This is a genomic window from Streptacidiphilus sp. BW17 (genome assembly GCF_041262485.1).
Lineage (GTDB): Bacteria > Actinomycetota > Actinomycetes > Streptomycetales > Streptomycetaceae > Streptacidiphilus.
On sequence record NZ_JBGCCR010000009.1, the window covers coordinates 113164 to 169182 of the forward strand.

At 68.2% G+C, this 56019-nt stretch carries 56 protein-coding genes and 3 tRNA genes (2 of these 59 cut by a window edge); 10 read left to right on the forward strand and 49 right to left on the reverse strand.

What is annotated here, in order from left to right; all coding sequences use genetic code 11:
• The 18 genes from rplE to rfbB all read right to left on the reverse strand — a co-directional run.
• Nucleotides 1-548, reverse strand: the 5' portion of a protein-coding gene (gene rplE / locus ABH940_RS13855) for a 50S ribosomal protein L5 (protein ID WP_370068819.1). 22 nt of this gene lie to the left of the window's left edge; the window shows 548 of its 570 coding nt (coding positions 1-548); the start codon lies at nt 546-548; its stop codon lies off the left edge, out of view.
• Nucleotides 548-871, reverse strand: coding sequence for a 50S ribosomal protein L24 (gene rplX, locus ABH940_RS13860; RefSeq protein WP_370069014.1), 324 nt, complete (start codon nt 869-871; stop codon nt 548-550). Before rplX ends, rplE begins: the two co-directional genes overlap by 1 nt.
• Before the next feature lie 15 nt (nt 872-886).
• On the reverse strand, nt 887-1258 hold the full coding sequence (gene rplN / locus ABH940_RS13865) for a 50S ribosomal protein L14 (protein WP_042451761.1): 372 nt from the start codon (nt 1256-1258) through the stop codon (nt 887-889).
• A 118-nt stretch (nt 1259-1376) separates the two neighbouring features.
• Nucleotides 1377-1649 carry a 30S ribosomal protein S17 gene (gene rpsQ / locus ABH940_RS13870; protein WP_042367669.1) on the reverse strand — a complete coding sequence of 91 codons (273 nt, stop codon included), beginning with the start codon at nt 1647-1649 and terminating at the stop codon, nt 1377-1379.
• On the reverse strand, nt 1649-1873 hold the full coding sequence (rpmC, locus tag ABH940_RS13875) for a 50S ribosomal protein L29 (protein WP_196193610.1): 225 nt from the start codon (nt 1871-1873) through the stop codon (nt 1649-1651). The genes rpsQ and rpmC overlap by 1 nt, the downstream gene beginning before the upstream one ends.
• On the reverse strand, nt 1870-2289 hold the full coding sequence (gene rplP / locus ABH940_RS13880; RefSeq protein WP_196193111.1) for a 50S ribosomal protein L16: 420 nt from the start codon (nt 2287-2289) through the stop codon (nt 1870-1872). Before rplP ends, rpmC begins: the two co-directional genes overlap by 4 nt.
• Before the next feature lie 2 nt (nt 2290-2291).
• Nucleotides 2292-3116, reverse strand: coding sequence for a 30S ribosomal protein S3 (rpsC, locus tag ABH940_RS13885; protein WP_370068823.1), 825 nt, complete (start codon nt 3114-3116; stop codon nt 2292-2294).
• On the reverse strand, nt 3116-3463 hold the full coding sequence (gene rplV / locus ABH940_RS13890; protein ID WP_370068825.1) for a 50S ribosomal protein L22: 348 nt from the start codon (nt 3461-3463) through the stop codon (nt 3116-3118). Before rplV ends, rpsC begins: the two co-directional genes overlap by 1 nt.
• A 46-nt stretch (nt 3464-3509) precedes the next feature.
• The gene (gene rpsS, locus ABH940_RS13895; protein ID WP_030251592.1) at nt 3510-3791 is read right to left on the reverse strand and encodes a 30S ribosomal protein S19; all 282 of its coding nucleotides are present in this window, start codon (nt 3789-3791) and stop codon (nt 3510-3512) included.
• An 11-nt stretch (nt 3792-3802) separates the two neighbouring features.
• The gene (gene rplB / locus ABH940_RS13900) at nt 3803-4639 is read right to left on the reverse strand and encodes a 50S ribosomal protein L2 (protein ID WP_370068828.1); all 837 of its coding nucleotides are present in this window, start codon (nt 4637-4639) and stop codon (nt 3803-3805) included.
• A gap of 42 nt (nt 4640-4681) precedes the next feature.
• Complete coding sequence (gene rplW / locus ABH940_RS13905) at nt 4682-5002, reverse strand: 50S ribosomal protein L23 (RefSeq protein ID WP_196193115.1); 321 nt, start codon at nt 5000-5002, stop codon at nt 4682-4684.
• Nucleotides 5002-5679, reverse strand: a complete 678-nt coding sequence (gene rplD, locus ABH940_RS13910) for a 50S ribosomal protein L4 (RefSeq protein WP_370068830.1) — start codon at nt 5677-5679, stop codon at nt 5002-5004. Before rplD ends, rplW begins: the two co-directional genes overlap by 1 nt.
• Before the next feature lie 4 nt (nt 5680-5683).
• Entirely contained in the window at nt 5684-6328 is a 645-nt protein-coding gene (gene rplC / locus ABH940_RS13915; protein WP_370068832.1) for a 50S ribosomal protein L3, read from the reverse strand.
• A gap of 16 nt (nt 6329-6344) precedes the next feature.
• Complete coding sequence (rpsJ, locus tag ABH940_RS13920) at nt 6345-6653, reverse strand: 30S ribosomal protein S10 (RefSeq protein WP_020549238.1); 309 nt, start codon at nt 6651-6653, stop codon at nt 6345-6347.
• A gap of 439 nt (nt 6654-7092) precedes the next feature.
• Nucleotides 7093-7884, reverse strand: a complete 792-nt coding sequence (locus ABH940_RS13925; RefSeq protein WP_370068835.1) for a glycosyltransferase family 2 protein — start codon at nt 7882-7884, stop codon at nt 7093-7095.
• Nucleotides 7884-8282 carry a DUF2304 family protein gene (locus tag ABH940_RS13930; protein ID WP_196193118.1) on the reverse strand — a complete coding sequence of 133 codons (399 nt, stop codon included), beginning with the start codon at nt 8280-8282 and terminating at the stop codon, nt 7884-7886. Before ABH940_RS13930 ends, ABH940_RS13925 begins: the two co-directional genes overlap by 1 nt.
• 34 nt (nt 8283-8316) lie before the next feature.
• A complete protein-coding gene (locus ABH940_RS13935) occupies nt 8317-9657 on the reverse strand; it encodes a lipopolysaccharide biosynthesis protein (RefSeq protein ID WP_370068837.1) in 1341 nt (446 codons plus the stop codon).
• Nucleotides 9654-10640: a dTDP-glucose 4,6-dehydratase gene (rfbB, locus tag ABH940_RS13940; protein WP_370068839.1), complete on the reverse strand. Its 987-nt coding sequence runs from the start codon at nt 10638-10640 to the stop codon at nt 9654-9656. Before rfbB ends, ABH940_RS13935 begins: the two co-directional genes overlap by 4 nt.
• A gap of 133 nt (nt 10641-10773) precedes the next feature.
• Here rfbB and rfbA point away from each other — a divergent pair, with 133 nt between their 5' ends.
• Together rfbA and rfbC are read left to right on the forward strand one after the other, a co-directional pair.
• Nucleotides 10774-11649: a glucose-1-phosphate thymidylyltransferase RfbA gene (gene rfbA / locus ABH940_RS13945; RefSeq protein WP_370068841.1), complete on the forward strand. Its 876-nt coding sequence runs from the start codon at nt 10774-10776 to the stop codon at nt 11647-11649.
• Complete coding sequence (rfbC, locus tag ABH940_RS13950) at nt 11646-12245, forward strand: dTDP-4-dehydrorhamnose 3,5-epimerase (protein WP_370068843.1); 600 nt, start codon at nt 11646-11648, stop codon at nt 12243-12245. Before rfbA ends, rfbC begins: the two co-directional genes overlap by 4 nt.
• On the opposite strand, the gene ABH940_RS13955 is transcribed toward rfbC, so the two are convergent.
• The 3 genes from ABH940_RS13955 to ABH940_RS13965 form a co-directional block, all read right to left on the reverse strand.
• On the reverse strand, nt 12220-13551 hold the full coding sequence (locus ABH940_RS13955; RefSeq protein ID WP_370068845.1) for an acyltransferase family protein: 1332 nt from the start codon (nt 13549-13551) through the stop codon (nt 12220-12222). The genes rfbC and ABH940_RS13955 overlap by 26 nt on opposite strands.
• Complete coding sequence (locus ABH940_RS13960; RefSeq protein WP_370068847.1) at nt 13544-14488, reverse strand: NAD-dependent epimerase/dehydratase family protein; 945 nt, start codon at nt 14486-14488, stop codon at nt 13544-13546. Before ABH940_RS13960 ends, ABH940_RS13955 begins: the two co-directional genes overlap by 8 nt.
• Nucleotides 14489-14586: 98 nt before the next feature.
• A complete protein-coding gene (locus ABH940_RS13965; RefSeq protein ID WP_370068849.1) occupies nt 14587-15486 on the reverse strand; it encodes a glycosyltransferase family 2 protein in 900 nt (299 codons plus the stop codon).
• A 311-nt stretch (nt 15487-15797) separates the two neighbouring features.
• On the opposite strand from ABH940_RS13965, the gene ABH940_RS13970 reads away from it, so the two are divergent.
• Nucleotides 15798-17291, forward strand: coding sequence for a glycosyltransferase family 39 protein (locus ABH940_RS13970; RefSeq protein WP_370068851.1), 1494 nt, complete (start codon nt 15798-15800; stop codon nt 17289-17291).
• Nucleotides 17292-17451: 160 nt separating this feature from the next.
• Here the strand turns inward: ABH940_RS13970 and tuf are convergent, their stop codons facing one another.
• The 6 genes from tuf to ABH940_RS14000 form a co-directional block, all read right to left on the reverse strand.
• The gene (tuf, locus tag ABH940_RS13975) at nt 17452-18645 is read right to left on the reverse strand and encodes an elongation factor Tu (RefSeq protein WP_370068853.1); all 1194 of its coding nucleotides are present in this window, start codon (nt 18643-18645) and stop codon (nt 17452-17454) included.
• 162 nt (nt 18646-18807) lie between these two features.
• Nucleotides 18808-20913, reverse strand: a complete 2106-nt coding sequence (gene fusA / locus ABH940_RS13980) for an elongation factor G (protein ID WP_370068855.1) — start codon at nt 20911-20913, stop codon at nt 18808-18810.
• A 42-nt stretch (nt 20914-20955) separates the two neighbouring features.
• A complete protein-coding gene (rpsG, locus tag ABH940_RS13985) occupies nt 20956-21426 on the reverse strand; it encodes a 30S ribosomal protein S7 (protein ID WP_037605734.1) in 471 nt (156 codons plus the stop codon).
• Between the two features lie 2 nt (nt 21427-21428).
• Complete coding sequence (gene rpsL, locus ABH940_RS13990) at nt 21429-21800, reverse strand: 30S ribosomal protein S12 (protein ID WP_014144289.1); 372 nt, start codon at nt 21798-21800, stop codon at nt 21429-21431.
• 387 nt (nt 21801-22187) lie between these two features.
• Entirely contained in the window at nt 22188-22826 is a 639-nt protein-coding gene (locus tag ABH940_RS13995) for a DUF1707 and DUF4190 domain-containing protein (protein WP_370069017.1), read from the reverse strand.
• Nucleotides 22827-23007: 181 nt separating this feature from the next.
• A complete protein-coding gene (locus tag ABH940_RS14000) occupies nt 23008-24450 on the reverse strand; it encodes a DUF2637 domain-containing protein (RefSeq protein WP_370068858.1) in 1443 nt (480 codons plus the stop codon).
• 258 nt (nt 24451-24708) lie between these two features.
• On the opposite strand from ABH940_RS14000, the gene ABH940_RS14005 reads away from it, so the two are divergent.
• A complete protein-coding gene (locus ABH940_RS14005; RefSeq protein WP_370068860.1) occupies nt 24709-25953 on the forward strand; it encodes a DUF2786 domain-containing protein in 1245 nt (414 codons plus the stop codon).
• 91 nt (nt 25954-26044) lie between these two features.
• On the opposite strand, the gene ABH940_RS14010 is transcribed toward ABH940_RS14005, so the two are convergent.
• From ABH940_RS14010 to ABH940_RS14055, 10 genes are all read right to left on the reverse strand, one after another.
• On the reverse strand, nt 26045-29944 hold the full coding sequence (locus ABH940_RS14010; RefSeq protein ID WP_370068862.1) for a DNA-directed RNA polymerase subunit beta': 3900 nt from the start codon (nt 29942-29944) through the stop codon (nt 26045-26047).
• A gap of 126 nt (nt 29945-30070) precedes the next feature.
• On the reverse strand, nt 30071-33544 hold the full coding sequence (rpoB, locus tag ABH940_RS14015) for a DNA-directed RNA polymerase subunit beta (protein WP_370068864.1): 3474 nt from the start codon (nt 33542-33544) through the stop codon (nt 30071-30073).
• Nucleotides 33545-34266: 722 nt separating this feature from the next.
• Nucleotides 34267-34653, reverse strand: coding sequence for a 50S ribosomal protein L7/L12 (rplL, locus tag ABH940_RS14020; protein WP_370068866.1), 387 nt, complete (start codon nt 34651-34653; stop codon nt 34267-34269).
• An 80-nt stretch (nt 34654-34733) separates the two neighbouring features.
• On the reverse strand, nt 34734-35306 hold the full coding sequence (gene rplJ / locus ABH940_RS14025; RefSeq protein ID WP_196193133.1) for a 50S ribosomal protein L10: 573 nt from the start codon (nt 35304-35306) through the stop codon (nt 34734-34736).
• A gap of 352 nt (nt 35307-35658) precedes the next feature.
• Nucleotides 35659-36522 (reverse strand): hypothetical protein, encoded by an 864-nt coding sequence (locus ABH940_RS14030; RefSeq protein WP_370068868.1) that lies wholly within the window; start codon nt 36520-36522, stop codon nt 35659-35661.
• Between the two features lie 193 nt (nt 36523-36715).
• Entirely contained in the window at nt 36716-37438 is a 723-nt protein-coding gene (gene rplA, locus ABH940_RS14035; protein WP_370068870.1) for a 50S ribosomal protein L1, read from the reverse strand.
• Between the two features lie 90 nt (nt 37439-37528).
• Entirely contained in the window at nt 37529-37963 is a 435-nt protein-coding gene (gene rplK / locus ABH940_RS14040; protein ID WP_370068872.1) for a 50S ribosomal protein L11, read from the reverse strand.
• A gap of 221 nt (nt 37964-38184) precedes the next feature.
• Nucleotides 38185-39042, reverse strand: a complete 858-nt coding sequence (gene nusG / locus ABH940_RS14045) for a transcription termination/antitermination protein NusG (protein WP_370068874.1) — start codon at nt 39040-39042, stop codon at nt 38185-38187.
• Between the two features lie 191 nt (nt 39043-39233).
• Nucleotides 39234-39569 carry a preprotein translocase subunit SecE gene (secE, locus tag ABH940_RS14050; protein WP_370068876.1) on the reverse strand — a complete coding sequence of 112 codons (336 nt, stop codon included), beginning with the start codon at nt 39567-39569 and terminating at the stop codon, nt 39234-39236.
• 109 nt (nt 39570-39678) lie between these two features.
• A tRNA-Trp gene (locus ABH940_RS14055) sits at nt 39679-39751 on the reverse strand.
• A gap of 247 nt (nt 39752-39998) precedes the next feature.
• Here ABH940_RS14055 and ABH940_RS14060 point away from each other — a divergent pair.
• The 4 genes from ABH940_RS14060 (at nt 39999) to ABH940_RS14075 (ending at nt 44783) form a co-directional block, all read left to right on the forward strand.
• Nucleotides 39999-41237, forward strand: coding sequence for a pyridoxal phosphate-dependent aminotransferase (locus tag ABH940_RS14060; RefSeq protein ID WP_370068878.1), 1239 nt, complete (start codon nt 39999-40001; stop codon nt 41235-41237).
• Nucleotides 41238-41449: 212 nt separating this feature from the next.
• Nucleotides 41450-42514, forward strand: a complete 1065-nt coding sequence (locus ABH940_RS14065) for an adenosine deaminase (protein WP_370105367.1) — start codon at nt 41450-41452, stop codon at nt 42512-42514.
• Between the two features lie 104 nt (nt 42515-42618).
• Nucleotides 42619-43785 (forward strand): ABC transporter ATP-binding protein, encoded by a 1167-nt coding sequence (locus ABH940_RS14070; protein ID WP_370105368.1) that lies wholly within the window; start codon nt 42619-42621, stop codon nt 43783-43785.
• Nucleotides 43782-44783, forward strand: coding sequence for an ABC transporter permease (locus ABH940_RS14075; protein ID WP_370068885.1), 1002 nt, complete (start codon nt 43782-43784; stop codon nt 44781-44783). The genes ABH940_RS14070 and ABH940_RS14075 overlap by 4 nt, the downstream gene beginning before the upstream one ends.
• Nucleotides 44784-44804: 21 nt before the next feature.
• On the opposite strand, the gene ABH940_RS14080 is transcribed toward ABH940_RS14075, so the two are convergent.
• The 8 genes from ABH940_RS14080 to ABH940_RS14115 all read right to left on the reverse strand — a co-directional run bounded on the left by ABH940_RS14080 (nt 44805) and on the right by ABH940_RS14115 (nt 49751).
• Nucleotides 44805-45863, reverse strand: coding sequence for a UDP-N-acetylmuramate dehydrogenase (locus tag ABH940_RS14080; RefSeq protein ID WP_370068887.1), 1059 nt, complete (start codon nt 45861-45863; stop codon nt 44805-44807).
• Nucleotides 45864-45931: 68 nt separating this feature from the next.
• Nucleotides 45932-47434 carry a DHA2 family efflux MFS transporter permease subunit gene (locus ABH940_RS14085; RefSeq protein ID WP_370105369.1) on the reverse strand — a complete coding sequence of 501 codons (1503 nt, stop codon included), beginning with the start codon at nt 47432-47434 and terminating at the stop codon, nt 45932-45934.
• Nucleotides 47435-47513: 79 nt separating this feature from the next.
• Nucleotides 47514-48158 carry a TetR/AcrR family transcriptional regulator gene (locus ABH940_RS14090; protein ID WP_370105370.1) on the reverse strand — a complete coding sequence of 215 codons (645 nt, stop codon included), beginning with the start codon at nt 48156-48158 and terminating at the stop codon, nt 47514-47516.
• A gap of 70 nt (nt 48159-48228) precedes the next feature.
• Nucleotides 48229-48657 (reverse strand): MaoC family dehydratase, encoded by a 429-nt coding sequence (locus ABH940_RS14095; RefSeq protein ID WP_370068893.1) that lies wholly within the window; start codon nt 48655-48657, stop codon nt 48229-48231.
• 7 nt (nt 48658-48664) lie between these two features.
• Nucleotides 48665-49120 carry a MaoC family dehydratase N-terminal domain-containing protein gene (locus ABH940_RS14100; RefSeq protein WP_370068895.1) on the reverse strand — a complete coding sequence of 152 codons (456 nt, stop codon included), beginning with the start codon at nt 49118-49120 and terminating at the stop codon, nt 48665-48667.
• Nucleotides 49121-49309: 189 nt separating this feature from the next.
• On the reverse strand, nt 49310-49474 hold the full coding sequence (rpmG, locus tag ABH940_RS14105; protein ID WP_004571794.1) for a 50S ribosomal protein L33: 165 nt from the start codon (nt 49472-49474) through the stop codon (nt 49310-49312).
• Nucleotides 49475-49557: 83 nt separating this feature from the next.
• Nucleotides 49558-49633: transfer RNA gene (locus ABH940_RS14110), tRNA-Met, on the reverse strand.
• Between the two features lie 45 nt (nt 49634-49678).
• Nucleotides 49679-49751 (reverse strand) — tRNA-Thr (locus ABH940_RS14115).
• Between the two features lie 212 nt (nt 49752-49963).
• Here ABH940_RS14115 and ABH940_RS14120 point away from each other — a divergent pair.
• A complete protein-coding gene (locus tag ABH940_RS14120) occupies nt 49964-51250 on the forward strand; it encodes a hydrolase (RefSeq protein ID WP_370105371.1) in 1287 nt (428 codons plus the stop codon).
• A 118-nt stretch (nt 51251-51368) separates the two neighbouring features.
• Here ABH940_RS14120 and ABH940_RS14125 read toward each other — a convergent pair whose 3' ends face one another.
• Entirely contained in the window at nt 51369-51890 is a 522-nt protein-coding gene (locus tag ABH940_RS14125) for an N-acetyltransferase family protein (protein WP_370068899.1), read from the reverse strand.
• Nucleotides 51891-52067: 177 nt separating this feature from the next.
• Here ABH940_RS14125 and ABH940_RS14130 point away from each other — a divergent pair, with 177 nt between their 5' ends.
• Nucleotides 52068-52682, forward strand: coding sequence for a PadR family transcriptional regulator (locus ABH940_RS14130; protein WP_370068901.1), 615 nt, complete (start codon nt 52068-52070; stop codon nt 52680-52682).
• Nucleotides 52683-53008: 326 nt separating this feature from the next.
• Here the strand turns inward: ABH940_RS14130 and ABH940_RS14135 are convergent, their stop codons facing one another.
• The 3 genes from ABH940_RS14135 to ABH940_RS14145 all read right to left on the reverse strand — a co-directional run.
• Nucleotides 53009-54109, reverse strand: coding sequence for an MrcB family domain-containing protein (locus ABH940_RS14135; RefSeq protein ID WP_370105372.1), 1101 nt, complete (start codon nt 54107-54109; stop codon nt 53009-53011).
• A 680-nt stretch (nt 54110-54789) separates the two neighbouring features.
• Complete coding sequence (locus ABH940_RS14140) at nt 54790-55605, reverse strand: hypothetical protein (RefSeq protein WP_370105373.1); 816 nt, start codon at nt 55603-55605, stop codon at nt 54790-54792.
• Nucleotides 55606-55641: 36 nt separating this feature from the next.
• Nucleotides 55642-56019, reverse strand: the 3' end of a protein-coding gene (locus ABH940_RS14145; RefSeq protein WP_370105374.1) for a hypothetical protein. 528 nt of this gene lie beyond the right edge of the window; the window shows 378 of its 906 coding nt (coding positions 529-906); its start codon lies off the right edge, out of view — the gene reads right to left on this strand; it ends in the stop codon at nt 55642-55644.

Here is a 56019-nt window from a genome sequence, read left to right on the forward strand (position 1 = left end):
CCGAGAGCCCGCAGCAGCGCCCGGCCCTCGTCGTCGGTCTGGGCGGTGGTCACCACGGTGATGTCCATACCACGAGGGCGGTCGACCTTGTCCTGGTCGATCTCGTGGAACATGACCTGCTCGGTCAGACCGAAGGTGTAGTTGCCCTTGCCGTCGAACTGCTTCGGCGACAGACCGCGGAAGTCACGGATGCGCGGCAGCGCAAGCGAGATGAGGCGGTCCAGGAACTCCCACATGCGGTCACCGCGGAGGGTGACGTGGGCGCCGATCGGCTGACCCTCACGCAGCTTGAACTGCGCGATGCTCTTGCGAGCCTTGGTCACGGTCGGCTTCTGGCCGGTGATGGCGGTGAGGTCCTTGACCGCACCGTCGATCAGCTTCGAGTCGCGGGCGGCGTCGCCCACACCCATGTTGACCACGACCTTGACCAGGCCGGGGATCAGCATGACGTTGTCGTAGCTGAACTCTTCCTGCAGCTGACCCTTGATCTCGGAGCGGTAGCGCTCCTTGAGCCGGGGGCTGACCTTCTCAATCGAGGTGTCGGTCATCAGATGTCCTCACCGGTGCGCTTGGCAACGCGGATCTTGTTGCCCTGCTCGTCGAATCGGTACCCGACGCGGGTGACGACCTTCTTGCCGTCCTTCTCCACAACCAGCTGAACGTTGCTGACGTGGATCGGGGCCTCGACGGTCACGATGCCGCCGGCCTTCGAGCCGTTCGCGGTGGGCGTGGCCTTGGTGTGCTTCTTGACCCGGTTGACACCCTCGACCAGGACGCGGTTCTCCGTAGGGATGGCCTGAATGACCTTGCCCTGCTTGCCCTTGTCCTTGCCGGTGATGACCTGGACCAGGTCACCCTTCTTGATCTTCATGCTGTTAGCCATCGGTTACAGCACCTCCGGCGCCAGCGAGATGATCTTCATGAACTTCTTCTCGCGCAGCTCACGGCCCACCGGGCCGAAGATGCGGGTACCACGGGGGTCACCGTCGGTGTTCTTGAGGATGACGGCGGCGTTCTCGTCGAACCGGATGTAGGAACCGTCGGGACGACGGCGCTCCTTCACGGTCCGGACGATGACGGCCTTGACCACGTCACCCTTCTTCACATTGCCACCGGGGATCGCGTCCTTGACGGTCGCCACGATGACGTCGCCGATGCCCGCGTAGCGCCGGCCGGAGCCACCGAGAACGCGGATGCAAAGGATTTCCTTCGCGCCCGTGTTGTCGGCGACACGCAGTCGCGACTCCTGCTGGATCACGTCTTTCTCCTGATCGTCAACGATCGGGACCGGGTCCGCCGCTGCTCACCCGGGCACCCCTGACTCTCTTGCAAGAGCCGGGGTCCCGAGCACATACGACGGCACCCAATCGCGTTCGTTACTTGGCCTTCTCGAGGATCTCGACGACGCGCCAGCGCTTCGTCGCGGACAGCGGACGGGTCTCCATGAGGAGAACACGGTCGCCGACACCGCAAGCGTTGGCCTCGTCGTGCGCCTTCAGCTTGTTCGTACGGCGGATGACCTTGCCGTACAGCGCGTGCTTGACGCGGTCCTCGACGGCGACGACGACGGTCTTGTCCATCTTGTCGCTGACGACGAGACCCTCACGGGTCTTGCGGAAACCGCGCGTCTCGTTGGTGTTCTCAGTCATCAGGCGTCCTTCACCGTCTCGATGCCCAGCTCGCGCTCGCGCATCAGGGTGTAGATCCGCGCGATGTCCTTCTTGACGAGCTTGAGGCGCCCGTGGTTGTCGAGCTGCCCGGTCGCCGCCTGGAAGCGGAGGTTGAACAGCTCCTCCTTGCGCTCACGCAGCTGCGCAACGAGACCCTCGTTGTCCAGCTCGCGGAGCTCAGCAGCCTTCGTCGCGGCCATCAGCTCTCACCTGCCTCGCGCCGGACAATCCGGCACTTCATCGGGAGCTTGTGAGCAGCGCGGGTGAGCGCCTCACGAGCCACCTTCTCGTTCGGGTAGGACAGCTCGAACATGACCCGACCCGGGTGCACGTTCGCGATCCACCACTCCGGCGAACCCTTACCGGAACCCATGCGGGTCTCGGCGGGCTTCTTCGTCAGCGGGCGGTCGGGGTAGATGTTGATCCACACCTTGCCGCCACGCTTGATGTGACGGGTGATGGAGATACGAGCGGACTCGATCTGCCGGTTCGTCACGTACGCCGGGGTGACGGCCTGCAGGCCGTACTCGCCGAACGTCACCTCAGTGCCACCCTTGGCCATACCGCGGCGCTTGGGGTGGTGCTGCTTGCGGTGCTTGACCCTGCGAGGGATCAGCATGGTCAGGCCTCCGTAGTGGTCTCAGCCGCAGCCGGAGCCTCGGTCGCCGCGGGGGCGGCAGCCTCGGTGTTCTGCTGCGGACGGCGGCCGCGGCCACCGGCGGGACGGTCGCCACCACGACGCGGGCGCTCGCCCGGGCCACCCGCACGCGGCGGGCGGTTGCCGGCCTTGGCGGCAGCGTTCTCGGCACGGACCTCGGCGATGTTCTTGACGTCGCCCTTGTAGATCCAGACCTTGACGCCGATGCGACCGAAGGTGGTCTTGGCCTCGAAGAAGCCGTAGTCGACGTTGGCGCGCAGCGTGTGCAGGGGCACGCGGCCCTCGCGGTAGAACTCGCTGCGGGACATCTCAGCGCCGCCCAGACGGCCGGAGCACTGGATCTTGATGCCCTTGGCACCGGACTTCATCGTGCCCTGCATGCTCTTACGCATGGCGCGACGGAAGGAGACGCGGGAGGACAGCTGCTCAGCGACGCCCTGAGCCACGAGCTGGGCGTCCAGCTCGGGGTTCTTGACCTCGAGGATGTTCAGCTGGACCTGCTTGCCGGTCAGCTTCTCGAGGTCGCCGCGGATGCGGTCGGCCTCGGTGCCGCGGCGGCCGATGACGATGCCCGGGCGGGCGGTGTGGATGTCCACCCGCACGCGGTCACGGGTGCGCTCGATCTCAACCTTCGAGATACCGGCGCGCTCCATGCCGGACGTCATCATGCGACGGATCGCGACGTCTTCCTTGACGTAGTCCTTGTACAGCTTGTCGGCGTACCAGCGGGACTTGAAGTCCGTGGTGATGCCGAGGCGGAACCCGTGCGGGTTAACCTTCTGGCCCATTACCGGGTCCCTTCCTTCGACGCGACGACCACGGTGATGTGGCTCGTCCGCTTGCGGATCCGGTACGCGCGGCCCTGGGCCCGCGGACGGAAACGCTTCAGGGTCGGGCCCTCGTCGACGTAGGCCTCGGAGATGTAGAGGCTCTCGACGTCGTTGTGGTTGTAGTTGTGGTCCGCGTTCGCAATGGCGCTGTTGAGCACCTTGAGAACGGGCACAGACGCGGCCTGCGGAGCGAATCGCAGGACCGCCTGGGCCTCCGTGGCACTCATGCCACGGACAAGGTCCACCACGCGGCGGGCCTTCATGGGCGTTACGCGGATGTACCGCGCCGCTGCCCTGGCTTCCATGGTTGTCCCCTTGATGGTGTCTGTCATCGTGTCTTCGCTTCGCAGGTCAGCGTCGCTTGGACTTGCGGTCGTCCTTGACGTGACCCCTGAACGTGCGGGTCGGCGCGAACTCGCCGAGCTTGTGGCCGACCATCGACTCGGTGACGAACACCGGGATGTGCTTGCGGCCGTCGTGCACCGCGAGGGTGTGCCCGAGCATCGCCGGAACGATCATGGAGCGACGGGACCAGGTCTTGATGACGTTCTGGGTACCGGCTTCGTTCTGGACATCCACCTTCTTCATGAGGTGGTCGTCGACGAAGGGCCCCTTCTTGAGACTGCGCGGCATCGAGACTGCTCCTAGCGCTTCTTGTTCGTCTTGCGGCGGCGGACGATGTACTTGTTGGACGCCTTCTTCGGCGAACGAGTACGACCCTCCTTCTGACCCCACGGCGAAACCGGGTGGCGACCACCGGAGGTCTTACCCTCACCACCACCGTGCGGGTGGTCGATCGGGTTCATGGCGACACCACGCACGGTCGGGCGGACGCCCTTCCAGCGCATACGGCCGGCCTTGCCCCAGTTGATGTTCGACTGCTCGGCGTTGCCGACCTCGCCGACGGTCGCGCGGCAGCGCGCGTCCACGAGGCGGACCTCGCCGGACGGCATGCGCAGGTGGGCGTAGACGCCCTCCTTCGCCAGCAGCTGCACCGAGGAGCCCGCGGAACGGGCGATCTTCGCGCCGCCACCGGGACGCAGCTCGATGGCGTGGATGACCGTACCGACCGGGATGTTCCGGAGCGGGAGGTTGTTGCCCGGCTTGATGTCGGCGCTGGGGCCGTTCTCAACCCGGTCGCCCTGGCCGAGCTTGGCCGGAGCGATGATGTAGCGCTTCTCACCGTCTGCGTAGTGCAGCAGTGCGATGCGCGCGGTGCGGTTCGGGTCGTACTCGATGTGAGCGACCTTGGCCGGCACGCCGTCCTTGTCGTGACGACGGAAGTCGATGACACGGTACGCGCGCTTGTGGCCGCCACCCTGGTGGCGAACAGTCACACGACCGGTGTTGTTACGACCGCCCTTGCTGTGCAGCGGGCGGACCAGCGACTTCTCCGGCTCGGACCGCGTGATCTCGACAAAGTCGGCAACGCTGGAGCCGCGACGGCCCGGCGTTGTCGGCTTGTACTTGCGGATGCCCATGGCTTCTTCTGTCCTTAACCGTTACGGGATTCCCTCGCGCCGTCAGGCGGCGGGGGCGTTCCCGAAGATGTCGATGCGGTTGCCCTCTGCCAGCGTCACGATGGCGCGCTTGGTGTCCTTGCGCTTGCCGAAGCCGGTGCGGGAGCGCTTGCGCTTGCCCTGGCGGTTCAGCGTGTTGACGTTGGCGACCTTGACCGAGAAGACGGCCTCGACGGCCTGCTTGATCTGGGTCTTGTTGGCGTCCGGCGACACCACGAAGGTGTACTTGTTCTCGTCGAGGAGCGCGTAGCTCTTCTCCGAGATGACCGGCTTGATCAGGACGTCACGGGGGTCCGTGTACGTCTTGCTCGTGATCTCGCTCATCAGGCGGCGCTCCCATCGAGCTCGCCCTCAGCGGCGACAGCCTTGGCGGACGCGACCGGACCGGCCACAAAACGCTCGAAGGCAGCCTGAGTGAAGACCACGTCGTCGGAGACGAGCACGTCGTAGGTGTTCAGCTGACCGGCGTCCAGGATGTGGACGGTCGGCAGGTTGCGGGCGCTGAGCAGCGACAGCTCGTCGTCACGCTCGACGACCAGCAGCACGTTCTTGCGCTCGCTGATCTTGCCGAGCAGCGTGCGGGCAGCCTTGGTGGACGGCGCCTCGGTCGCGGCCACGCCGGTGACGACGTGGATGCGAGCGTTGCGGGCCCGGTCGGTGAGGGCGCCACGCAGAGCGGCGGCCTTCATCTTCTTGGGGGTCCGCTGCGAGTAGTCGCGCGGCTGGGGGCCGTGCACGACGCCACCGCCGGCGAACTGCGGCGCACGGGTCGAACCCTGACGGGCGCGGCCGGTGCCCTTCTGGCGGTACGGCTTCTTGCCGCCACCACGGACCTCGCCACGACGCTTGGTCTTGTGCGTGCCCTGACGAGCAGCGGCGAGCTGAGCCACGACGACCTGGTGCAGCAGCGGAACGCTGACCTTGGCGTCGAAGATCTCAGCCGGCAGCTCGACGGTGCCGACGGTCTCACCCGCGGGGGAGAGAACGTTGATGGTGCTCATTGCTTCAGGCCCCCTTTGCCGCGGTGCGGACCAGGATCAGGCCGCCGTTCGGACCGGGGACAGCGCCCTTGATGAGCAGCAGGCCCTTCTCCGCGTCAACGGCGTGGATGGTCAGGTTCTGCGTGGTGACACGCTCGTGGCCCATACGACCGGCCATGCGCATGCCCTTGAACACGCGACCCGGGGTGGCGCAGCCACCGATCGAGCCGGGCGAACGGTGCTTGCGCTGGACGCCGTGGCCCGCGCCGAGGCCACGGAAGTTGTGGCGCTTCATGACACCGGCGAAGCCCTTGCCCTTGCTGGTGCCGGTCACGTCGACCTTGACACCGGCCTCGAACACCTGAGCGGTGATCTCCTGGCCGAGGGTGTACTCCGAGGCGTCCGCGGTGCGGAGCTCGACCAGGTGGCGGCGCGGGGTCACGCCGGCCTTGGCGAAGTGACCCGCGAGGGGCTTGTTCACCTTGCGCGGGTCGATGTCGCCGAAACCGATCTGCACGGCGTCATAGCCGGTGCCGTCGGCGGTGTGAACCTGGGTAACGACGTTCGGGCCGGCCTTGACGACGGTCACCGGGACGATGCGGTTGTTCTCGTCCCAGACCTGCGTCATGCCGAGCTTCTCGCCCAGGATGCCCTTGATCTGCTTAGCCATCTTCAGCTCACGCCCCTCAGAGCTTGATCTCGATGTCGACACCGGCCGGCAGGTCGAGTCGCATCAGAGAGTCAACGGTCTTGGGCGTCGGGTCGAGGATGTCGATCAGGCGCTTGTGCGTGCGCATCTCGAAGTGCTCGCGCGAGTCCTTGTACTTGTGCGGCGAGCGGATGACGCAGTACACGTTCTTCTCAGTGGGCAGCGGCACCGGGCCCGCGACCTGCGCACCAGTACGCGTCACCGTCTCGACGATCTTCTTCGCCGAGGAGTCGATGACCTCGTGGTCGTAGGCCTTGAGCCGGATGCGGATCTTCTGTCCCGCCATGGCTGCTTCGTAGTCCTTCTGTCTCTGTCACCTCTGCGCCGAACGCCTCCGGGTGGAGTCATTCGGGGTGTTTCGCCGACCCACGCGGTCGGGCGTGTCGCACTTGCCTTCGCAATGAAGCCGGGGCGGAAACACCGGATCGGCACCTCTGTCCACGCTTCCCGAAAGATTCCCGTACTTTCGCGCCGCAGCTGCCGCGTCTCGTCCAGACGTGCTGGATCACAGACAAACGGGCATCACGGGCACGACGAGTACTGTGGGACTCGCTTTCGGTCCCCCCGATCCCGAAGGATCCGATGAGGGGGCGCGCGGCATCGGCGCTCAACCGAGCAACTCGGCTAGTGTGCCATACCGGACAAGGGGCACGCCAATCGAGGTCAACACGCACGTGGGGCCTCCCGGAGGAGGCCCCACGTGACGTTCGGTCAGTTCCCGCTGCTCACTCGGCGGTGGCGCTCGCCAGCCGGGCGGTCGGCTGCTCGTGGTCGGGAATCTTCGGCATCCGGCGGATCATGGCCAGCAGCAGCACGAAGCCGGCCCGGCCGAGGTAGATCGTCGCCTTTATGGGCGAGGCGCTCGGCGTGCCGGTGGTGCGCTCGCGCATGGCGACCGGGATCTGCCGCACGACGAAGCCGCAGCGGACCGCGCCGACCAGGGACTCGATCGTGTCGCCCAGGTACTCGACCGGGTACCAGTGGGCGAAGAGGGCGATCATGCTCCGGTTGCAGGCCTTGAAACCGGACGTGGTGTCGGTGAGCCGGGTGCGCGCGATCCGGGACAGCACCGTGGAGAGCAGCTTCATCGCCCAGGCACGCGGGCCGCGCACCGAGTAGGCGCCCTCTCCCGCGAAGCGGGCCCCGATGACCAGGTCCGCCGACTCCAGCGCCTGGACCAGGGCGGGGACGTAGCCGGGGTCGTGCTGGCCGTCCGAGTCGCACTGGATCGCGACGTCGTAGTCGTGCTCGTAGGCGTAGCGGTAGCCGAGGCGCATCGCGCCGCCGACACCCAGGTTGTACGGGAGCCGCGCCACGGCGGTGGCGCCGGAGGCCGCGGCCACGCGGGCCGTGGTGTCGGCGGAGCCGTCGTCCACCACCAGGGTGTCCACTCCGGGGAGCTTCTCCTGGATCTCCTTGAGTATGAAGGGCAGGCCCTCCGCCTCGTTCCAGGCCGGCAGGATCAGCAGGACCCGCTTGCCGTCCAGTGCTGCGGTGTCGATCACACTGTCGCCCATCAGGCCCGCACCTCCCGCGGCTGCCCCTGCTCCTGCCGGTCGCGGAGCTCGGCGAGCTCCGCGGCGTGCTGGTCCAGCTGCGTGCGGACCAGGGCGATGTCCTCCGAAAGAGTGCGCGTCTCCGCCTCGAGGCGGCTCGCCTCCCAGCTCAGGTGCAGGCAGACCAACAGCACCAGGAGGAAACCGCAGAAGAGCACCAGGCTGGCCCCGTTGGCCACACCGAGGCGGTGGGCGACGCCGTTCAGCAGCGAGGGGAAGAAGCCGATCGGCGTGACCACGATGCCGATCGTGATCCAGATCGCTGCGTACTTCTCCCGCAGCTGCTGGCGGCGCAGCAGCTCCAGGATGCACCCGATCACCAGCACGCTGCTGATCGAGGTGAGTACGGAGAGTTGCACGGCGGGGAGCCTTTCAGATGGGGCGTAGGGAATCCTAGCGAGTGGCGACGGGTTCCGCGTCACGGGCGTCGGCGGCCTCACGGCCACCGGACACGCGCGACAGCAGTACCAGAAGGACCCCCGCGGTGACCACCGAGCCGGTGAAGTACGCGAACTCCACCCGCGTCGAAGCACCCCCCGGTAGGAATGTCGCACCGACGAGCGCCACGGTTCCCACCACCCAACCGAGCAGCTGGAGCCGGTGCCGCCCGACGGCCATCAGTGCCTGTCCGAGCACCAGTGCCAACATGTAGGCCATGGTCCCGGCGGCGAACCAGAAGAAGTCCAGCATGTGCAGGACGTCGGGAGCGTTCAGGAAGGTGTGAATCAGCCAAGAACCGAGCAGAACCGACGGCAGACCGCCCAGCACGCCCAGCCCGGTGATCACGCCACAGGTCCGCAGCAGCATCTTCCGGAACCCGGCCCGGTCCCCCGACGTCGCCGCCGTGGACAGCCCGGTCATCAGCGTCGGCTGCAGCGAGCCGAAGACGAAGAGCGGAATCCGGCACAGCACACCCGCGCTGAGCACCGCGAAGGTCAGGTTGGCGTCGTTCTGCGCCAGCAGCGCCAGGGCCACCACCGGAGCGTTGACCACGACCTGCGCCAGGATCGAGGCGCCCATCATCGTGGTGAGGTTCTGCGACAGCTCCGGCCAGGGCATCTGCGGTCCCGGCAGCGAACCGCGCCGGGCGGGACGCAACGTCAACAGCATGGCCAGCAGCGGCGCGACCGCCATCACCAGGCCGTAGTAGATCGCCTCGTGCACGCCGGCCAGCACCAGCGCGAGGGCGATCACGATGCGCAGCCCGCCGTCGAGGGCCAGCGAGATCCCGTAGGAGTCGAAGAGGCCGAGCCCGGCCAGCACGCCGCGGGTCATGAAGACCAGGCCCATGCCGACCAGCGTCGCGGCGAACGCCCAGACCAGACCGGTGTCGCCGCCGAAGAACCGGTGCGCGACCGGCCCTGCGGTGGCCGCCAGGACCGCGCAGAGCAGCGCCAGCAGGCCGCCGGTGAACAGCGCCGCCCGACGGAACACCGGCCGCACGCCCTCGCCGCGGACCTGACGCGCGGCGACGACCCGGGTGAGCTCCTGCTCGACCGGGAAGAACAGCCCGAGGCTCAGCGTCATCGCCAGCGACCAGAGCTCCGAGACGGCCGCGCGCGGAACCGGGCCGAGCGCGTGGCCGTTGATGGCGATCTGCGCGTAGGAGGCCAGGCCGAGGATCAGCGTCCCGCCGATCACCAGGTGGGTGCCGGGCGGGATGACGCTGAGGATCCGGGCGAACGGGCCGCTCCGCGCGGCCGGGGCCGAGCTCGCGGCGGCGGCCTCGCTCACTGCTCCAGCGCTGCCTTCGCCTTGAGCGGCTCCCACCAGGCGCGGTTCTCGCGGTACCAGGCGATGGTGTCGGCCAGGCCCTGCTCGAAGCTCACCTGCGGGGTGTAGCCGAGCTCCTCGGAGATCTTGGTGATGTCCAGGGAGTAGCGCAGGTCGTGGCCCTTGCGGTCGGCGACGCGCTCGACCATGTCCCAACCGGCTCCGGCGGCCCCCAGCAGCAGGCCGGTCAGCTCCTTGTTGGTGATCTCGGTGCCGCCGCCGATGTTGTAGACCTCACCGGCACGGCCCTTGGCCAGCGCCAGGGCGATGCCGCGGCAGTGGTCCGAGACGTGCAGCCAGTCGCGGATGTTGCCGCCCGCGCCGTACAGCGGCACCTTCCTGCCGTCGATGAGGTTGGTGGTGAACAGCGGGATGACCTTCTCCGGGAACTGGTAGTGCCCGTAGTTGTTGGAGCAGCGGGTCACCACCACGTCCATGCCGTGGGTGCGATGGTAGGCCAGCGCAAGCAGGTCGGAGCCCGCCTTGGAGGCGGAGTACGGGGAGTTCGGCGCCAGCGGCCACTCCTCCGTCCAGGAGCCCTCGTCGATCGAGCCGTAGACCTCGTCGGTGGAGACGTGCAGGAAGCGGCCGACGCCGTGCTTGCGCGCGGCGTCCAGCAGCACCTGGGTGCCCAGCACATTGGTGGTCACGAACGGTCCCGCGCCCGCGATGGAGCGGTCGACGTGGGACTCGGCGGCGAAGTGCACCACGGCGTCGTGACCGGCCATGACCTGGTCGACGGCCTCGGCGTCGCAGATGTCGCCGCGGACGAAGCTGTAGTCCGCGTGGTCGGCCACCGGGTCCAGGTTCGCCAGGACGCCGGAGTAGGTGAGCTTGTCGAACACCGTGACCTGGGCGCCCTGCAGCGGACCGGGTGCCGAGAGGAGCTGGCGGACGAACTCGGAGCCGATGAACCCGGCACCGCCGGTGACAAGAATGCGCATAGTCCGGTCAGCATAGCCGGACCGCCTGAGCCCGAGGCCAGCTGCCGCCGAGCCTTCTCCCCTTCGTCACAGTCCGCGAACATCCGCAACCCGGCGGGAGGGCCCCTCCGGGAGGAGGCCATAGAGTGGCGGCATGCGCGGCATTCTTCTCGCCGGTGGAACGGGCTCCCGTCTCTGGCCTCTGACCAGGGCGGTCTCCAAGCAGCTGCTCCCCGTCTTCGACAAACCGATGATCTACTACCCGCTGTCCACGCTGATGATGGCAGGCATCTCCGAGGTGCTCGTCATCACCACCCCGGAGGACCAGGACCAGTTCAAGCGCCTGCTCGGCGACGGCTCCCAGTGGGGCATGCAGCTGAGCTACGTCGTCCAGGAACGCCCCGAGGGCATCGCCCAGGCGTTCGTGCTGGGCGCGGACTTCATCGGCGACGAGCCGGTGGCGCTGATCCTGGGCGACAACATCTTCCACGGCAGTGGCCTGGGCACCCGGCTGCGGGAGAACAAGGGCCTGGTCGGCGGCCGGGTCTTCGCCTACCCGGTGGCGGACCCGAGCGCACTCGGCGTGGTCGAGTTCGACAGCGAGGGCAAGGTCATCTCCATCGAGGAGAAGCCGGAGAAGCCCAAGTCCCGCTACGCGGTGCCGGGCCTCTACTTCTACGACTCCGAGGTCGTCGAGATCGCCCGGAACCTCAAGCCCAGCGCCCGCGGCGAGCTGGAGATCACCGCCGTCAACGACGCCTACCTGCGCCGTGACCGACTGACCGTCACCGTGCTGGACCGCGGTACCGCGTGGCTCGACACCGGCACCCACGACTCGATGGTCCAGGCCTCCGAGTACGTCCGGGTCATCGAGCAGCGGCAGGGCTTCAAGATCGGCTGCGTCGAGGAGATCGCCTGGCGCATGGGCTACATCGACGAGGCGCAGCTGCGCGCCCTCGCCGAGCCGCTGGTCAAGAGCGGCTACGGCACCTACCTGCTGAACCTGCTGGACGAAGGGCTCACCGCATGAAGATCCGCCCGCTGAGCATCGAGGGCGCCTGGGAGGTCACCCCCGTACAGCACGGTGACCCGCGCGGCATGTTCATGGAGTGGTACCGCTTCGACCACCTGGCCGAGGCTGTGGGCCACCCGCTGCGGCTGGCGCAGGGCAACATGTCGGTCTCCGCGGCCGGCGTGGTCCGCGGCATCCACTTCGCCGACGTCCCGCCCGGCCAGGCCAAGTACGTGACCTGCGTGCGCGGCGCGGTGCTCGACATCATCGTCGACCTGCGGGTGGGCTCCCCCACCTTCGGCCAGTGGGAGGGCGTCCGCCTGGACGACGCCGACCGTCGTGCGGTGTACATCTCCGAGGGCCTCGGCCACGGCTTCTGCGCGCTGAGCGACGACGCGACGCTGTCGTACCTCTGCTCGGAGACGTACAACCCGACCGGCGAGCACGGCATCCACCCGCTCGACCCGACGCTGGCCATCGAGTGGCCCGCCGACGCGCCGCAGCTGTCCGCCAAGGACACGGCGGCCCCGACCCTCGCTGAGGCCGAGGCCGCCGGTCTGCTGCCCGACTACGAAGCCTGTCGCGCGTTCACTGCTTCACTGCGGCAGCGCTGACCTCGGTCGCCGAGGCCTGATCCGACGCCGAACCGGAGGCCGCCGTCGCTGCGGGAGCCGTTGCTCCCCTGGCGAGGACGGCCTCTTCGCGTGCCCGTTGGCGTGCGTTCAGCCAGCGCAGCAGCGGAGCCGGGGTCCAGTTCCGCAGACTCATGGCGCGGTCCTCCACCAGGTGCCAGGAGAGCCAGGCGAGCGCCCAGGTGATGGCCATCGCGGCCAGCACGTAGGCGTAGTGGCCGTACCGGGTGAAGTGCATCATCAGCAGCGTCTGCAGTACGGGGAACCCGTAGATGTAGATGCCGTAGGAGTAGTCGTTCTTGCGGCCGACCCAGTGCAGCTGCTTGGGCATCCGCACGCCGCCCCAGATCACCAGGTAGGCGAAGGCGGGGTAGCCGATCACGAAGAAGCCGCCCAGCAGCAGCGATCCGACCAGCGCGACCAGCGAGCCCAGGGCCAGCAGGTCGTTGACCGGCACCCGCTCCTTGTAGAGCTGGAACGTCGCGCCGAGCAGGAAGACGAAGCCCAGGTAGATCACGTAGTGGCTGCTGAGCCAGCCGAGCACCGGCATGTTCCAGGCGGTGCTGCCCTCGCTGGGAGCGCCGCGCCAGCCCTTGGCGTCGATCAGGTTCATCAGGATCATGATCCAGAGCCCGACGGTCACCAGCGCCACCGTCTTCCGGGCCCGCGTCAGCACACCGCCCGCGGCCAGGATGCCCACGATGACGTAGCAGAAGATCTCGTACTTCAGCGACCAGAGGGCGCCGTCGAAGGCCCCGTTGAAGTTGGTGTGGCGGTGGATCCCGGTGGTCATGATCCCGGAGATGTCGTAGCCGCTGCCGATCGAGGTGTTCCACATGCCCTCGATGTACTGGAACGGCCCGTACTTGGCGGTCCAGAAGCCCGTCAGCGAGCCGTGCTGCCAGTGGTAGAGGAACGGCGCCAGTACGAAGGCGGTGAGCACGATGCAGACCCAGAGGGCCGGCAGGATGCGCAGCGCCCGGTGCCAGGCGTAGCGGCCGATGCCCAGCCGCTTGCCGCTGCCGGTGATCATGAAGCCGGAGATGGCGAAGAAGCCGACCACGGCCATCTTGCCGAGGTCCACCTGGTTGCCGAAGAGCTGGGAGCCCACGTCCAGGCGGCCGTAGCCGACCGGGTTGCTGTGCGAGACCACGACGGACAGGGCCAACGCCAGACGGATCAGGCCGAAGCCGTTCGCGCGGCCGGACAACAGCTCACCGAGCGTGCCACGGGTGCGCCACCACGCACGGGTCCTGCCCGCCGGAGCGGCAGCTATGGTCTCAGCCATTGCGGCTTCCCTCCGCCTTCCACAGCGCCGCGACGGACTCCGCCAGCGACCGGCGCGCCTCCCAGCCGAGCACGCGACGCACCAGTGTGACATCAAGGCACTGCCAGTCCGTCTCGGGTCCGGCGCCCGCCGGGCCCGGGTCCTCGGTGACGTCCACCGGCACGCCGGATGCGGCGATGAGCAGCTCGACCATCTGCCGGGCGGAGACACCCTCGCCACGGCCCACGTTGAGCACCGGCTCCGCCGCCCAGTCGACGCCGGTGGCGTCCAGCGCGACGACCACCGCGTCGACGACGTCGTCCAGGTCCACGAAGTCCCGCTGCGCGGTCAGCGGCGCGAGGGTGAGCGCGGCGGTCTCGCCCGCGGCCTCGGCGGCGGCCAGCTTGGCGGCCATCACGCCCAGCAGGCTGTGTCCCGGCTGTCCGGCGCCGACGACGTTGCCCACCCGCAGCGCCACGGCCTGGGCACCGCCCTTCGCGGCGGCCTGGACCAGCTCGGTGGCCTGCACCTTCAACCGGCCGTAGGCCATCACCGGCTGCGGCTCGTCGCCCTCGGCCTGGAGCGTGCCGATCGGCGCCAGCCCGTACTCGTGGACCGAACCGAGCTGGACGAAGCGGACCTGCTCCGGCAGCAGCGCGATCGCGTCGAGCACGCGCTTGACCATGGTGACGTTGGCGTCGACCATCTGCTCGTCCGTCAGGCCCCACATGCCGCCCGCGGCGTTGACCACCGCGGACACCTGCTCCTCGCACAGCAGCTCGGCCAGGTCGGCGGCGGTCCCGGCGACCAGGTCGAAGGCCCGGAACCGTCCCGGGACCGGGACCTCGGGCTCGCGGCGGGCGACGACCAGCACCTGCCTGCCGCCCTGGACCAGCTCCTCGGCCAGGGCACGGCCGATGAAGCCGGTGCCGCCGAGGACCGCCACGCTGTTCGACATACCTGCTTCTCCAAAGGTGGTTCGTGATGCGGCGGAGCCGCGGATCATGCCCGGTCAGGCGGTGGGCCGGTCAGGCCGTGAGCCGGTCAGGCCGTGCGTCAGGGCCGACGGCCGGAGGCTGCGGCGTGCCGCAGCAGGGCACGCGCACCGTCACGCTGCCCGGTCCGCAGCGCGCCCGGCAGCAGCGTGAGCGCGTGGATGCGCGAGGAGAGGTGCGTCCGGGCCGCCTTCGCCGCGCGCGGCCAGCCGTGGGCGTCGAGCCGGTCGGCGACGTCGGCGAAGTACTGCGCGGACTCCTCGAAGCGGTACCCGCTGAAGGCCTTGGCGGAGGAGACGCTCACCGCGTGCCGCCGGTACTGGAAGCAGAGGGTCTCGTCGACCAGCAGCTGCTCGCCGTCCTGGATCAGGTCGACGATCAGCGCCAGGTCCTGGATGATCTCCAGACCCTCACGGAACCCCCACTTGCGCACCGCGTCCGTGCGCCAGCACAGCGCCGGGAAGTAGAGCCAGTTGCCGCGCAGCAGGTTGGCCGCGAGCGCCTCGCCGCCGAGCAGCCGTCGGCCCTGGATCCTGGGGGCGTAGATACGGCGCTTGGCCTCGTCGACCAGCGTGTTGCTGGGCTTCCCGTCGGAGTCGATCACCTCGACGCCGGGCTGCACGATCGCCGTCCCCGGGTGCGCGGCCAGGGCGGCGCGGACCGTTGCGACGTAGTTGGGCAGCATGACGTCGTCGGTGCCCATCATCACGAAGTGCTCGGCCTCGACCAGGCCCAGGCACTTCTGGTAGTTCCCGACGACCCCGAGGTTCTTCTCGTTGCGCTGGTAGCTCACCCGAGCGTCGCCGAGCTCGGCGAACCACTCCGGCACCCCTGGTTCCTTGCCGTCGTCGACCACGACCAGCCGCCAGTCCCGGTCCGTCTGGGCGATGACACTGCGCACGGCGGTCTGCATCAGAGCGACGTCGCCGTAGTACGGCAGCATGATGTCGAGAGTGGTCACGATAAAGGCACCAAATCGGTTGGGGTCCGGACGGGCGGCCTGCCGGGCGCGCGCGAGCTCCTGCGTGGGCGGAGGGCACCCTCGGGGCGAAGCATACCGACCGCGGCCAACCCGGTAGCTTTCCGTGCTTTCGCGCGCTCGTCGACACTCCCGGCGGCCGTGAGTTCTCAACTGATCCTCGCAGCATCCCGAACTTGATCCCACAGGCTTCCCGACCTTGGCCGGTTAGGCTTTGTGGCTGACCCCGGACCGAGCACCAGGACCTCACAGGAGAGCTGCGGAGAGCCGGGCAGGACTTGTGAAGGACCCCCGTGCCCCAATCCGTGCGCTCCCTCATGGGCCGCAGACTGCTCGGTCCCGTGTGGCTGCTCCCCGTGCTGGTCACCCTGCTGACCACGCTCTACCGTCTCGGCAACCCGGTGATGTGGCAGGACGAGCTGGCCACGATCAGCGTCGTCACCCGTCCTGCTGGAAAGATCCTGCAGACGGTGCAGCACGTGGACGCCGTCCACGGTCTGTACTACCTGGGTGTCCACTTCTGGGTGACTCTTGTCGGCGACTCCCCCGCCGCCCTCCGGCTGCCCTCCGCCCTGGCGATGACCGCCGGCGCGGCCTGCACCGCCCTGGCGGCCCGGCGCCTCTTCGACTACCGCACCGGTCTGCTGACCGGGCTGGTCTACGCCCTGGTCCCGGCGATCGGACGCTACGGCCAGGAGGCGCGGGACTACGGCATGGTCGTCCTCGCGTCCGCGCTGGCACTGCTCCTGCTGCTGCGCGCACTCGAACGTCCCACCGCGCTCCGCTGGCTCTGCTACGCGGGTGCGCTCGCCCTCTCCGGCTACTCGAACCTGGTCTCGCTGGCCTACCTGGCCGGTCACGCCGCGCTGGTCGCGCTCGCGCTGCGCCGGGAGGGCGGCCGTGCCCGCTGGATCGGCTTCCTGGGCGCGGGAGCACTCGCCGGGGTGGTGCTGATCCCCGTCGTCACGCTGGGCGAGAACCAGGCGACGCGTCAGATCTCCTGGATCCCCAAGCCGACGGTGCGCGACCTGGCCACGCTCTGGCCGCAGATCCTCTGCTCCACCGGGCTCGTGGTGGCCCTGGTCGCGATCGTCGTCCTGCTCGGCTGGCGGGTCCGCCGCCGGGCGGAGCTCGCGATGGCGGCGGTGATGACGCTGGTGCCGTTCTGCGCGGTGTGGGCGCTGTCGTACGGCTCGGTGTCGTACGTGATGCCCAAGTACCTCTTCTTCCTGATCCCCGCGGTGGCCCTGCTGGCCGGCGCGTCCCTGGCGACCCTGCGGCTGCGCTACGCGCTGCCCGTCGCGCTGGCGCTCGCCGTCGTCGTCGTCCCGGACCAGCGCGCGCTGCACGGGACGCTCTCGCACAACCGCTACCAGTACCCGCAGGCCGCACCGTTCACCGCGCTGGACTACCGCGCGGCGGCGGATGTCGTCGCGGCGGGCTACCGCCCGGGTGACGGCATCGTCTACGGCTACGGCTACGCGCAGTGGTGGGAGATCCAGACCGGCGTGCCGTACTACCTCCCGGCCGGCGACAAGCCCGTCGACGTCTTCGCCGGGACGACCGCGGAGGAGCGCAACGACCTCTGGGGCATCGCGTGCGCGACGCCCGCGCGCTGCCTGGGCGACGAACCCCGCCTGTGGCTCGTCGCCGACGGCGGCCACGTGGTGAACCCCTTCACCGCGGTTCCGAAGGCGGAGGCGAAGGTCCTCCACGCCCACTACCGCGAGGCGCTGCGCAAGCTGGTCTCCGGCCTCTCGGTCTTTCTGCTCACCCGCATGCACTGAGGCCGGCGGGGACGTCGCACGCACCCCCGGGTGTGGCAACCGACCCGTCTCACCACACTCCGCACGGCACTCCGCACCACACAAAGAAGCCCCCCGCCAGCAGTACTGGCGGGGGGCTTCTTGCGTTGCTGAGTGGTGACTCAGATCAACAGATCGTCAATTACTTGATGATCTTGGTGACCTGGCCGGCGCCCACGGTACGACCACCCTCACGGATGGCGAACTTCAGGCCCTCCTCCATGGCGATCGGCTGGATCAGCGCGACCGTCATGGCGGTGTTGTCGCCCGGCATGACCATCTCGGTGCCCTCGGGGAGGGTCACGACGCCGGTCACGTCCGTGGTACGGAAGTAGAACTGCGGGCGGTAGTTGTTGAAGAACGGGGTGTGGCGGCCACCCTCGTCCTTCGACAGGATGTACGCCTGGGCCTCGAAGTCGGTGTGCGGCGTGACCGAACCCGGCTTGATGATGACCTGGCCGCGCTCGACGTCCTCGCGCTTGATGCCACGGAGCAGCAGACCGACGTTCTCACCAGCCTGGCCCTCGTCGAGCAGCTTGCGGAACATCTCGATGCCGGTGACCGTGGTGGTGGTCTTGGTCTCCTTGATGCCGATGATGTCGACAGTCTCGTTGACCTTGAGGACGCCACGCTCGATACGACCGGTGACGACGGTGCCACGACCGGTGATCGTGAAGACGTCCTCGATCGGCATCAGGAACGGCTTGTCGACGTCGCGGTCCGGGGTCGGGATGGCCTCGTCGACCGCGTGCATCAGGCCGAGGAGCTTCTCGCCCCACTCCTTGTCGCCCTCCAGCGCCTTCAGCGCGGAGACGCGGATGACCGGCAGGTCGTCGCCCGGGAACTCGTACTCGGAGAGCAGCTCGCGGACCTCGAGCTCGACGAGCTCCAGGATCTCCTCGTCGTCCACCATGTCGGCCTTGTTCAGGGCGACAACGATGTAGGGGACGCCGACCTGGCGGGCCAGGAGGACGTGCTCCTTGGTCTGCGGCATCGGGCCGTCGGTGGCGGCCACGACCAGGATCGCGCCGTCCATCTGGGCGGCACCGGTGATCATGTTCTTGATGTAGTCCGCGTGACCCGGGCAGTCGACGTGGGCGTAGTGACGCGCCTCGGTCTGGTACTCGACGTGCGCGATGGAGATCGTGATACCGCGCTGACGCTCCTCCGGCGCCTTGTCGATCTGGTCGAACGGCGTGAAGGGGTTGATCTCCGGGTACGCGTCGTGCAGCACCTTGGTGATCGCGGCAGTCAGCGTCGTCTTGCCGTGGTCAATGTGACCGATGGTGCCGATGTTGACGTGCGGCTTGTTCCGCTCGAACTTGGCCTTAGCCACTTGGGGTCCTCCTGAGGACAGTTTCTGTACGCCGTTCGACGTCAGGTGGTCTGGGGTGGGGGGCCGAAGGAGCCCGGGGTCCGCATGTTCCGCGGACCCCAGGACCACCTCCGTACAGCCTATGCGAGGTTTCGCACCGGAAAGTCCCGGTATGCGAGGTACTTACTCGCCCTTGGCCTTTGCCACGATCTCTTCCGCCACGTTCTTGGGAACCTCGGCGTACGAGTCGAACTGCATGGAGTAGCTTGCGCGACCCGAGGTCTTGCTGCGCAGGTCACCGACGTAGCCGAACATCTCGGACAGCGGGACCAGCGCCTTGACGACGCGGGCGCCGTGACGCTCGTCCATGGCCTGGATCTGGCCACGGCGCGAGTTGATGTCGCCGATGACGTCGCCCATGTAGTCCTCGGGCGTGGTCACCTCGACGGCCATCATCGGCTCGAGCAGCACGGGGGACGCCTTGCGGGCACCCTCCTTGAACGCCATCGAACCGGCGATCTTGAACGCGAGCTCGGAGGAGTCGACGTCGTGCGACGCACCGTCCAGCAGCGTCACGCGGACACCCTGGAGCGGGTAGCCGGCGAGGATGCCGAACTCCATGGCCTCCTGCGCACCGGCGTCGACCGAGGGGATGTACTCACGAGGCACGCGACCACCGGTGACGGCGTTCACGAACTCGTAGCCCTCACCGGACTCCAGCGGCTCGATCGCGATCTGGACCTTGGCGAACTGACCGGAGCCACCCGTCTGCTTCTTGTGGGTGTAGTCAATGCGCTCGACGGCCTTGCGGATCGTCTCGCGGTACGCGACCTGCGGCTTGCCGACGTTGGCCTCGACCTTGAACTCACGCTTCATACGGTCGACCAGCACCTCGAGGTGCAGCTCGCCCATACCCGCGATGATGGTCTGGCCGGTCTCCTCGTCCGTGTTGACCTGGAAGGAGGGGTCCTCCTCCGCGAGACGCTGGATGGCGACACCCAGCTTCTCCTGGTCACCCTTGGACTTGGGCTCGATCGCGACACGGATGACCGGGGCCGGGAAGTCCATGGACTCCAGGATCACCTGGTTCTTGTCGTCGCTCAGCGTCTCACCGGTGGTGGTCTGCTTGAGGCCCATGACGGCGACGATGTCGCCGGCGCCCACCGAGTCGATCTCCTCACGCTTGTTCGCGTGCATGCGGTAGATCTTGCCGATGCGCTCCTTGCGGCCCTTCACCGAGTTGAGGACGGCGGTGCCAGCCTCGAGACGCCCGGAGTACACGCGGACGAAGGTGAGCTTGCCCAGGTGCGGGTCGGACATGATCTTGAACGCCAGAGCCGACAGCGGCTCGTCGTCCGACGCGTGGCGGATGACCTCGACCGACTCGTCGCCCGGCTTGTGGCCGACGATGGACTCGACGTCCAGCGGCGACGGCAGGTACTTCACGACCGCGTCGAGCAGGGGCTGGACGCCCTTGTTCTTGAACGCGGTGCCACAGAAGACCGGGGTGAAGTTGCTGGCGAGCGTGCCACGACGGATACCGGCGATGAGCTGCTCCTCGGTGGGCTCCTGGCCCTCGAGGAAGAGCTCCATCAGCTCGTCGTCGCCCTCCGCGGAGGTCTCGAGCAGCTTGGCCCGGTACTCCTCGGCGAGCTCGGTGTGCGAGGCCGGGATGTCGACGACGTCGTACATCTCGCCCTTGGTCGCCTCGGCGGACCAGACCAGAGCCTTCATCGTGACCAGGTCGACGACACCGGTGAAGTCGGACTCCGCACCGATCGGCAGCTGCATGACGAGCGGGGTCGCGCTCAGGCGGTCGACGATGGAGTCGACACAGCGGAAGAACTCCGCGCCGGTGCGGTCCAGCTTGTTCACGAAGCAGATGCGCGGGACGCCGTAACGGTCGGCCTGACGCCACACCGTCTCGGACTGCGGCTCGACACCGGCCACACCGTCGAACACCGTCACGGCGCCGTCGAGCACGCGGAGCGAACGCTCCACCTCGACGGTGAAGTCGACGTGACCCGGGGTGTCGATGATGTTGATGGTGTTGTCGACGCCGTCGACGGCCCAGTGACAGGTCGTCGCGGCCGACGTGATCGTGATGCCGCGCTCCTGCTCCTGCTCCATCCAGTCCATCGTGGCAGCGCCGTCGTGGACCTCACCGATCTTGTAAGACACACCGGTGTAGAACAGGATGCGCTCGGTCGTGGTGGTCTTGCCCGCGTCGATGTGCGCCATGATCCCGATGTTGCGGACCCTGGCGAGGTCAAGGGAGGTTGCAGCCATGGTGGCCAGTCTCTCTCTTTCTTGGTTCTGACGGGGTTCGGACTACCAGCGGTAGTGCGCGAAGGCCTTGTTGGACTCGGCCATCTTGTGGGTGTCCTCGCGACGCTTCACGGAGGCGCCCAGACCGTTGCTGGCGTCCAGGATCTCGTTGAGCAGACGCTCGGTCATGGTCTTCTCGCGACGGGCGCGGGAGTACCCGACCAGCCAGCGCAGGGCCAGCGTGTTGGCGCGGCCCGGCTTGACCTCGACCGGCACCTGGTAGGTGGCGCCACCGACGCGGCGGGACTTGACCTCGAGAGTCGGCTTGACGTTCTCCAGGGCGCGCTTGAGCGCGACCACCGGGTCGTTGCCGGTCTTCTCGCGGACGCCCTCGAGGGCGCCGTACACGATGCGCTCGGCGGTGGAGCGCTTGCCGTGCAGGAGGATCTTGTTGACGAGCTGGGTCACCACAGGGGAGCCGTAAACCGGGTCGATGATGACCGGGCGCTTCGGGGCAGGGCCCTTACGAGGCATCTTTACTTCTCCTTCTTGGCGCCGTAGCGGCTGCGGGCCTGCTTGCGGTTCTTGACACCCTGGGTGTCAAGGGAGCCGCGGATGATCTTGTAGCGCACACCCGGCAGGTCCTTCACACGACCGCCGCGCACGAGCACGATGGAGTGCTCCTGCAGGTTGTGACCCTCACCCGGAATGTAAGCGGTGACCTCGATCCCGCTGGTCAGACGCACACGCGCGACCTTACGCAGAGCCGAGTTCGGCTTCTTGGGGGTGGTCGTGTAGACGCGCGTGCAGACGCCGCGGCGCTGAGGGCTTCCCTTCAGTGCGGGCGTCTTGTTCTTCTCGACCTTGTCCTGCCGGCCCTTTCGGACCAGCTGCTGGATCGTAGGCACCGTTTCTCCGATTCTTTGTGCCAAGGCTGCGTGAAACTAACCTGGTGCGTCTCACCGACTCCCCGACCCACGCGGTCGGGTGTGTCGGACGTCCTGCACATACACCGAGCGATAGACAGCTCGGATGTGTGGAAGCGCGGTATCCCATGCGCGGCGGCCTGACTGCACGCACGCGCGAGAGACCCGGGGACACCCCAGGCACAAGGTCAGAGCGTACCCAGCGGTTGGGCGCGGGTCAAAACCAATGCCTGTGGGCCCTTGGCGGCACTGTCAAGCCGTTGGGCCGAACGGGTGAACCGGGTCGTGTCGGAGACAGGTGGGGCACGGCGGACGCTGCAGGTCGGGGCGGCCGGCGGAGCCGCGCAGTCGAGGCGAGTCGGTCGTGAGTCAGGGGTGGCTGACGCCGAGGACGATCAGCAGGACCCAGAGGGCCGTGCCCATGCTGCCGAGGACAATACCGGCTGTCGCCATGCCCGAGCCTTCCTGGCGCTGGTCGCGCAGCTGGGTTTTGGCCACAATTCCCGTGATCAGGGCCGGAAGACCGGTCAACCCCATGGTGAAGACCTGAGCCAGGCCGAGCAGCAGCGAGGCCACCGCCGCCCCGTTGGTCCGCCTGGGCCGCGGCGGCCAGTACGGCGGGGCGTAGGCCTGCGGCGGCCCCGGGTACGCGTACGGCAGGGCGGGCGGCGCCGTGAACGCGGACGGCAGCGGGCTGCTCATCGGCGTCGGCATCGGGCCGACCGGCAGATCCTGTACCAGAGCGGCCAGTTGGCCGTACGTCTGGGCGCTCTGCGCCGCGCCGACGCGGTCGCTGTACTCCTCGCTGCTCAACCGGCCCTCGGCGAAGGCGGCCTTCAGCACGTCGACCGTCCGCTCCCGGTCCGCCTGCGCGGCCCGCATCGCGGACTGCGGCAGCCCTGCCACCGCCATCGGCGCGGCAGGCACCATCACGACCGGCGGCGCCGGCGCCGGACGCGCAGGCTGTGCCGGCTGACGGTACTGCCACGGACCCATCGGCTGGTTCATCGACACTGCGCCCCTCCCGCTGGATCGACCACCGGCTCCCTCCCCCTGCCTTCGGCGGGGGGACCCGCAGCTTCATAGTGCAAGACGAACGGCGGCCCCGCACGGTGCCGGGGCCACCCGGCGTGGACTGTCGCGCAGTTGTGACAGTCCCTCACCCACCGTGGCAGGCACCGGATGGCCGTCAGGAGCTGCTCTCGACCCGCTCGGCGTAGCGGCGGCGGAGTTCACCCCAGTGCCGGTCCAGCAGCGCCGGGGCGACCTGGGCTCCGTACTGGTTCACAAGGTACTCGCTCAGCTGCTCCGGACCGGGCTCCTGCCCGTGCGCGTCCAGGTAGTTGACCAAGGCGGAGACGAAGAGGTCGAGGTCCTCCGGCTCGTTCTGCCGGGAGAACCAGGCGTCCGGGCCGGGGTTCGGCATCGGCGGCTGCTGGTTGGGCAGCCAGCCGATCCCGCGGGTGGACTGGTCGGCGATGGGGTTTCCCTCAGGCTCCGCGCCGTCGGACAGCTCGGCCGTGCCGTCCGGGTCACCGAGCGGCCGCCGGTGGCGGCTGCGGACGACGGTGTTCAGCGCGTTGAGCGCGAGCTGGTTGACGGGTGGCGCGGCCTGCGCACGGGCGGCCTGGACGCCCGCCTGCGGGTGCAGCGGCTGCTGGGGCTGCGCGGGCTGCTGGGCGGGCTGCGGCCCCGTCTGCGGCGCGTGCTGCTGCTGCGGGTACGGCTGCTGCTGCGGGCTCGCCTGCGGCGCCTGCGCCTGCTGCTGGGCCTGTGCCGGTTGCTGCGGCTGTGCCGGCTGTGCCGGCTGCTGGGCCTGGGCGAACGGGCCGTGCTGCGCGGGCGGCTTCAGCAACGCGTCGGGGCGGCCGTGCTGCGCGGCCTGGGCGTGCTGCTGGACCGGCTGCGGATGCGGCTGGTTGTGGGCGACCGGGGCCTCCAGCGCAGGGGCGTCCTGGTCTCTGGGCCGGACCACGTCCAGGTCGAGCGGCACGCCGTAGCGGGCCAGCTTGAGCGGCAGCAGCATCTCCAGCGGCGCCCGGTAGCGCCAGGCACGGCCGTACTGGGCGCGCAGATGCGTCCGGTAGACCAGGCGGGTCTGCTCCAGTCGCACGACCTCGTCGTAGGAGCGCAGCTCCCACAGCTTCATCCGGCGCCACAGCCGGAAGGTCGGCACCGGCGAGAGGATCCAGCGGATCAGGCGGACCGACTCCATGTACCGGTCGGCCGTGATGTCGGCGATCCGGCCCACCGCGTGGCGCGCCGCCTCGACGATGACGATGAAGAGGAGCGGGATGATCGCGTGCATCGACATGGCGAGCGGGTCGCCGAACGAGGTGGCCGCGTTGAAGACGATCGTCCCGGTGGTCAGCACCCAGGCCGCCTGCCGCAGCAGCGGGAACGGGATCCGCAGCCAGGTCAGCACCAGGTCCAGGGCGAGCAGCACGGCGATGCCGACGTCGACCCCGATCGGGAAGACCCAGGCGAACAGGCCGAAGCCCTTGTGTGTGGCCAGCACGCGAACGGCCGAGTACGAACCGGCGAAGCCGATCCCGGCGATGATGAACGCGCCGACGCCCACCGCGATGATGAGTCGGCGGTGGGTTCTGGTTATCACGGGGCGGTCGGCCATGACGCATGCTCGCTTCGTGCTCGAAGATGATCACTACGGACGGGCGGGCCAAAGCTTGCCATATGCACGCGCAGGACTTGCACTGAGCCCGGACACGATCCAAGAACAGCTCGTCGGACGTGAGTTGACACACCCCTGGCGCCCGACTGGGGATGCTTTCTCCCCATCCGGCAGCGTCCCGCACGGTCCCGCACCTTCCCGCACGGCTGGGAACGGCCGGGAACGGGCTGTCTGAGCGGGCCGTGCACACTTGGAGTCATGCGTGACCACTCCCCCTCCCCCGTCGAGCTCGTCGCCCGCGCGACCGCCCTGGCGACCGGCGCGACGCCCGCGCAGAGCGAACGCGCCGTGGAGGACGCCGCGTCCCTGCTGGCCGCACAGACCACCCTGCGCGCCGGTGTCGACCGTGCGCTGCTGAGCCACGGGGAGACCCTGCTCGGAACGCTCTGGCGCAACCACTGGCGTCCGGCCGACGCCGTGCGCGTGGTGCGACGCGAGCTCGGGTCCGTGCATCTGACCTTCGCCGTGGCGCTGGTCGCAGCCGAGGCGCGGCGCTACCCGCAGGCGACCCTGGACCGCCGCTGGACGGAGCAGCTGCGCGAGCTGGAGGCGAGCACCTGGCAGGGGCCCGAGGACGCCTGGCTGGAGGAGGTGGCCGGGCGTCACCGCCTGGACCGCTTCTCGGCGCTGACCGCACTGCTGGAGCTGGTGCGGCTCTGGTCCTGGCTCCCCCGGCTCACCGGGATCGGCCCCGTCCCGGCGGGCGGCAGCGTTCACGCCGCAGTCACAACGCTCACCGAGCCCGTCCCGGGCGAGCCCAGACTGCTGGCCCGGATCCGGGCGCTGCTGGCCAAGGCGGAGTCCACCGAGTACGCCGAGGAGGCGGAGGCATTCACCGCCAAGGCACAGGAGTTGATGGCCCGTCACAGCATCGACGAGGCCCTGCTCGCCGCGCGCAGCGGTGCCCGCACGCTGCCCGGTGCGATCCGGATCGGTATCGACAACCCGTACGAGTCCGCCAAGGCCCTGCTGCTGGACGCGGTCGCGGACGCCAACCGCGCCCGCTCGGTCTGGGACAAGGCCAACGGCTTCTGCACGGTCGTCGGCTTCGACGCGGACCTGGACGCGGTGGAGCTGCTGTACACCTCGCTGCTGGTCCAGGCGGTCACCGCGATGAACAGCGCGAAGGTCCAACAGCGCGGCCGCAGCAAGGCCTTTCGGCAGTCCTTCCTGGTCTCCTACGCCTCCCGCATCCGCGAGCGGCTCAGCGCGGCGACCGCGCAGGCGCAGGAGGAAGCGGCGGCGGAGCCGGGCACCGGCGACCTCCTCCCGGTCCTGGCGGCCCGCCAGGAGGCCGTGGAGCACCGCACCACGGCGCTCTTCCCGTCACTGAAGAAGGGCCGCTCCATCCGCGTCTCCGACCTCGACGGCTGGACCCAGGGCCGCGAGGCGGCCGACAGGGCCCAGTTGCACCGTCGGGGGCGCGAGGAACTGCGCGAATAGCCACCCTCCCCCACGCTCCCCCACCCGCCCCCGGCGGAACGACGAAGGCCCGGCCCCCCTTTCGGGGAGCCGGGCCTTGCGTCAGTAACTATCAGCCCGTGTACGGGCCGTAGTCGTAGTCGTCCAGCGGGACGGCCTGGCCGGAGCCGGCGCCGAAGGGCGAGTAGTCCATGTCGTCGTAGCCGACGGCGGAGTACATCGCGGCCTTCGCCTCTTCGGTCGGCTCGACCCGGATGTTGCGGTAGCGGGGCAGGCCCGTACCGGCCGGGATGAGCTTACCGAGGATGACGTTCTCCTTGAGGCCCAGCAGCGGGTCGGACTTGGCGTGGATCGCCGCGTCCGTCAGGACCCTGGTCGTCTCCTGGAAGGAGGCGGCCGACAGCCAGGACTCGGTGGCCAGCGAGGCCTTGGTGATACCCATCAGCTGCGGACGGCCGGAGGCGGGGTGACCGCTCTCGGAGACCACACGACGGTTCTCGACCTCGAAGCGACCGCGCTCGACGAGCTCGCCCGGGAGCAGCTCGGCGTCGCCCGACTCGATGATCGTCACACGGCGGAGCATCTGCCGGATGATGATCTCGATGTGCTTGTCGTGGATGGACACACCCTGGGAGTTGTAGACCTTCTGGACTTCCTCCACCAGGTGCACCTGCACCGCGCGCTGACCCATGATGCGCAGCACGTCGTGGGGGTTGATCGTGCCGGCCGTCAGCTTCTCGCCGACGGTGACCGCGGAACCCTCCTCGACCAGCATCTTGACGCGCTTGGAGATCGGGTAGGCGATCTCGTCGCTGCCGTCGTCCGGGGTGACGACGATCTTGCGGGTCTTCTCGGTGTCCTCGATCCGCACGCGGCCGGCGGCCTCGGAGATCGGGGCCACACCACGCGGGTTACGGGCCTCGAAGAGCTCGACGACACGCGGCAGACCCTGGGTGATGTCGTCACCGGCCACACCACCGGTGTGGAAGGTACGCATCGTCAGCTGGGTGCCGGGCTCACCGATGGACTGGGCGGCGATGATGCCGACCGCCTCACCGATGTCGACCAGCTTGCCGGTGGCCAGCGAGCGGCCGTAGCACATGGCGCAGGTGCCGACGGCGGACTCACAGGTCAGGATCGAGCGGATCTTGACCTCGGAGACGCCCAGGCGGACCAGCTCGTCGATCATGACGTCGCCCAGGTCGACCCCGGCCGGGGCCACGACCTGACCGTCCACCACGACGTCCTCGGACAGCGTGCGGGCGTAGACGCTGGTCTCGACGTTGTCGACCTTGCGGAGGGTGCCGTCGGCGCCCACCGTGGCGATCGGCAGCTTGAGACCGCGCTCCGTCTGGCAGTCCTCCTCGCGAATGATGACGTCCTGGGAGACGTCGACCAGACGACGGGTGAGGTAGCCGGAGTCGGCGGTACGCAGGGCGGTGTCGGCCAGACCCTTACGGGCACCGTGGGTGGAGATGAAGTACTCCAGCACGGAGAGACCCTCACGGAACGACGCCTTGATGGGTCGCGCGATCGTCTCGTTCTTGGCGTTCGACACCAGACCACGCATACCGGCGATCTGACGCATCTGCATCATGTTTCCACGAGCACCCGAGTCGACCATCATGAAGATGGGGTTCGTCTTCGGGAAGTTCTCGTTCATGGCCTCGGCAACCTCGTTGGTCGCCTTGGTCCAGATCGCGACGAGCTCCTGCTGGCGCTCGTCACGGGTGATCAGACCGCGCTCGTACTGCTTCTGGACCTTCTCGGCCTGAGCCTCGTAGCCCTCGAGGATCTGCGGCTTGCTCGGCGGCACGACGACGTCCGAGATGGACACCGTGACGCCGGAGCGGGTCGCCCAGTGGAAACCGGCGGCCTTGAGGTTGTCCAGGGTCGCCGCGACGGTGACCTTGGGGTAGCGCTCGGCCAGGTCGTTGACGATCGCCGAGAGCTGCTTCTTGCCGATCTCGTAGTCGACGAACGGGTAGTCCTCGGGCAGCAGCTCGTTGAAGAGCGCGCGGCCCAGGGTCGTCCGCAGACGCAGCGGGTCGCCCTCCGACCAGGTCGGCTTGCCGTCCTCGTCGACCGGCGGCGTCCAGCCGCGCGGCGGAACCGTGCCGGCGGGCAGACGCAGGTCGATCGGAGCCTGCAGGTCCAGCTCGCGGGAGTCGAAGGCCATGATGGCCTCCGAGGTCTGGCCGAAGGCACGGCCGACGCCCTTGAGCGTGTCCAGGTCGCGGTCGCTGGTCAGGAAGAACAGACCCAGCACCATGTCCTGCGTCGGCATGGTGACCGGGCGACCGTCAGCCGGCTTGAGGATGTTGTTCGAGGACAGCATCAGGATGCGGGCCTCGGCCTGCGCCTCCGCGGAGAGCGGCAGGTGGACGGCCATCTGGTCACCGTCGAAGTCCGCGTTGAACGCGGTGCAGACGAGCGGGTGGATCTGGATGGCCTTGCCCTCGACCAGCTGCGGCTCGAAGGCCTGGATGCCGAGGCGGTGCAGCGTCGGCGCACGGTTCAGCAGAACCGGGTGCTCGGCGATGACCTCTTCGAGCACGTCCCACACGACCGGACGGGCACGCTCGACCATGCGCTTGGCCGACTTGATGTTCTGCGCGTGGTTCAGGTCGACCAGGCGCTTCATCACGAACGGCTTGAAGAGCTCCAGCGCCATGGCCTTCGGCAGACCGCACTGGTGCAGCTTGAGCTGCGGGCCGACGACGATGACCGAACGGGCCGAGTAGTCGACGCGCTTGCCGAGCAGGTTCTGACGGAAACGACCCTGCTTGCCCTTCAGCATGTCGCTGAGGGACTTCAGCGGGCGGTTGCCCGGACCGGTGACCGGACGGCCACGACGGCCGTTGTCGAACAGCGAGTCCACGGCCTCCTGGAGCATGCGCTTCTCGTTGTTGACGATGATCTCGGGCGCGCCGAGGTCGAGAAGCCGCTTCAGGCGGTTGTTGCGGTTGATGACGCGGCGGTACAGGTCGTTCAGGTCGGAGGTCGCGAAGCGGCCACCGTCCAGCTGCACCATCGGACGCAGGTCCGGCGGGATGACCGGGACGCAGTCCAGCACCATGCCGGCCGGCTTGTTGTTGGTCTGCAGGAAGGCGGAGACGACCTTGAGACGCTTCAGGGCGCGGGTCTTCTTCTGACCCTTGCCCGTCTTGATGATCTCGCGGAGCTTCTCGGCCTCCTCCTCCAGGTCGAAGGACTCGAGGCGCTTCTGCAGCGCCGCGGCACCCATGGAACCCATGAAGTAGGTGCCGAAGCGGTCGCGCAGCTCGCGGTAGAGCAGCTCGTCGCCCTCGAGGTCCTGGACCTTGAGGGACTTGAAGCGCGCCCACACCTCGTCGAGGCGGTCCAGCTCGCGCTGGTTGCGGTCGCGCAGCTGCTTCATCTCGCGCTCGGCGCCCTCGCGCACCTTGCGGCGCACGTCGGCCTTGGCACCCTCGGCCTCCAGCTCGGCCAGGTCGGCCTCGAGCTTCTTGGCGCGGGACTCCAGGTCGGAGTCGCGGCGCTGCTCGATCTGCTGGCGCTCCACGGAGACCTGGGCCTCCAGGGAGGGCAGGTCACGGGTGCGGCGCTCCTCGTCCACCCACGTGATCATGTAGGCGGCGAAGTAGATGACCTTCTCCAGGTCCTTGGGAGCAAGGTCCAGGAGGTAGCCGAGGCGCGAAGGAACGCCCTTGAAGTACCAGATGTGGGTGACGGGGGCGGCCAGCTCGATGTGGCCCATCCGCTCACGACGCACCTTGGCGCGAGTGACCTCGACGCCGCAGCGCTCACAGATGATGCCCTTGAAGCGGACGCGCTTGTACTTACCGCAGTAGCACTCCCAGTCCCGGGTGGGGCCGAAGATCTTCTCGCAGAAGAGCCCGTCCTTTTCCGGCTTGAGGGTGCGGTAGTTGATGGTCTCGGGCTTCTTGACCTCGCCGTGGGACCACTGACGGATGTCGTCAGCGGTGGCCAGGCCGATTCGCAGCTCATCGAAGAAGTTGACGTCGAGCACTCTCGTCAATCCCTTTCGTCACCCCAGAAGGCGGGGCGGGGGTCGAAAACGTCTGTCTGGTCTGAAAGGGGGGCCTGGGGGCGGCGGGCCGACCTTGCTTGTGTGGAGGTCGGCCCAACCCCCCTGTCAGACCTCTTCGACGCTGCTCGGCTCGCGCCGGGACAGGTCGATACCGAGCTCCTCCGCGGCGCGGAACACGTCCTCGTCGGAGTCACGCATCTCGATGGACATACCGTCGGACGACAGCACCTCCACGTTCAGGCAGAGCGACTGCATCTCCTTGATGAGGACCTTGAAGGACTCGGGGATGCCGGGCTCGGGGATGTTCTCGCCCTTGACGATGGCCTCGTAGACCTTCACGCGGCCGAGGACGTCGTCGGACTTGATGGTGAGGAGTTCCTGGAGGGCGTACGCGGCGCCGTAGGCCTCGAGGGCCCACACCTCCATCTCACCGAAGCGCTGACCACCGAACTGCGCCTTACCACCCAGCGGCTGCTGGGTGATCATCGAGTACGGACCGGTCGAACGGGCGTGCAGCTTGTCGTCGACCAGGTGGTGCAGCTTGAGGATGTACATGTAGCCGATCGAGATCGGCATCGGGAACGGCTCGCCGGAGCGGCCGTCGAACAGCCGGGCCTTGCCGGTGGAGTTCACCAGGCGCTCACCGTCACGGGTGAGCGTGGTGTTGTCCAGCATGCCGGTGATCTCGTCCTCGCGGGCGCCGTCGAAGACCGGGGTGGCCAGGTTGGTGCCCGGCTCCGCCGTGTCGGCGCCGATCTTCTGCAGACGACGGGCCCACTCCTCGGCGATGCCCGAGACGTCCCAGCCGGTCTTGGCGAGCCAGCCGAGGTGGGTCTCCAGCACCTGTCCCGGGTTCATTCGGGACGGGACACCGAGGGGGTTGAGCACGATGTCGACCGGGGTGCCGTCCTCCAGGAACGGCATGTCCTCGACCGGCAGGATCTTGGAGATGACACCCTTGTTGCCGTGGCGGCCGGCGAGCTTGTCACCGTTGGTGATCTTGCGCTTCTGTGCCACGTAGACGCGGACCAGCTGGTTCACGCCCGGGGGCAGCTCGTCGCCCTCCTCGCGGTCGAAGACGCGCACGCCGATGACCTTGCCGGACTCACCGTGCGGGACCTTCAGCGAGGTGTCACGGACCTCACGGGCCTTCTCACCGAAGATCGCGCGCAGCAGGCGCTCCTCCGGCGTCAGCTCGGTCTCACCCTTCGGCGTGACCTTGCCGACGAGGATGTCACCGGTGGTGACATCGGCACCGATGCGGATGATGCCGCGCTCGTCCAGGTCCGCCAGGACCTCCTCGGAGACGTTCGGGATGTCCCGGGTGATCTCCTCGGGGCCGAGCTTGGTGTCACGGGCGTCGACCTCGTGCTCCTCGATGTGGATCGAGGAGAGGACGTCGTCCTGCACGAGGCGCTGCGACAGGATGATCGCGTCCTCGTAGTTGTGACCCTCCCACGGCATGAACGCCACGAGCAGGTTCTTGCCGAGGGCCATCTCGCCCTCGTCGGTGCAGGGACCGTCGGCCAGCACCTGGCCGGCGATCACGCGGGCGCCCTCGTCCACGATGACCTTCTGGTTGAAGGCCGTGCCCTGGTTGGAGCGGGTGAACTTGGCGACCCGGTAGGTGGTGTAGGTGCCGTCGTCGTTGGCGACCGTGACGTAGTCCGCGGAGACCTCCTGGACCACACCGTCCTTCTCGGCGGAGATGACGTCGGCGGCGTCGACCGCGGCGCGGTACTCCATGCCGGTGCCGACCAGCGGCGACTCGCTCTTCAGCAGCGGGACGGCCTGACGCATCATGTTCGAGCCCATGAGCGCACGGTTGGCGTCGTCGTGCTCGAGGAACGGGATCATGGCGGTCGCGACCGACACCATCTGGCGCGGCGAGACATCCATGTAGTCGATCTCGACACCGGGGATGTAGTCGATCTCGCCGCCACGGCGACGGACCAGGACACGGGCCTCGGCGAAGTGGTTGTCGTCCGTCAGCGGCGCGTTGGCCTGCGCGATGACGAAGCGGTCCTCCTCGTCGGCGGTCAGGTAGTCGAGGTCGTCGGTGACGACACCCTCGACGACGCGACGGTACGGCGTCTCCACGAAGCCGAAGGCGTTGACCCGGCCGTAGGAGGCGAGCGAACCGATCAGACCGATGTTCGGGCCTTCCGGGGTCTCGATCGGGCACATGCGTCCGTAGTGGGACGGGTGCACGTCACGGACCTCGAAGCCGGCACGCTCACGGGAGAGACCACCGGGGCCCAGCGCGGACAGACGACGCTTGTGGGTCAGACCCGACAGCGGGTTCGTCTGGTCCATGAACTGGGACAGCTGGCTGGTGCCGAAGAACTCCTTGATGGAGGCGACGACCGGCCGGATGTTGATCAGGGTCTGCGGCGTGATCGCCTCGACGTCCTGGGTGGTCATGCGCTCGCGCACGACACGCTCCATACGGGCGAGACCCGTACGGACCTGGTTCTGGATCAGCTCGCCGACGTTGCGCAGACGGCGGTTGCCGAAGTGGTCGATGTCGTCGTCCTCGATGACGATCGTCGAGCCGTTCGGCGCCTGCTGCTCGGTCTCACCGGCGTGCAGGGCGACCAGGTACTTGATCGTCGCGATGATGTCGTCGACGGTCAGCACGCCGGAGTCGAGACCCTGGCCGACGCCCAGCTTCTTGTTGATCTTGTACCGGCCGACCTTGGCGAGGTCGTAGCGCTTCGGGTTGAAGTAGAGGTTCTCCAACAGCGTCTGCGCGGCCTCGCGGGTCGGCGGCTCGCCAGGACGCAGCTTGCGGTAGATGTCGAGCAGCGCGTCGTCCTGGCCCTGGGTGTGGTCCTTCTCCAGGGTGGCCCGCATCGACTCGTACTGGCCGAACTCCTCCAGAATCTGCTCGGAGGTCCAACCGAGGGCCTTGAGCAGAACAGTGATCGACTGCTTGCGCTTACGGTCGATGCGCACACCGACCATGTCGCGCTTGTCGATCTCCATCTCCAGCCAGGCACCACGGGACGGGATGACCTTGGCGGAGTAGATGTCCTTGTCCGAGGTCTTGTCCAGGGTCGTGTCGAAGTACACGCCGGGGGAGCGGACCAGCTGGGACACGACGACACGCTCGGTGCCGTTGATGACGAAGGTGCCCTTGTTGGTCATCAGGGGGAAGTCACCCATGAAGACCGTCTGGGACTTGATCTCACCAGTCTCGTTGTTGGTGAACTCGGCGGTGACGAAGAGCGGGGCCGCGTACGTGAAGTCGCGGTCCTTGCACTCGTCGATCGAGTTCTTCGGGGGCTCGAAACGGTGGTCGCGGAAGGTCAGCGACATCGACCCCGAGAAGTCCTCGATCGGGGAGATCTCCTCGAAGATCTCCTCCAGGCCGGACTTGGTCGGGACGTTGTGACCGTCGGCGAGTGCGTTCTCCACTCGCGCCTTCCACGCGGCATTGCCGAGGAGCCAGTCAAAGCTCTCGGTCTGGAGTGCCAGAAGGTTCGGAACCTCGAGGGGCTCCTTGATCTTCGCGAAGGAAATGCGGAGCGGTGCGGTGGATGCGGAGGTGTTCGAGGCGTTGCGCGAGGCGGCCAAGAGGGGGTCCTTCCGAGGGCTCGGACTCACTACGCGCGTACCGGGCCCGCCCCTCGCACGGGTAGCATCCGCGCTCTCGCACCAACTCCGAGACCAAGCCGTTCGGCCTGGTCGGAGGCGGTGCGCGGGCGGGGTGCCACCCCTGGTCAGGGCAGCGCAGACTCCGGGCGACGAGTCACGGAGCAGCTAAAAGGCAGCGCAAAGGGACAGTGTAGCCAACGGCTGCACTGCTGTCCAGTCCGGATTCGGAGACCGAATCGTCGAACTCCCAACTTCGCGGGCCGACCCCTCCCGGGGCAGCCACATCCGTCCACAGAGGGCGGTCACTGCGTCACGTGATGGATGCTTCCCACCACGACGCGAATCCATGCCTCGTGCTGCCTACTCACTCAAGACCTCGCGTCCTGAGAATTGCGCGCCGCGTGCCGTTCGTCAAGGGCGTGCGGGTGTCCGGCTCGGTTACGCACCGACATCACCGCTGCTCGCTCCCTGGTTCCGCCCAGCTCCCGCCCGTGTCCCCACGGGCTCTCGCAACGTCGATCACCTTACTCGCCTCGACTGACAACCGGGAGCACCGCTACGCCGGATGGACTGAAACGACGTCACCTCGGACAAAAAGAAACAGGGGCGATCACTCGGAAGAGTGATCGCCCCTGTCTCAGAGCGCTCGGGCCTGAGTCCCTGGGGACTCAGCCCGCTCGGACCAGAAGGTCCGAAAGGTCTTACTTGACCTCGACGGACGCGCCAGCGGCCTTGAGGGACTCGGCGGCCTTCTCAGCGGCCTCCTTGGTGGCCTTCTCCAGAACCGGCTTCGGCGTACCGTCGACCAGGTCCTTGGCCTCCTTGAGGCCCAGGGAGGTCAGCTCGCGCACGACCTTGATGACCTGGATCTTCTTCTCGCCGGCGCCGGTGAGGATGACGTCGAACTCGTCCTTCTCCTCAGCAGCCTCGGCGGCCGGGGCACCCGGGCCACCAACGACGGCAACGGCGGCCGGGGCGGCAGCGGTGACGTCGAACTTCTCCTCGAAAGCCTTCACGAACTCGGAGAGCTCGATGAGGGTCATCTCCTCGAACTGCGCGAGCAGGTCGTCCTGGCTGAGCTTCGCCATGATCTTGGCGTCCTTCCACTAAGTCGGCTGGTGCCGGATGTAATGAACGGCGGGCGTGCACGGCCCGCTGCGAGAACGGATTACTCCGCGGCGGGAGCCTCGTCCTCGACGGCGGGGGCCGGCGTACCGGCACCGCCCTGCTCCTCCACCTTGGCGCGCAGCGCCTCGACGGTGCGAACAAGCTTCGACGGCAGTGCCTGGAAGAGCGCAGCAGCCGAGGACTGCTTGGCCTTCATGGCGCCGGCGAGCTTGGAGAGCAGCACCTCGCGGGACTCGAGGTCCGCGAGCTTCTTGATCTCGTCACCCGTGAGCGGCTTGCCGTCAAGCACACCGCCCTTGATGACGAGCGCCGGGTTCTCCTTGGCGAAGTCACGCAGAGCCTTGGCCGACTCCACCGGGTCACCGGTGACGAAGGCAACCGCCGTCGGACCGTTGAACTGGTCGTCCAGCGTGGTGATCCCGGCCTCGTTGGCCGCGATCTTGGTCAGCGTGTTCTTCACCACGGCGTACTGGGCGTTAGCGCCGAGCGAGCGACGCAGCGTCTTCAGCTGCGCCACGGTCAGACCGCGGTACTCGGTCAGCACGGCCGCGTTCGAACCGCGGAACTTGTCCGTGAGCTCGGCGACGGCGGCAGCCTTGTCGGGCCTTGCCATAGGCTTACGCCTCCTTCCGTGATGTCGATGCGGGGCCGACCAGTGAGTCGACCTGCCAAGCGCATGTCCGCCGGAAGGAGAAGGGCGAAGTCCCGAAAACTACGACGAGCCCCGGCGCAGGCGCACGGGGCTCGGACCAACAGCTCTACGCTGCGCGGAACGCGGCGGAGCGGTCGGGACGAATGTCCTCGAATCAACCTGCGCGGGCCGTCCGCAGCATTCGCTGTGCGGATCCTTCGGTCCTCGGCACCCTTGCGGGCACACGGGGACAACCAGCGGTCAGTGGCTTGGTTCGAAGACTACGTGACCGACCGCCCGGGGGGCAAATCGCCCTCCGGGCGGTCGGCGGAATTCAGGAACTGGAGCCCGATCCGAGCCCGGCGCCGTTCAGCAGGGAGCTCATGTCCACCGTGTCCGACGCGGGCGGTGGGGTGACCGTGACCGGCGCGGTGCTGTAGTCGGAGTAGTCCACCGTGGCCGTGAGCGCGACCGAGGAAGAGGCAGGGGTGGACTCGACCATGCGCACCGGCAGGTTCTGCGCATTGACCCAGAAGTCCAGGTTGACAGTGCCGATGCCGCTCCCGGCCATCTTGCTGGCCAGCGACTTGAGCTGCGGGTTCTCGGCCGTCGCGAGTTTGGCCATGTCCGCTGTGCCGGAGTAGTGGGTCGTCGCAACACCATCGACCGTCTCCGGACCGACCCGCTTGATGTCGGGCGAGGATGTGAAGAGCGCCACCTGGGTGGCCGGGTCCTGGCCGTTGCTCTGGTTGTACACGGACGCCAGAGCCGGGTCCTGGGAGAAGTCCAACTTCATCCAGTGCTTGCCCTTGAACGCGGCCGGAGCAGAGCCGCTGTACCCCATATACATGGTGGTGCCGGAGAGCAGCATGTGCACCGCGCCAGCAGGCGTCGTGGCCGTCTTCGGCATCATCATCGTCAGGTTCACAGCCGCGGGCTTCCAGGACGTCTGGCCGTTCGCGGTGACGGTCACGGACGTACCTTCGGCGGTCATGTGTTCGTTCAGCTGCATCCTGACCGAGGTGTACTGCTGCGTGGCCTTGGTCGTCAGCGACATGGCGTCGGCGACAGTCTGCACGGCCTGCCCGGCACCGGCCACGACACCGCCTGCGGCCTGCTTCGCCGCGCTGCAGGCGGACACGCCGACCAGCGCGAGGGCAACCGTGGTGGCGGCTACGAGCGTACGGGTGTGGCGCATTGAGGGTCCCTCCCCTGATTTTCAACTGTGCCGGGCAGACGTTACTCCTGCGCCTACAAACAGCGACGGGCCGGTACCCACTCCGTTAGGAGCTGGTACCGGCCCGTTACAGACCTACGTGGCTGAGGTGACTCAGACCGACGCTGAGCTTGATGCGGCGTCTTGCCGCCCTCGCTCGTCCCTCGCTCGGTCGTCAGACCGACGCGGGGTCCTCCTCGACGAGGAGGTTGCGCGTGCGGTTCGGGTCGACCTGGATGCCGGGGCCCATCGTGGTGCTGATGGCGATCTTCTTGATGTAGCGGCCCTTGGCGGCGGACGGCTTGGCCCGGAGGACCTCCTCCATCGCCGCGGCGTAGTTCTCGACCAGCTTCTCGGTGTCGAACGACGTCTTGCCGATGATCAGGTGCAGGTTCGAGTGCTTGTCGACGCGGAACTCGATCTTGCCGCCCTTGATCTCGGTGACAGCCTTCGCCACGTCGACGGTGACGGTGCCGGTCTTCGGGTTCGGCATCAGACCACGCGGACCGAGCACGCGGCCCAGGCGGCCGACCTTGCCCATGAGGTCCGGGGTGGCGACGACGGCGTCGAAGTCCAGGCGACCCTTGGCGACCTCGTCGATCAGCTCGTCGGCACCGACGATGTCGGCGCCCGCAGCCTCCGCAGCCGCGGCACGGTCACCGGTCGCGAAGACCAGGACCCGGGCGGTCTTGCCGGTGCCGTGCGGAAGGTTGACGGTGCTGCGGACCATCTGGTCGGCCTTGCGCGGGTCGACACCCAGGCGCATGGCGACCTCGACGGTCGAGTCGAACTTGGTGGTGGAGGTCTCCTTGGCGAGGCGGAGGGCCTCGAGGGGGGCGTACAGACGCTCGCGGTCGATCTTTGCGTCCGCGGCAGTCAGAGCCTTGCTGCGCTTCACTGCTGCTCCTACTGAATATTTCTTGGCGTGGAGTCGTGGTTGTGACGGGCCGCGCCCGGCCCTACCACGGGAAAAGCTCTACCGAGGGGTTCAGCCCTCGACGGTGATGCCCATCGAACGAGCGGTACCCGCGATGATGCGCGAGGCCATCTCGATGTCGTTGGCGTTCAGGTCGGGCATCTTGGTGGTGGCGATCTCACGGACCTGGGCAGCCGTGATCTTGGCGACCTTGGTCTTGTGCGGCTCGCCGGAGCCCTTCTCCACGCCCGCAGCCTTGAGGATCAGCTTGGCGGCCGGCGGAGTCTTGGTGATGAAGGTGAAGGAGCGGTCCTCATAGACCGTGATCTCCACCGGGATCACCATGCCACGCTGCGACTCGGTGGCCGCGTTGTAGGCCTTGCAGAACTCCATGATGTTGACGCCGTGCTGACCCAGGGCCGGGCCGACGGGCGGCGCGGGGTTGGCCGCACCAGCGTTGATCTGGAGCTTGATAAGCCCCGTGACCTTCTTCTTCTTGGGAGGCATGCTCTCTCCGGGTCCTTACGAGAGGTGTTCCCGACCGGCGCGCGACAGCGCACCAGCGGGGCCTTGGATAACCGTGTGGCTTCGGCGGGGGCTCAGAAAGCCGGCCCGCACTGCACACACATCCAACCAGGATAGACCGAGACCCCGCCCAGCCCGAAATCCGGACGGCCCCGCACCCCTCAGTGAGGGGCGCGGGGCCGTCGGACGACGTGAGTCGGACGTCAGTCGTTCTTGGCGATCTGGTCGAAGGAGAGCTCGACCGGCGTCTCGCGACCGAAGATCTCGACGAGGCCCTTGACCTTCTTCGAGTCCGGGTTGATCTCGTTGATGGTGGCCTGCAGCGTGGCGAACGGACCGTCGGTGACGGTGACCGAGTCGCCGACCTCGAAGTCGAGGACCTGGACCTCGCTCGGACGGACCGGGCTCGGCTTGCCGGCCTCCTTGGCGGCGGCGCGCTCGACGTCGGGGGCGAGCATCTTGACGACCTCGTCCAGCGTCAGCGGGTACGGGTCGTAGGCGTTGCCGACGAAGCCGGTGACGCCGGGGGTGTTGCGGACGACGCCCCAGGACTCGTTCGTCAGGTCCATGCGCACCAGCACGTAGCCGGGGAGCTTGTTCTGGCGGATCGTCTTGCGGTCGCCGTTCTTGATCTGGACGACCTCTTCCTGTGGCACCTCGGCCTGGTAGATGTAGTCCTCGACGTTCAGCGAGACAGCGCGCTGCTCCAGGTTGGCCTTCACCCGGTTCTCGTAGCCGGCGTAGGTGTGGATCACGTACCACTCGCCCGGCGCCGTGCGCAGCTCCTCACGGAAGGCGACCACGGGGTCGATGTCGACGCCGTCCTCTTCGGTGACCGCGGCGGACGCCTCCTCGAAGGCCTCCGTGGCGGAGGACTCGTCGCCGGTGACGACGCTCATGGCCTCCTCCTCCGCGGAGCGGCCGGCCGCTTCCTCGGCAGCCTCGTTCTCGTCGACGTCGGAATCGGCGTTGTCGACGATCTCCTCGGCGGAGTCGTCGCCCCACGCCTGCTCTTCGGCCTCCTGGGCCTCAGCGGCGTCGTACGAGTGGGACTCAGACACGTTGGCTGCTTCTTCCTGCTTGTGAACGGTCGGTGGATTCCACGATACCGACTCAACGTTAGCGGAGCGCCCGGACAGCTCGGGTCGGGGCGCGGAGCAAGCCAGCGGAGAGGTGCGACGCCGGGACTGTGAGGACGCGCGGTCGGGCCGAAAGAGCCGACTCGGCTCAACTCCGACCAGCTCGGGTCGGCTCAGCCGAAGAGGATCGAGGCGAGCTTCACGAAGCCGGTGTCGAGGCCGTAGACCAGCGCCATGATCACCAGCACGAAGACGATGACCACCGAGGTGTAGGAGGTCAGCTCGTTGCGGGTCGGCCAGACGACCTTGCGCAGTTCCGCGATGATCTGGCGGTAGAGACGCGCGCTGCGCGCAAAGACGTTCGGTCGCTTCTCGCGGCCCCGGCCGCCCTTACCCTCAGGGTCGGCGGACTTGCGAGCACGCTTCCGGTCACGACGGGAGAGATCCTCGTCGCCGGAGCCACCCGAACCACTCTCAGGTGTGGCGGTGGAGCCTACGGTCTCCGTCACTAGTCCCTCACCTGAAATCGGGTACCCGTAGGGGCACCCGTGAACCACGGGGCCCCTGATTGCACTGCTGACGGTACCGCCTGTACGAAGTTTCCGACAGGGCGGACAGCAGGGCCGGAGGGACTTGAACCCCCAACAACCGGTTTTGGAGACCGGTGCTCTACCAATTGAGCTACGACCCTTTGGAGTCCGTGTAGCGAACTCGCGGTGACCAACCTACAGCATCGGACGGTCGGCAGGTTCGCTGCCGGGCCCGCGCCGTCGGTGGGCTTCCAACGAGGGTTGAGTGTAGAGGGGACACGGCGTGCGCGTCGAATGAGTACCGCCGAGTACCCCGTGGGTCTCGCGTGGGTCCCGCGTGCCGAACTCGTTCGGGTCGCATCGCGGAATGCCTCCGCCACCTCTCCCTGCGTCTGCGAGCATGCAGTCATGAGCGCTGTCTCCCCTGACCCCAGCATCCGTCCCGCCGACCGCCGGGTCTCGGCCCGGATCGGCGCCATCGCCGAGTCGGCCACCCTCGCCGTGGACGCCAAGGCCAAGGCCCTCAAGGCCGCCGGCCGCCCGGTGATCGGCTTCGGCGCGGGCGAGCCCGACTTCCCGACGCCGGACTACATCGTCCAGGTCGCGGTCGACGCCTGCCGTGACCCGAAGAACCACCGCTACACCCCGGCCGGCGGCCTGCCCGAGCTCAAGCAGGCGATCGTCGACAAGACGCTGCGCGACTCCGGCTGGTCCGTGGAGCCCTCCCAGATCCTGGTCACCAACGGTGGCAAGCAGGCCATCTACGAGGCCTTCGCCGCGATCCTCGACCCCGGCGACGAGGTGATCGTGCCCGCGCCGTACTGGACCACCTACCCCGAGTCGATCCAGCTCGCGGGCGGTGCCCCGGTCGTCGTCGTGGCCGACGAGACCACCGGCTACAAGGTCTCCGTCGAGCAGCTGGAGGCCGCGCGCACGGAGAACACCAAGGTGCTGCTCTTCGTCTCCCCCTCCAACCCGACGGGCGCGGTCTACACCCGCGCCGAGGTCGAGGCGGTCGGCCGCTGGGCGGCCGAGCACGGCCTGTGGGTGCTGACGGACGAGATCTACGAGCACCTGGTCTACGGCGACGCGGAGTTCGTCTCGCTGCCGGTGGCGGTGCCGGAGCTGGCCGACAAGTGCATCGTGGTCAACGGCGTGGCCAAGACCTACGCGATGACCGGCTGGCGGGTCGGGTGGGTGATCGGCCCCAAGGACGTCATCAAGGCGGCCACCAACCTGCAGTCGCACGCCACCTCCAACGTCAGCAACGTCGCCCAGCGTGCGGCACTGGCCGCCGTCGCGGGCGACCTGACCGCGGTCGACGAGATGAAGGTCGCCTTCGACCGGCGCCGTCGCACGATCGTCTCGATGCTGAACGAGATCCCCGGCGTGGTCTGCCCCGAGCCGGAGGGCGCGTTCTACGCCTATCCGTCGGTCAAGGGCCTGCTGGGCAAGGCGATCCGTGGCCGTCGCCCGGCCACGTCCGCCGAGCTCGCCGCGCTGATCCTGGACGAGGTCGAGGTCGCGGTCGTCCCGGGCGAAGCCTTCGGCACCCCGGGCTACCTCCGGCTCAGCTACGCGCTGGGCGACGAGGACCTCGTCGAGGGCGTGACCCGCGTGCAGAAGCTGCTCGCCGAGGCGCAGTAGTCGCTCTCTCAGCTGGTTGCACTACTCAGGGGCGCGGGCTCTGCTGATCTGCGGCTCCGCCGCGTGGCTGCGTGGCGCGTGGCGCGGCAAAGCAGAGCCCCGCGCCCCTGACGCTTTCCACCTCTCCCTTGTCTCTTGCCCAAAGATCACTCGATCGGGCGGCCGGAAATTGTTGTTTCCCTTCCGCCCCGTCGATGCGCGAGGATCTGTGGATGGAACAGGTCCTTGCCCCGTCCCGTCCCGTCACCGAGCCCGCGCAGCGCGATCTGCGTCTGCTGCCCAAGGCGCATCTGCACCTGCACTTCACCGGCTCCATGCGCCCCGCCACCCTGATGGAGCTCGCCGACAAGCACGGCGTCCGTCTGCCGGAGGCGCTCAGCTCCGGGGAGCCGCCCAAACTGCGGGCGACGGACGAGCGGGGTTGGTTCCGGTTCCAGCGGCTGTACGACTCCGCCCGCTCCGTACTGCGGGACGAGGAGGACATCCGGCGGCTGGTGCACGAGGCCGCGGAGGACGAGCGTGCCGACGGCTCGGGGTGGCTGGAGATCCAGGTCGACCCGACCTCCTACGCGCCGCGGCTGGGTGGCCTGATCCCCGCGCTGGAGCTGGTACTTGACGCCGTCGACGAGGCCTCGCGGATGTCCGGGGTCGGCATCCGGGTCCTGGTTGCCGCCAACCGCATGAAGCACCCGCTGGACGCCCGCACCCTGGCCCGTCTCGCCGTCCGCTACGCCGACCAGGGCGTGGTCGGCTTCGGTCTCTCCAACGACGAACGGCGCGGGCTCGCGCGCGACTTCGACCGCGCCTTCCGGATCGCCACCGATGCCGGGCTGCTGGCCGCCCCGCACGGCGGGGAGCTGGCCGGGCCCTCGAGCATCCGGTCGTGCCTGGACGACCTGGGCGCGGGCCGGGTGGGCCACGGCGTCCGCGCCGCGGAGAGCCCGGCGCTACTGCGTCGCCTCGCTGAGGACCAGGTCACCTGCGAGGTGTGTCCGGCGTCCAACGTCGCGCTGGGCGTCTACGAGCACCCGCAGGACGTGCCGCTGCGCAGGCTCTTCGACGCGGGAGTGCCGATGGCGCTCGGCGCGGACGACCCGCTGCTCTTCGGCTCGCGTCTGGCCGAGCAGTACGAACTGGCGCGCGAGCACCACGGTTTCACCGACGAGGAGTTGGCCGAGCTGGCCCGCCAGAGCATCCGCGGTTCGCTGGCGCCGGAGCCGGTCCAGGGCCGGTTGCTGGCCGGGGTGGACGCCTGGCTGGAGGCCCCGGCCGGATAGGCCGCCTGCGTCAAGTGCGGCACCCGCGGCTTGGGGTGACATTCCGTCGTCCGTTCGTGATGGGATGGACATGACCGAATGTCGCCCGTGCAGCAGGAGTATCCATGATCGAGGCGCGCGGCCTGACCAAGCGCTACGGCGCCAAAACAGCCGTCGACAACCTCAGTTTCCAGGTTCGCCCCGGTATCGTCACCGGATTCCTCGGGCCCAACGGCTCCGGGAAGTCCACAACGATGCGCATGATCCTGGGACTTGACTCACCGAGCTCCGGAGGCGTCACCGTCGGCGGCCAGCCGTTCAAACAACTCGCCAATCCGGCACGGACCGTGGGCGCGCTGCTCGACGCCAAGTCGATGCACCCCGGCCGCAGCGCACGGGCGAACCTGCTCAGCCTCGCCAGGCTCAGCGGGCTGCCTGGCCGCCGGGTGGACGAGGTACTGGCTCAGGTAGGTCTGCAGGAGGTGGGCGGGCGGCGCGCGGGGGGCTTCTCGCTCGGTATGGGCCAGCGGCTCGGCATCGCCGCCGCACTGCTGGGTGACCCGCAGGTGCTGATGCTGGACGAGCCGGTCAACGGTCTCGACCCGGAGGGCGTGCTCTGGGTGCGCCAACTGATACGCAGCTGGGCCTCGGAAGGCCGCACGGTCTTCGTCTCCAGCCACCTGATGAGCGAGATGGCGCTGACCGCCGACCACCTGGTCATCATCGGTCAGGGCAAGCTGCTGGCCGACATGAGCCTGCAGGGCTTCATCCAGCAGTATTCGTCGGGTTATGTCGGCGTCCGCACCCCGCCGGAGGACTCCGCCCGCCTGGTGGGCGTGCTCTCGGCGGCGGGCGGCAACGCCCAGCCGAACCCGGACGGTTCGCTGAAGGTCACGGGGCTGGAGGCCAACCGGATCAGCGAGCTGGCCCACGCACAGGGCATCCGCCTGCTCGAACTCTCGCCGCAGCAGGCCTCCTTGGAGGAGGCGTACATGCGGATGACCCAGCACGCGGTCGAGTACCGCGCGTCCGGGCCGGGGGCCGTGCCGCAGGGCGCAGGCCCGGGCTACCCGCAGCCGGGGGCCATGCAGGCGCCGGCGGGCATGCAGGCGCCCCCGCCCATGGGCTACGGGCCCACACCGGGCCAACCCGTCCCGTACGGTCAGCCGGCTCAGGCTCCGCAAGCCGCGCCGCCCGGCTACGGGTTCCCGCCCACCGCGGGCGGTCCCGCCCAGCAGCCGCAGTACCAGCCGCAGCAGGTCAACCCCTATGCGACGAAGAGCGAGGGATGAGCGTGTCGCAGCCGTACCCCCCGACGTACCCGCCGCAGGGCGCACCCGCCCCCGCGCCCGGCTACGCACCGCAGCCCGGCTTCCCGCCGCAGTCCGGCTACGCACCGCAGCCCGGTTTCCCACCGCAGGGCCAAACGCCACCGCAGGGCCAGATGCCGGGGCAGGGGCAGATGCCGGGACAGTTCCCGGGTCAGCCGCCGGTCCAGCCCGCGCGCACTCCCGGCATGGCCGGGGCCGCTGAGCGCCCGAACCTGCTGCACGCCCTCGTGTCGGAGTCGACCAAGCTCTGGACCACCCGGTCGACGCTGTGGCTGCTGATCTGCGCCACGCTGTCGATGCCCGTCTTCGACTTCCTGCTCTCCTCGCATTACAGCGGGTTGGAGGAGGTCGCGAGAAGCCAGTTCATGTCCGACTCGGGCTACGGTGGCATCATCGCGCTGCTGCTGTACGCACCGCTCGGCGTGATGGTGATCGCGGCCGAGTACTCCTCGGGCATGATCCGTAACACACTCATCGCCTGTCCGCGCCGAGGGCGCGTGCTGACCGCGAAAGTGCTGATGCTGTTCTTCGGGTCACTGGTCACCGGGATTGCGCTGAGCGCCTTCAGCCTGCTGGTGTCACACGCGATCCTCCCCGGCAACTTCGGCGACTCGGTCTCCACGGGGACGACCATCGACACCGCGTTCCGCTCGGGGCTCTACCTCTCGCTGGTGACGATGTTCTCCTTCGCCCTCGGCACCATGCTGAAGCGCTCCGCCCCGGCCATCGTGATCATGTTGGGCCTGATCTTCGTGCCCTTCGTGATGGCGATCCTCGTCGGAGGCAACATCGGCGAGAAGCTGATGAACTACTCGTTCATCAGCGGCCTGCTGTACCAGTACGGCGAGATGGTGCAGGACACCGGCCCGACGGCAACAGACATGCTCGTGTACCTGGGAGCTGCCACAGCCGTCGCCCTGGCCGGCGCCTACGCGCTGCTCCTCAGCCGCGACGCCTGACACCACTCATGGCTCGGGGTCTCAGAGCGAGACCCCGACCATCACCGGCTCGTTGACGAGCGTCACGCCGAAGGCGTTCGCCACCCCGGCCTGGATCTCGCGTGCCAGCGCGAGGAGGTCCGCCGCGGTGGCGGTGCCGCGGTTGGTCAGGGCGAGGGTGTGCTTGCTGGAGAGGCGGGCCGGGCCGGTGCCGTAGCCCTTGGTGAAGCCGGCCTTGTCGATCAGCCAGGCGGCCGAGGTCTTCACGTGCCCCGGCCCCGCCGGGTACGCCGGTGCCTGGACGTCCGCCCCCAGCCGCTCGGCGACCCGGGCCAGGAAGGCCTCGTGCTCGGCCTGCGTCAGGATCGGGTTGGTGAAGAACGAGCCCGCCGACCAGGTGTCGTGGTCTTCCGGGTCCAGCACCATGCCCTTGCCGCTGCGCAGCTTCAGCACCGCCTCGCGGGCCGCGCGCAGTTCCACCCGGTCCCCCTGCTCGACGCCCATGGTGCGCGCCGTCTCGGCGTAGCGGACCGGCGTCGACATGCCGTCGGCGTCCTCCAGTGCGAAGCGGACCCGCAGCACCACCCAGCGGTCCGGCTCGGCCTTGAAGCGACTGTGCCGGTAGGCGAAGGCGCAGTCCTCGGCGGAGACCGTGACCGTCTCCCCGGCCCGGCGGTCGTAGGCGACGACCTCGGTGATGGTCTGGGAGACCTCCTGGCCGTAGGCGCCGACGTTCTGCACTGGTGTGGCACCGGCCGAACCCGGGATCCCGGCCAGGAACTCGATGCCGGCCAGGCCGTGCTCCAGCACGGCGGTGTCGACGACGTCGGACCAGACCTCGCCGGCGGCCAGTTCCAGCGTGGTGCCGTCGAGGGCGAAGCCCTTGGTGGCGATGCGCAGGACGGTACCGGGGACGCCCTCGTCCCCGATCACCAGGTTGCTGCCGCCGCCGAGCACCAGCAGCGGCTCGCCCGCCTGGTCGGCCGCGCGGACGACGGCGACGACCTCGTCGTCGGTCGTCGCCGTCACCAGCCGCCCGGCCGGGCCGCCGATGCGGAGCGTGGTCAGGGGGGCGAGGGGAGCGTCATGGAGTTCCTGCACGGGGACAGGGTATCCGGCGACACCGGACACCCTGTCTGCTTCCTGCGCCGGTCCGACCGGCCCCGCGCTCAGGCGACCGGCTCCGCTGTCGGGGTCTCCTCCTCGGCCACCGGAGTGCCCGCCTGGGTGCCCGACTCCACGGGCTGCGCCTGCGCCTTTGCGGCACTGCTGCGGCGCGGGGCGATCAGGATCGCGACCACCGCCATCGCGATCACGGCCGCGCCGACCCACAGCGCCGGGACCAGCCCGTCGACGAAGCTCTGCCCGCTGGCGTAGCTGCCTCGGGCGGTGAAGACCGACGTCAGGACCGCGACGCCGAGGGCGCCGCCCACCTCACGCAGGGCGTTGTTGGTGCCGGAGGCCACACCCTGCTCCTCAGGTCGGACCGAGCCCATCAACACGGCCGCCACCGGGGCGAAGAAGAGCGCCATGCCTGTGCCCGAGATCACCAGCCCGGGGATCTGGCTCGTGTAGCTGATGTGGGCGGCGGCGATCGCCGCGAACCAACCCAATCCGATCGCCTGGAGCGCCAGGCCGACGGCGATGACGATCCGGCCGCCGATACGGTCGACCAGCAGCCCGGCCAACGGCGCGACGATCATCGGCATCCCGGTCCACGGCAGCATCCGCACGCCCGCACCCATCGGGCTGTAGCCCTGGACGTTCTGCAGGTACTGGCTGAGCAGGAAGATCGCGCCGAACATGCCGAGCGACATCAGCATCGACGCCGCGTTGACAGCAGCGAAGGTGCGGTTGCGGAAGAGGCGCAGCGGCAGCAGCGGGTGGGCCGTCCGGGACTCCCAGACCAGGAAGCCGACCAGCAGCACCGCGCCTCCGACCAGCCCGGACAGCACCGGCGCGCTGGTCCAGCCGTCCGCATTGCCGCGGATCAGGCCGTAGACGATCCCGAAAAGGCCCGCACTCGCCAGGGCCGTGCCGGTGACGTCGAGCCGGCTGTTGGGCCCGAACGACTCGGTCAGCCGCAGCCGGGCCAGCGGCAGCAGCAGGATGCCGATCGGGACGTTGAGGGCGAAGATCCACTGCCAGGACAGGTGCTCGACGACGGTCCCGCCGATCAGCGGACCCATCGCCACGGCCATGCCGTTGACCGCTCCCCAGGCCCCGAAAGCCACGCCGCGCTTGGCGGCAGGGACGGCGTTGGTGAGCAGGGTCAGGCTGACCGGCATCAGCAGCGCCGCGCCGACGCCCTGCGCCGCGCGTGCGGCGACCAGCGCGCCGATGCTCGGCGCGAGTGAGGCGGCGAGCGACGAGACCGTGAAGAGCCCGAGCCCGATGGTGAAGAGCCGACGCCGTCCGAACCGGTCCCCCAGCGCCGCGCCGAGCATCAGCAGCACGGCGAAGGTCAGCGTGTAGGCGTTGACCGTCCATTCCAGGTCGGTGATGCCACCGCCCAGATGGGCTCGGATGGAGGGAAGCGCGGTGGTGACCACGAGGTTGTCGAGCGCCGCCATGAAGCCTGCGGTGCTGGTGATGACGAAGGCCCAGACAGCCGGGCTGACCTTGCCCTTGCGGGCCGGTGCGTCGTTCCGGGCGGTGGGGTTGGTGCGCATGGTGTCCCCCTGGCGCATCTAGTGATTAATCAATAACTTTCAGCGACCGAAAAATGGCGGCCGTCCCCGCGAAGGGACCTCAGTCGCCGCTCGAATCCGTCTTCTTCTCGTCTGCCTTCTTGTCCGTCGTATCGCCTGCGTTCTCGTCCGTCGTATCGCCTGCCTGCTCGTCCGGCTTCTCGCCGAGCGCCTGCCAGACCCGGTGATCCGCCGGAAAGCCCATAGCGACCAGGGAGTTGATGAGCATGCCGCAGGCGAAGAACTGGCCGACCTCCTCCTGCGTCGAGCCGGAGGCCGCAACCACCGAGTCCCAGAGGTCCTCCCAGAGCGCGCGGACGGCCCTGCCCACCTCGTGATCCCCTGCCGCCTCGGCGGCAGCGGTGGACACGTACATCTGCAGCTGCATGAGCAGTCGGCTGCGGTCCCCGATCAGCTCGAAGTACGCATCGCCCATGGCGGTCAGCGCCTCTTCGCCCCGCAGCCCTTCGGCCGCCACGAGGAAGCTCTCCTTGACCTCCTCCATGCAGCGCCGAACGGCGGCCTCGAAGAGTGCCCGCTTGTTCTCGAAAAGCCGGAAGAGGTACGGCTGCGACACCCCGACCTGCCGAGCGATCTCGGCGGTCGAGGTGCCGTTGTAGCCACCGTCGGCGAACGCGACCATCGCGGCGCGGATGACGCTCTCGCGCCGCTCCTCCGCACTCATCCGCATGCTCGTCTTCGCCATGCTTCAAAGTTAGTGGCTGATTACTAACCATGCAAGAGGTTCCGGCCGACTCCCCGCGGTCGGGCCCAGATCAGCCCAGCTGGACGACGGCGCGGGCCATGCCCAGCACCTTCTGGCCGGCACTGGTCGCGGTCAGGTCGACACGGACCCGGCGCTCGTCCAGCTTGGCCGCGACCTTGGCGCTGACCTCGATCGTCGCCCCGGTCTCGTCGTTGGGCACCACCACCGGCTTGGTGAAGCGGACGCTGTACTCGACCACCGCGGCCGGGTCGACGGTCCAATCCGTGACCACCCGGACCGCCTCAGCCATGGTGAACATGCCGTGGGCGATCACGTCCGGAAGTCCGACCCCCTTGGCGAAGGCCTCGTTCCAGTGGATCGGGTTGAAGTCGCCCGAGGCGCCCGCGTACTGGACCAGCGTGGCCCGGGTCACCGGGAAGGTCTGGGCCGGGAGTTCCGTGCCCGCCTCGACGTCGTCGTAGTTGATGATCGCGGTCATCCCCGCCTCACTCCCCCGCCTCGGCCGCGCGGGCGACCAGCATCATGAGGGCGGTCACCACGTGCTCGCCGCTCTCCTCGTGCACCTCGCCACGGACCGTCAGCACGTCGTTGCCGGCCAGCGACTTGATCGACTCGATCACGCAGGTGACCCGCAGTCGGTCACCGGCGCGGACCGGGCGGCTGTAGACGAACTTCTGGTCGCCGTGGACGACCCGGCTGAAGTCCAGGCCCAACTCCGGGTCCTGGACCACCTGCGCGGCGGCACGGTAAGTGATCAGAAACGGGAAGGTCGGCGGCGCGATCACGTCCGGGTGACCGAGCGCCTTGGCCGCGTCAGGGTCGGTGTACGCCGGGTTGGCGTCACGGACCGCCTCGGCGAACTCGCGGATCTTCTCGCGCCCGACCTCGTAGGGCGCGGTGGGCGGATACGTCCGCCCGATGAGGGAGGGATCCAGCGGCATGCACGACTCCTGAGAGTTGTCGACTGAGCGTTGTCGAACAGACTTCCAGACACCGTTCCGGACACAGGTCCGGACACGACGTTCTGGACACGCCGAAGGCCGTCTCCGAAACGGAGACGGCCTTCGGCTCAAGGTTCTCTAAGAACCCGAAGATGCTGACGAGATGCGACGATGCGCGCAGGCGCAGGGTCAGCGGGTCTCGCGGTGCGCGGTGTGAGCGTTGCAGCGGGGGCAGTGCTTCTTCATCTCAAGACGGTCCGGGTCGTTACGCCGGTTCTTCTTGGTGATGTAGTTCCGCTCCTTGCACTCCACGCACGCCAGCGTGATCTTCGGACGGACATCAGTGGCGGCCACGGGAGTGCCTTCCTGGGACAGACAACGTTACAGACAGACAAGAGTAGCCGACCAGGCCTGAACCAGGAAATCGGCTACGGGTGTGGTAGCGGTGACCGGACTTGAACCGGTGACACAGCGATTATGAGCCGCTTGCTCTACCAACTGAGCTACACCGCCACGACGATCGCGTTCCCCGCCGACGGCGGGGAACCCTATCATCCGAGCCCCCATGCGGAATCGAACCGCAGACCTTCTCCTTACCATGGAGACGCTCTACCGACTGAGCTATAGGGGCGAACGGGGAAGACATTACACGGTCCGCAGCCCAACCGTGAAATCCGTTTGGCGCTGCTCCGGTACGACTTTTGCCACGGCCGCCACACGCCCCACGCGCCTCCCCTGTCGACCGTGACCCGCGCCCTAGGCTCGCTGTCTGCGATCTTGAACTTCACGCAGTTTCGCGGCAGGCGGCAGGAAGCGGCAGGCGGCAGGAAGGAGCGCCGGGCCATGGGAGCCGAGGCGGGGGGCGGAGCAGGGACCGGCACTGACGCCGGAACAGCAGGGTCGTCGGCGCTCCTGCCGGCACTGCTGCTGACGGGCGCGCGACTGGCCGACGGCCGGGCCGTCGACGTGCGGCTCTGGGGCGAGCGGATCGAGGCGGTCGGCGCGGTCGGCAGCCTCAGCGCCCCGGAGCGCCTGGATCTCCGTGGCTACTTGCTCCTGCCCGCCCCGGCGGAGCCGCACGCCCACCTCGACGAGGCCTTCAACGGGGACGACCGCGTCGGAGCTCGTGGCGAGGGTCGCGCGGGTGGCGACGAGGTGCGGCGGCAGATCACCGAGGCGGCGCTGACCTACCTCGGCTACGGCGCGACCGCGCTGCGGACGCAGATCCTGGTCAGCGAGGAGACCGGCCTCGCCCGCCTCGACGCGGCTCTCCAGGCGGCACGTGACCTGCGGGGGCTCGTGGACTGTCAGATCACCGTACTCCCAGGGCAGTTCACCGATGCCGTCCCCACTGCGGAGAGTGAGCGCCGGAGCCTCGCCCTGCTGCGGGACGGGCTGCGCGCCGGGGCGCACGCACTCGGCGGACGCCTCACCGAGGCGCCGGGTCCACCCGCCGATCGACCCGCCCGTCTGGCTGCCCATCTGGCCGCCCTCGTCGCTCTCGCCCGGGAACTCGACCGCCCCCTGGATCTGCACGGCGCGGCAGGGCTGACCTCAGCGCCGGCGTCAGCCGTCGGCGCCCGTGCTGCCGAGCTTCCGCCGGGCTCGATCCTCTGCTTGGACGGATCGATGCCACCCGCCTCCGCCCTGGCGCGCTCGGGCGCGGGCGTCGTGGTCCTGCCGGCGGCCGGGCGCTGTGCGGGCGGCGCACCGCGGACGACCAGCGGCTTCGACCCGGCGTCGGTCCTTCCCCTGCTGGAGGCGGGGGTCCCGGTCGCCGCCGGGAGCGGGACGCTGCGCGACACCGTCTGCCCGGTCGGCCGTGCCGATCCGCTGGAGACGGCCTTCCTGCTGTCGGCCGCAACCGGTCTGTCTGCGGCGGAGGCGTACGCGGCCGTCAGCTCGACCGCCCGCGCGATGCTCGGGCTCACACCCGGACAGATCCGCGCCGGGGATCCGGCCGAGTTGGTCGCCGTGCGCGGCGAAAGCCTGACCGCCGCGCTGTCCGGCGGGCACAGCCGGGTCGTGATCCACCGTGGCCGCGTGGTCTCCCGCACCAGCGCGGTCCGCGAGTACGCGGACACCACCGCTGCGGCAGTCCCCCGCCAGGGCCGCCCCGGTCCCGCGTGATGTGACGTGATCCGATGTGTGCTGACGCGAGGAGGCCTGATGGGAGGGGGGCTGACGGGAGGGGGGCTGACGGAACGTCACCTGGCGTGTGCGTGACGCTGGGTGACGCAATGTGCCGTCAGTGCCCTGGCAGCGACTGCCAGTAGTGCACCAGAAGCTCGCCCCAGTCGTCGATCTTGACCCGGCCGGTGCGGCGGAAGCCGAGCGCGCGGTAGAGCCGGTTGGCGCGCAGATTGTCGGCGTGGGTCCAGAGTTGGGCTTCCGTGTAGGACCGGGCGCGCGCCTCGGCGAGCACGTGCTCCATCAGGCGGCGACCAACCCGCTGCCCCCAGCGGTCGGGCGCGACGCTGAGCAGGCTGAGGTGGATCAGCCCTTCCTTCGGCGGTCCGGCGCCGTCCTCGGTCAGGCCCTGGACTCCGAGGACCGTGCCGACGATGGCGGTTCCGGCGGGTCTGCCCTCCTCGCGAGCGAGAAAGAGCATGGCTCCGGGCGCGGCCATCCGTCCGTGGGCGAGCCGCACATGGTCCCGCGGCAGCGGGCGACCGTTGCGGCGGATCTGGTGCGAGTGCTGCCAAACGGCGAGCGCCGCGTCCACCTCCTCCGCGGTGGCAGGCCCCACCGCGACTGTGCCACCACCCATACCGGCCCCCTCACCGGGCGCAGGGGCACCCGTGGCCAAGCTTTCTACCACTCGCGGACGCGCACGTCAGCAGCCTTGCCCATCCATCTCAGGGGGCGGGCCACTGCCGAGTTGCACAGCAACTAGTCGAGACCCGACTAGTTCCTATGTGAATACCCTCGGCATACGATGTCAGTCATGAGCACCCCGCTGCGCAGTTCCCCGCTCTCGCTGACCGTCCTGTCGCTGCTGCACTACCAGCCGCTGCACCCGTACGGGATCCAGCGGCTGATCAAGCAGTGGGGCAAGGACCAGGTGGTCAACGTCAGCCAGCGCGCCAGCCTCTACCGGACCATCGAGCGCCTGCTCACCGCCGACCTCATCGCGGTCCGCGAGACCGAGCGGGACCAGCAGTACCCCGAGCGCACGGTCTACGAGGTCACCGACGCAGGCCGCCGCGTCGCCCGCGAGTGGCTGCTGGAGATGCTCGCCACACCGAAGCAGGAGTACCCGGAGTACCCGGCCGCCCTGTCGCTCCTGATGATGCTCACCCCGGCCGAGGCACTCTCCGTCTTCGAACAGCGCGCCGCGCTCGTCCGCACCTCCCTGCAGGAGATCGAGGCCGTCACGGCGGCGGAACACTCGCTGCCGCGCGTGACGATGCTGGAGACGGAGTACCAGCGCGTGGTGACGGCGGCTCAGCTGAACTGGCTGGACTCCGTCATCGCCGACCTCAAGTCCAGCCGTCTCTCCTGGACCCCCGAGGAACTCCTCGCCTTCGCCGACACCCAACGCACCGACACGGAGGGCTGAAGCCGTTCGAACGGGGCATGCGAAGGGCCCCGGACGCTTGCGCTGATCCGGGGCCCTTCGGCTTCCACGTGGCGGGTGCAGGGTTCGAACCTGCGTAGCTTGCGCGACAGATTTACAGTCCGATGCCTCGGACTGCCTCCTGGGCTCTTGACCTGGGAAGACATCATTGACCGGATAGCTCGCGGCGCTCCCGTCCACTGGACGTCCAGATCATGGGTCTCGCATGGGTTATCGAGTCGCACTTCGGTCCCGGCGCCTGCGCCCAGCGGAACCGCCGCAACTGGGCTACGCCGCCTTGGCCCGAGGTCAACGGGGCCAAGAACGTCCTATAGGCCGGTCCTGTAGAAGTAGGAGATCGCGGTAAGGTCCGCGTCATCGACGACCCACGGGGCGATGCAGTGCAGCATCCCGCCGCTGGCGCTGGGAGGCGTCGTGGCGTTGTCCAACAGTATGGAGTGGACGACCACGAGGGCGTTTGCCGGCATCAGGTCCCGCTGCGCTTGCACTTCGGAGCGTGTGAGAACGACTTCAGCTCCGCGCGAGGTGGTTCCTTTCACCTCGATGTGAAGTCGCTCGGCGTCCCTGCGGGCCACGAGGTCGTAGGACCTCGTCGCACCCACGTCTTCGACGGTCCACCCGTCCTGTTCGAAATAGTCGATGGCTCGTCGGACGCTGTGCCGCTCGATCGCGCGCCGCTGTTCCGCCGTGAGCGCGAACCCCTGGCCCTTCGTGGCGCGCTTCCGTCCGCCCGACGTTCGCGTGGCAGCCTCTCGCGCCTCTTGCAGCTCAGGGGCCACATCACCTGGGATAAACGGGTTCGCATCCTCGCCCAGGTAGATGACTCCGAGCAGCTCGGCCATGAAGAGCAGATCCCGGACCAGTACGTCTGCTGTGGGGAGGGCATCGCGCCGGTACTCGATCGCCACCACGTTGCCTCGCTCATACCCCCTGCCCAGTTCACGGGTGGCCTGCAAGTCGATCTGCTGGTGGAGATCGGGCCGGGGCCCGGCCAGAGGCCCGATCAGCGGCCGGGCCCAGTCCACGCGAGCCTGGAGCTCTTTCACTCCCCGTGGGGCGTAGTCGCCGCCTGTCCAGACGGTGGTGCCCTGGTTGAGTGAGAGGTAGACCCGATCGCCCTTGCCACTGAAGAGGTAGACCACGTACCAGCCGCTCGTAGCGCTGCCGGATCGTTTCTTCGAGTGGACGCGGATCCAGGGGATCTCGGTCTTGAGGCCGGTCCCGTCGCGCCCTTCGATACCGAGGTCATCCCGAGCGACTCCGATGCTCTCCGCAAGTCGGGCCGCGTGCCGGCCCAGGAAGGCCGGGACCTCGTCCCGCACGATGACGCCACGCCGCTTCATCTCCGGGGTGTTCTTTGAGCTCCAACTCGCTTGCAGCAGAAGCGTTTCAAGCAAGAGATCATCCATGGGAGGGAGGATAGAGGCGTACTCCGACACGCCCTCCGCTGTCGCACTCGCGTGCTGGCTCATCTTCGCCGTAGGTTCGCCAGCTCTTTGCCTGCCGCACCCGTGCGGAGCAGTCGCCTTCCTCGGGATTCCCCGCCGTTCGCCGTGGGGCACTCCCGGGATGGCAGGAGCGTGGCCACAGCGCTGACCACTGAGGACCCGCTAGAGGGCAGTGTCACCTTAAAGGCGCCAGATGGGCCCTTGGAGGCATCTAGAGCGCACGCCCCGGGCGCCGTGGGAGTACTCGGAGAGTCCCAGGGGGCTATATGAGGCGCTTGCGAGGCCCGTCCCGAGGCTCTCGCTCGGCAAGGAGCTGTGAGCCGACCCACGGCCCTGCCACCTGACAAGGCGCACGCCTCGATGTATGCTCGCAAGTGATCCGCGGGGCCGAAAGCCCACCGGAGGAGTTGAGTCAGGGACGCTTGGCTTAACTCAGCTTCGCAGGTGCTTGCAGTGTTTAGATGGCGCGACTATCCAGGGTCGAGCCCCGAAGATTACCCAACTTCGGATGCGGTCCATCGGTACCACTGTTAACGAGCCTGCTGAAGTGATAGCGCTCGACAATCACATATTCTTAAAATGCCCCGTCCTTCGTGACGGGGCATTTTAGTTTACTCGACCAGTTGATGGCATGGGCGGGGCTATGGCCAGACGCGCTTGGCTGAATGATCACCCTGGCCAGCCCGGATGTACCCATCCGGGTAGATGTTGCAGTAGGAGTTTGCTCCCGAAAATTTCCAAACTTCATGCGTGGTTGTAAGACGCTCTGCGCCCTTCTTTCTTACGACATCCCAGTGGTAACCTCTCGGCAACTCGAAGCCCGCAATCGTGAGGGTATCTCCACCGTGAAGCGCATTCGGTTTCTGCCATTCGCGGCGGCCGTGGTCGAGCCGATTGGCGCCTGATCCGAACGTTGACTTGAACTTCTTGCTGCCTGCGTCAGTATCCAAGCCTTTCCACTCTTGCTGGGAATCGAATATGTGAAGTGGAAGAACTCTTGGGTCGTGGACGTCAGAATTCATGGCGGGCTGGGCAAGAGAGGTTATCGGCTCGATGAATCGTTCTGCTTCCGCAGGAGACCTGAAGAGTCGATAGGCGGCCTTGTACCTAACAAAGTCTTCAAGGCTAAGCAGCTGCTTCTTGCGCACTGGCGTGCTACTCGGATCGCGTCGAATCAACGAGGCCGTGGTCGCAACAACCACCGCCTTGGAGCGATGTAGTCCCATGTAGAGATTCCTGGCGTCTTCGATCTTCAGAACATTGAATGGCCGGCCAGGATTATCCCCGCCAATTGCCCTGATTGATTCAACGCGGCGCACGTTGAACGCCAGCGATTCCTGGCGAGCTTTGGATTCTATGACACGACGGATCCTGACTTGGTCAGGACTCTCTTGGGCGGGGGCGAAGAGCCATACCTGTACGGCGCTCTCTTCGTTTCTTGCAGATGGTGCAGCCACAATGGCCTCTCTCGCAATCTGCTGGGCCCAGGATTCCTATTCAAGTCCGCCGATGACCCGAAGCACCGCAGCGGGCGGTAGTCTCAGCTCGCGAAGCTCCTCCTCGGACATCACACGGACGCACCTCAGAATCAGCTCCCGAAGTTGCGGGGCCAAGAGTGAATCTGGCTGATGCTGGTGAGACTGAGGTGCAATTCGCTCCTGAAGCACGTCGTGGGGTTCCGGAATCCCGTGATCGCTAAACCAACTGTTTAGCCGCTCAATGACGCGGCGCTTGAGCTCCGCATTCCACAATCCGCGTACCGCAGGCGGGAGATCCTTAGTTGAGAGCCCGAGGCGCGCCCAGGCATCGACCCGCTCCTCCTGGAATGGCTCAAGGTCAATCTTGCCTTCCAAAGATCTTGCAAATTCACC

Excerpts from the sequence above, each read along its gene's own strand:
- ABH940_RS13955 (WP_370068845.1), bottom strand. The coding sequence starts at position 13,551 with ATGGCTGAGACCATAGCTGCCGCTCCGGCGGGCAGGACCCGTGCGTGG.
- rpsC (WP_370068823.1), bottom strand. The coding sequence starts at position 3,116 with ATGGGCCAGAAGGTTAACCCGCACGGGTTCCGCCTCGGCATCACCACG.
- ABH940_RS14075 (WP_370068885.1), top strand. The coding sequence starts at position 43,782 with ATGAGCGTGTCGCAGCCGTACCCCCCGACGTACCCGCCGCAGGGCGCA.
- rfbC (WP_370068843.1), top strand. The coding sequence starts at position 11,646 with ATGAAGATCCGCCCGCTGAGCATCGAGGGCGCCTGGGAGGTCACCCCC.
- ABH940_RS14005 (WP_370068860.1), top strand. The coding sequence starts at position 24,709 with ATGCGTGACCACTCCCCCTCCCCCGTCGAGCTCGTCGCCCGCGCGACC.
- ABH940_RS14125 (WP_370068899.1), bottom strand. The coding sequence starts at position 51,890 with ATGGGTGGTGGCACAGTCGCGGTGGGGCCTGCCACCGCGGAGGAGGTG.
- rfbA (WP_370068841.1), top strand. The coding sequence starts at position 10,774 with ATGCGCGGCATTCTTCTCGCCGGTGGAACGGGCTCCCGTCTCTGGCCT.
- ABH940_RS14060 (WP_370068878.1), top strand. The coding sequence starts at position 39,999 with ATGAGCGCTGTCTCCCCTGACCCCAGCATCCGTCCCGCCGACCGCCGG.
- rplX (WP_370069014.1), bottom strand. The coding sequence starts at position 871 with ATGAAGATCAAGAAGGGTGACCTGGTCCAGGTCATCACCGGCAAGGAC.
- ABH940_RS13960 (WP_370068847.1), bottom strand. The coding sequence starts at position 14,488 with ATGTCGAACAGCGTGGCGGTCCTCGGCGGCACCGGCTTCATCGGCCGT.
- rplL (WP_370068866.1), bottom strand. The coding sequence starts at position 34,653 with ATGGCGAAGCTCAGCCAGGACGACCTGCTCGCGCAGTTCGAGGAGATG.
- rplW (WP_196193115.1), bottom strand. The coding sequence starts at position 5,002 with ATGAGCGAGATCACGAGCAAGACGTACACGGACCCCCGTGACGTCCTG.
- rplK (WP_370068872.1), bottom strand. The coding sequence starts at position 37,963 with ATGCCTCCCAAGAAGAAGAAGGTCACGGGGCTTATCAAGCTCCAGATC.
- ABH940_RS14130 (WP_370068901.1), top strand. The coding sequence starts at position 52,068 with ATGAGCACCCCGCTGCGCAGTTCCCCGCTCTCGCTGACCGTCCTGTCG.
- rplB (WP_370068828.1), bottom strand. The coding sequence starts at position 4,639 with ATGGGCATCCGCAAGTACAAGCCGACAACGCCGGGCCGTCGCGGCTCC.
- fusA (WP_370068855.1), bottom strand. The coding sequence starts at position 20,913 with ATGGCTGCAACCTCCCTTGACCTCGCCAGGGTCCGCAACATCGGGATC.
- rplJ (WP_196193133.1), bottom strand. The coding sequence starts at position 35,306 with ATGGCAAGGCCCGACAAGGCTGCCGCCGTCGCCGAGCTCACGGACAAG.
- rpsJ (WP_020549238.1), bottom strand. The coding sequence starts at position 6,653 with ATGGCGGGACAGAAGATCCGCATCCGGCTCAAGGCCTACGACCACGAG.
- rplP (WP_196193111.1), bottom strand. The coding sequence starts at position 2,289 with ATGCTGATCCCTCGCAGGGTCAAGCACCGCAAGCAGCACCACCCCAAG.
- ABH940_RS14095 (WP_370068893.1), bottom strand. The coding sequence starts at position 48,657 with ATGACCGCGATCATCAACTACGACGACGTCGAGGCGGGCACGGAACTC.
- rplV (WP_370068825.1), bottom strand. The coding sequence starts at position 3,463 with ATGGAAGCCAGGGCAGCGGCGCGGTACATCCGCGTAACGCCCATGAAG.
- rplC (WP_370068832.1), bottom strand. The coding sequence starts at position 6,328 with ATGGCTAAGCAGATCAAGGGCATCCTGGGCGAGAAGCTCGGCATGACG.
- ABH940_RS14000 (WP_370068858.1), bottom strand. The coding sequence starts at position 24,450 with ATGGCCGACCGCCCCGTGATAACCAGAACCCACCGCCGACTCATCATC.
- ABH940_RS13925 (WP_370068835.1), bottom strand. The coding sequence starts at position 7,884 with ATGGGCGACAGTGTGATCGACACCGCAGCACTGGACGGCAAGCGGGTC.
- rfbB (WP_370068839.1), bottom strand. The coding sequence starts at position 10,640 with ATGCGCATTCTTGTCACCGGCGGTGCCGGGTTCATCGGCTCCGAGTTC.
- rpsQ (WP_042367669.1), bottom strand. The coding sequence starts at position 1,649 with ATGACTGAGAACACCAACGAGACGCGCGGTTTCCGCAAGACCCGTGAG.
- rpsG (WP_037605734.1), bottom strand. The coding sequence starts at position 21,426 with ATGCCTCGTAAGGGCCCTGCCCCGAAGCGCCCGGTCATCATCGACCCG.
- ABH940_RS14070 (WP_370105368.1), top strand. The coding sequence starts at position 42,619 with ATGATCGAGGCGCGCGGCCTGACCAAGCGCTACGGCGCCAAAACAGCC.
- rpsS (WP_030251592.1), bottom strand. The coding sequence starts at position 3,791 with ATGCCGCGCAGTCTCAAGAAGGGGCCCTTCGTCGACGACCACCTCATG.
- ABH940_RS14090 (WP_370105370.1), bottom strand. The coding sequence starts at position 48,158 with ATGGCGAAGACGAGCATGCGGATGAGTGCGGAGGAGCGGCGCGAGAGC.
- ABH940_RS14065 (WP_370105367.1), top strand. The coding sequence starts at position 41,450 with ATGGAACAGGTCCTTGCCCCGTCCCGTCCCGTCACCGAGCCCGCGCAG.
- ABH940_RS14120 (WP_370105371.1), top strand. The coding sequence starts at position 49,964 with ATGGGAGCCGAGGCGGGGGGCGGAGCAGGGACCGGCACTGACGCCGGA.
- ABH940_RS14085 (WP_370105369.1), bottom strand. The coding sequence starts at position 47,434 with ATGCGCACCAACCCCACCGCCCGGAACGACGCACCGGCCCGCAAGGGC.
- ABH940_RS14030 (WP_370068868.1), bottom strand. The coding sequence starts at position 36,522 with ATGCGCCACACCCGTACGCTCGTAGCCGCCACCACGGTTGCCCTCGCG.
- ABH940_RS14135 (WP_370105372.1), bottom strand. The coding sequence starts at position 54,109 with ATGGATGATCTCTTGCTTGAAACGCTTCTGCTGCAAGCGAGTTGGAGC.
- rplD (WP_370068830.1), bottom strand. The coding sequence starts at position 5,679 with ATGAGCACCATCAACGTTCTCTCCCCCGCGGGTGAGACCGTCGGCACC.
- ABH940_RS14100 (WP_370068895.1), bottom strand. The coding sequence starts at position 49,120 with ATGCCGCTGGATCCCTCCCTCATCGGGCGGACGTATCCGCCCACCGCG.
- ABH940_RS13995 (WP_370069017.1), bottom strand. The coding sequence starts at position 22,826 with ATGAACCAGCCGATGGGTCCGTGGCAGTACCGTCAGCCGGCACAGCCT.